Raw genomic sequence first — 56989 nt, forward strand, 5'->3', positions numbered from 1 at the left:
TGACGGGAAGATCAACGGGGCGCCGCACATATCGACTTTGAACCCTCTGGCTTTGCCGCCCGCAGTCCGGACAACTTCCCGAGCGAAGGCGCGATCGCAGCCGAATTTGAACGCTGTCCGCGACAATCTTTGCTTCATCCACTGCAAGGCCGTCAGGGGCAAGGCTCGCGCGCTGGAAGCGATGCTGCATAAGCTGATCCTCCGATGAATCAGCCAAAGCGTCGTCCGCAACAGCCGCAATTCTGAGTCAGAGCCAAATCGCGGCGCAAATGAACAGTGTCCCAGTCGGAAGTCCACCCGGTATCGATCTTAACCTCATTGGGGTTTCGTCGTAGATCTTCTTGAATTGAATGTCGAATTCTGTTGTCGAGTCGGCGGGATTGAGACAACGCGATGGGTAGTACGTTGACCTGCACGTCGTGCGGATTAGACAAAACTGGGTCGGTCGTCCACGGAGGCTCATACACTCTTCGAGACGCTGCCTGCGGCGAGGCAATTGTCGCGACATCGTTCATGACGATGCTCGACTCGGAACATGACTGGGTCACCTTTATCGGTACAGGTCCTGGAAAAGCCCCTCGGCAGGAGGCGCTCGTCGCGCGCGGACCGCTTCATCAGATATCAACGGATTCAACGTTGCGGCATGTGATGGAAATCCGATGCGTCCGATTCCCGAAACAAGAGAAGCGCCGCCTAGACGTCATTTGTCCGGGACTACATCGGTGCCCCCCCGCCCAGGTGTTGCCGAACGAGGACCTTGTCGCCAGGTCGTTAGTTCAATAGTTCAATAGTCCGTTTCGCTTCCGCCACCCTGGCGGTCTCGCTTGCTTGATTGTTCGGCGCGCTGCGCTTGATTTATTAATAGATAACAACAATTGATATTTGCGCGTCTCTGGCTCATATTGCAAAGAAAGGAGCCAAATTGTCATGGCAAGTTTCGCACTGAACGACCATTACGAGCGCTTCATCAGGAAGCAGCTTGAATCCGGCCGCTACAATAACGCCAGTGAAGTTGTTCGCGCGGGCCTGAGATTGCTCGAAGATCAAGAGGAGGCCCGCGAACGCTGGCTCAATCATGAAATTCCGAGCCGCTATGCGGATCTGAAGCGCTATCCATCGGCGAGCGTGACCCTTGACGATGCCTTTGCCCGGCTGGAAGCGGAGCATCGGGCCGAGCTGGCGAAAGCCAAATAGAGTATGAAATACAAAATCGTCCTGTACAAACAGGCTTAGGCAGAGTTGCTTCAGCTTTACCGCGATCTCGCCAGTATCGAGAAAGCGGGGCCGGCGGTCGCTTGGAACTACGTCAGTGGCATCCGGCAATTTGTTATGGAGTTTGCAACGTTCCCCAGGCGCGGCCCAGTTAGGGATGGCATTATCCCCGGTTTGCGGATTATTGGCTATCGCCGGAACGTGAGTATCGCCTTCGTGGTCGAAGACGACTCCGTGCTGGTGTTGGGCGTCTTCTACGGTGGGCGGGATATTGCGGCGGAAATCCTTCAAGAACGCCTGTGAGGGATTGCCTCATCTCTCTGGGGAGAGATGAGGCGGGACAAGAAAAACCGGGAGAGCCCTTCATTCGGCATCAGCGCTCACGATGAAATTGGAATTTTAGGTCCCGAAAATGAGAGCACAGGATGGCAGCGATGTAAGGAATGTCAGATAATCCGATGCGCGTCGCATTCCGGGCCTTAACTCCTCTCATACAACTGTGCTTGTTCGTTCACTCAGCGAGGCCCAAACAGAATCGCTGGCCCAGTCTTCATGCCCATGGCGTATTCGGATCACGAAAATTGATCCGTCCGCAGTATGCATTGCCAACGCGGCTGAGGAGACGGAGCATTGTGGAACCTGATGTTATCGTTGCTCCGGTGAAGAGGATAGCCACAGGCACCGTCACGGAATGCGAAACAGACAACTGCCGATGGTCGTTACTACCGTCGATATACATGGCATGCTCGTCCGCCGCGAAAGGGTGGACACCACCGAAGCTGGGCGGACCGACACGCCCCCTGGGCCGTGCCTGCCGCGATATTCCAGGCTATGCTATCGCCTTCCTCCCATCCAGACGCTTTCGCACAGACGCTCCGGCCGCAGTTTTGCCTGCCTCGCCGAGACCGCATTATCCGGCGCCGCCGACAACCCATGCGGCCCCGCGCAAATGTCCGGGCCACGCCGAAGCGCGCAGTTCGACCATCGAGCATATGCAATCCAAGATTGTTTTATTTGTATTTGTCGACCCAGATTCTAACCAACTGTTTTTAGAGGTATTCTTAGTCTAGTTCTAAACTTGATTTTTTTTATCATCTTTTATTGACCGCAGCTTAAAAGGGTGTAAGTTCGCGTCCGTAAACAATCTGGCTTGCGTTCTCGTAGATCATGACGTCGGGGAGGCGTGAATGAAAACGGGCATTGTTCAGTACCAACTTCTCGACCCTCGAAAGCTCATCCCAACCGAAGAAATCGATAACGACCGGGTGATCGAACTCGAACGGGAGATCGTCCAATCCGGCCGGTGGACGCGACCGATCACCGCCCACCGCGCCGATTGGTTCGTCATGGACGGGCACCATAGGCTCACCATTGCACAGCGCCTTTGCTTCAGGGTCTTGCCAGTCGTTCTCCTGGACTACGACACCGTGCGGGTGGAGGCTTGGCGGCCGGGTGAGACAATCACGCCCGACATGATTTCGGCAATGGCGCGCAGCGGCCGAAGATTCCCCTCCAAGACGACGCGCCACATTTTTGAAGGCGCGCCTCCTGCCTGTGACATCCCTCTGAAAGATCTTCGGCACCCGAACGCCGTGCAAAGCACACAGGCGCTTGAGGCATGGGCCAAGCCTTCAATGTCTCCCGACTAGAGGCAAGCGTGCCAGCGGCCCAGTATGGATTCATCGATCTCGATAATTGACGAGCGAAATCAGAGCGCTCGCTCGCCGAGACCGCTTTTGTCACCTCATATCACATCGGCAACATCGAAAGGCATCGACGATGACCAAGACGTTCATGCATACGCCTGCCATCCATATCCTCACGCGTTCCGATCTATCGGATATCGAACTGCCACCGGCCGAGGTTATTCGGCTCGTCGAAGATGCCTATTTGTCCTATGCCAACGGACGGTCCCGTTGCCCGACGAAGCTCATGATGCCGCTTCCGAACGAACAGCGGGACGCGGTATCCTACTCGATGCTCGGATATGATGGCGCGCTCGAACAGGCCGGGTTCAAGACCTCCTATCGCCAAGGCAGCGAAAACGCCGAAAAATACTACACGACAATCAGCCTCTATGACGACACGACCGGACTGCCGTTTGCATTCATGGATTGCCATCGCGTCGGCGGTTCGCGCACTCCGGCGACGACAGCGATCATTGCCAAGCATTGCGCCATGGCGAATGCCCGATCGGTGCTGATGATCGGAACGGGTGCACAGGGTATCAACACGCTGCCATATCTGCTGACAGCTCTGCCCGACCTGCAAACCCTGCGCCTCTTTGGTACGCATCCCGACGGGATTGCCGCCAGCCTTTCCACATTTGCCCGGTATTTCCCCGATCGCGAGATCGAGCTGGTGAAGGATGTTCCGGAGGCTGTTGCCTCATCCGATATCGTCGTGGCCGCCTCGGGCCGCGCGGCGCACCCCAAAGTCCAGACGCGGTGGCTCAAGCCCGGGGGCCTGCTGATCTCAGTAGCCAGCAAAGGGGTCGAGACGGGCGCATTGCAGGATGCGGACTATGCGATCGCAACGAACGAAGGCCAGTTGGGTGTCACCGGCAAGAGGATGGCCGGCCTGGACGGCGTTGCCAGGATCGATGCCGAACTGCCTGATATCGTCTGTGGCCGCAAACCCGGGCGCAACACCCAGAACGATCGGGTGTTTGCATTCAGCAGCGGCATGATCATCACGGATATCCCTGTCGCCCATGCACTCGCCACCAGAGGGATTGCCGCCGGCCGCGGCAAGCGGGTCGCGCTATGGAGCTAGCGATCAATTCGATGCGCGCTCGTGAACAGGCCTGGGCCATCGCCGTCAGGCAGGACATTGCGCTGCTGAGCCACATTCACCACGCGACGGACGGGCCGTTTCACATCATCCATCCCGAGAGCTTTGCCGACAATCTGGCGGCCTTCCAACGCGTTCTTCGGGAAAGAAACGTGGCAGGACGCGTCTATTTCGGCAAGAAAGCCAATAAGGCGGGCGCATGGCTGCGTGAAGTAGCGAGGCTGCGCGGATCGGTGGACGTCGCCAGCATACCCGAATTTGTCCACGCACTCGCCAACGGCATTCGCGGCGAGGATATCGGGGTGACGGGGGCGGCCAAGAGCAACGATCTTTTGTGGCTGGCTTGCCGCCACGGTGCCACCGTTGCCATCGACGCCATGGACGAGCTGGAGCGGGCGATCGCTCTCGCGGCGGAGACCGCCCCTTTGCGGATCCTGCTGCGTGTGCTGCCGCCCACGGGACAGAACAGCCGCTTCGGACTCAATTCAAATGATCTTCGCGGGGCACTCGAACGCTGCGCGAAGGCGGGACACCATCTGATCATGGATGGCTTTTCTTTCCACCTCGACGGTTATGCTGTGCAACCGCGCGCCGAATTGGCGTCAATGTTGATCGGCCAATGCCTGGAAGCACGACGACAGGGCTTTCCGGCTACCGCCATTTCCATCGGCGGGGGCTTTGCCTGTGCCTATGTCGATGAACAGGACTGGAGAGTTTTCAAGGAACTTATCGATCCGGCTGAGTTTCACGCGGGAAAGAGCTTCAATCAGTTCTATCCCTACTACCAGGCGCCCACCGGCGCCACCATGCTCGACGCGATCCTGCAGAGCGTCGATAGCGAGGGAACGCTCTCATCGAAGCTGACAGCTGCAGAGGTGCAACTGTACCTCGAGCCGGGGCGGGCACTTCTCGACGGTGCCGGAGTTACGGTCTTTCCAGTACAGGGTTTCAAGCGAAATGCGGAACACGGCATCGTAACCGTCGCCGGCCTTAGCATGAGCCTGTCGGAACAGTGGAAAAACAGCGAGTTTCTCCCGACCCCTGTTCTTGTGCAAAGGGGAACGCCCCGCCCCCAAGACCCCGTTCGGGCAGCGGTCGGTGGTTCCAGCTGCATGGAATACGACGTTCTGACCTGGCGCAAGATCCCATTTCCTGCAGCGCCTCGGTATGGCGATCTGATCATCTATCCCAATACCGCCGGCTATCAGATGGACAAGAACGAGAGTGAGTTTCACCAGCTTGCCTTGCCGCCCAAGATTGTTGTGACCCGGCAGGGCGAACGTTTCACCTGGAGAATGGATCAATGACGAGACACATTAGCCGGCCTGCTGAACGAGTCGTGACGACAAGCTCCGAGCTGATTGGCGACACGCCTTTGCTGGAACTTGCCCGGACAGGATCCGGCAGCCGATTGCTGCTGAAACTGGAGCAGTTCAATCCCACCGGCTCTTGCAAGGTCCGGATGGCGCGGGAGATGATACTGGCAGCCGAGCGGGACGGCGTACTGAAGCCTGGCGGTCGGATCGTCGAGCCGACCTCAGGCAATACCGGAACGGGCTTGGCTCTTGTAGCAATCGAACGGGGCTATAAGTTTACCGCTGTCGTCGACAGTCACGCATCGCGCGACAAGCTTCGGGCGATGCAGGCCATGGGCGTCGATCTCGTTTTTGTCGAGAGCAATGGGAACGGCCCGAGCACCGTCGAGCGACGTCGTATCGCCGGGAAAATTGCCGACGAAACCGGCGCATTCTGGCCGGATCAGCACCACAACCCCAACAACAACAATGGCTATGTCGGCCTTGCGGCCGAACTGCTCCGTGACCTCGGCACGGATGTCGACTATCTCGTCGGCGCGGTCGGCACCGGCGGCACTCTATGTGGAACGGTAAGGGAGCTGCGCCGCCTCGGCTCGCAGGTCATGAGCATCGGCGTCGAACCGACAGGATCGATCATCTTCGGTGGACCCGCTGGCAAGTATTGGCAGACCGGCGCCGGCGCGCCGGGCGGATTTACCGTCGGCCCCAACGTCGATCGTGCCCTGATCGATGAGAGACTGACGGTCGACGATATCGACGCGTTCACCGCTGCCCGTGTCGTCGCTCGCCGGACGGGTATGCTGGTCGGCGGGACGGCCGGTGCCGGGATCCATGTGGCGCTCAAGCGTTTAGCCCTTGTCGAACCGAACAGCACGATGGTGGTCCTCGTCTGTGACGCAGGCGAAAAATATCTCGACACCATCTACGACGATGACTGGCTTCGGGAACGCCACCTGTTCGACGAGACGGCACATCGACGCCTGCAGCGGCTTTTCGATGCCTATCGGGAATCGATATATCTCGCATCTCGAACCGTAGCAGCGGTGGGAGCATAACGACGTGGCCACGATGCAATTTCGGCGCTATCAGGAAATCATCACGCTCGCCGCCCCCATTGCCGGCATTCAGTTTGCCCAGGTTGCTCTTACCAGCACCGATCTCCTGATGATGGGCTTCATCAGTGTTCAGGCGGTTGCCGCGGGCGGTCTCGCAATCTTGCTCTACAATCAACTGCGCACGATGTGCGTCGGCATGGTGACGGGCGTCGGCAACTTGATCGCCGCCTCGGTTGGGCGGGGAGAAAAGAGAACCGGCACGTCATCCACCGACGCAACAACGCACGAGGAAGTTCGCGATTTGCTCCGGGCATCCATGCTGCTTGCGACGATGGTCGCGATCGCCGCCGGCATCATCCTTGTCGTTCTCGGCTATTGCCTGGTCTTTCTCGGGCAGAGCAGCGCGGTCGTCGAACTTGCGAGGCCGATCATGCTTACCCTCGCACCGGGCCTGCTGCCAATGCTGTGGCTCAATGTCCTTCGTCAGTTCGCGGTGGGAATGCGTCGCGCAGGCTCCCTGTTGCGGGTTACGATCATCTCGATCGGCGTCAACGCTCTGCTCAACGGCGCCTTTATTTACGGATGGCTCGGCTTGCCGAAGCTTGGCCTGGCGGGCATTGGTCTCGCAACCACGCTTGTCCAGATATGGACCTTTTTCGTTTATTTGCGGACAGTCCAGCGGGACGAAAAACTGAACGCCCTCCTTGCTATGGATGGATGGCGAGCCCAGCCTGCGACCATAAGACAAATCGCGAAGATGGGAACGCCGATCGCATTGACCTATGGTTCCGAAGCGGCCATCACCTCGATCGCGACCATATTCATGGGCACGTTCGGTCCAGTCGCTCTTGCCGCCTCCAACATCGTCAATCAGCTCGCCTATATCGTCTATCAGGCCAATATAGGACTGTCACAGGGCTCCTCGATCTTGGTGAGCCGCACGGCCGGAAAGGGTCACGCTGGAGAAATCGGTGCGATCGCAAGACGCACCTTCACGATCAGCTTTTCCATCACGACGGTTGTCGGACTTCTATATGTCTTCCTTCCAAGAGCAGTGCTGCGTCCTTTTCTGGGCGACCAGGCCGATCCGGCCGTGCTCGCCGCTGCGACCACGCTTCTCTGGTTCGCCATAGCGCATCAGTTCTTCAAAGGTTCGCAAAATATCTGCATCGGGCTGCTGCGGGGGCTTGGAAACACCAGGGCCGGGCTGACCAACACCCTGATCGGCTACTGGCTTATCGGCATCCCGGCCATGGCGGTGTGCGGATACTGGATCGGCTGGGGTAGCCATGGGATCTGGTTTGGCCTTTGCCTCGGATTCGGAGCAACCAGCTTCCTGCTGTGGTGGCGTTTCATTACGGATCTCAGAATGGCATCCGCTACGCTGCAAGATACCGAGTATCAGGCTGCTCGTTAGAGCAATTCCAGGAAAACTGCGCAGCGGTTTTCCGTCTGGAATTGCTAGAAAACAAAGAGATAGAGCGGTTCAGAGTTTCCGTGAAAAGCTGAACCGCTCTTGGCTTGGCCGGCATGCGTGGCGATATTCCACATGCCGCGATAAAAGATGATTGTAATAATCATCTTTTATCGTTAAAGCAGACAACAAAGATCAAGTTTTGCAGGCAAAACCGCTGGGATGCCGTGTCTCTTCCGTTGATGGATGGGCCGCCGGCGGTGTCTGTGAAAAGAACGTTATGTTGTAACGAATATTGACCTGGAGGGTATCGCCATGAGGCGGCGCGTGTTCGGCGTGTTTAATATTGCAAGCATTATTGTCCTATTGACCTCGGGGGGCGCTTTCGCCGAGGAAAAACAGACGCTTTCGATCGTGGATGATCGCGGTAAAACCGTGCTGGCCCCGGTCAACCCGAAGCGGATCGCCTCGGTTTCCTACCTTGCGGTCGATGTTGCGCTTGCTCTCGGTATCAAGCCTGTTGCGACCACCTACATGACGGCCGGACGCGAACCGGACTTTCTTCTTGGCCTGACGAAGGACATGAAGCAGATCGGGCAACGGGCGAAGCCCAACCTCGAATTGCTGTCGGAAGTCCGGCCCGATGTCATCATTGCCATGAAGCGCTATACCGTCGGCAATGCCCCGCAGTTCGAAAAGATCGCGCCCTATATCGCTTATAATATGGAGCTTCTGAGCCAAAGCTACCAGGAGGTCGCCGACCTTTCGAAGCTGTTTGGAAAGCCTCAACGCGGCGAGGAGCTGAATGCTGCTTTCAAAAAGGATCTCGGAGCTTTCGCCGCAAAGGCGCCGAAGGATGCGCACCCGCGTTTCCAAATCATGTGGGCGGGCGATACCCCATTCTCCTTCCATACCGAAAACACCGCAGCATCGATCGTTGCAGCGCTCGGAGGCGACAATATTGTCGGCCCGATGACGAAGGAAGGCCGGTTCGGCGAAGAGCTGAGCCTTGAAACCATGCTGGAAAAAGATCCGGAAGTGATCTTCGTCTATGACAGCGGCCCGGATCGTCCGCATGAGAACAACCCCATCTGGCAGCAGCTCTCGGCGGTCAAGAAAGGCCGCGTGCATTATGTCGGTGACGAGTGGGTGGAAACCAATGGTCCGATCGCCCGTGAGCTGGTGCTGCGTGAGGCCGCCCACTACCTCTACCCTGACACCTTCCCTGCCGTCGATGTCAAGGCGGAGGCGGCCAGGCTGATTCCGGCCGACCTGCAAAATTGATAGGGGTCGCGGCCACCGCGCGGCGACGGAATGATCTTCAGCCGCTGGTGATGACGATCATCATCATGGTCGTTGCTGCGATCGTCGTAATCTGCGGACTTCTGGTCGGCGCCAAGCCGCTTCAGCCGCGTGCTCTTTGGACGATCCTGTTCGCACCCGACGGGAAGATCGATTCCATTCTCGTATGGACATTGCGGCTGCCACGCAGCCTCGCGGCTTTTATCGGGGGCGCCGGTCTCGGCGTCTCCGGTTATCTGCTGCAGATCCTGACCCGCAACCCGCTCGCCGGCCCGGGTTTGACCGGCGTGACATCCGGAGCGGTGACACCGATCGTTTTCTGTTTCGTTTTCGTGCCGTCGCTCTCGTCCATATATTATCCATTGGTCGGGCTGGCGGGCGGTATGGCGGCTGCGCTGTTGACCTTCTGGGTCTCACGAGGAGGAAGAGGACGCCCCTTGCATCTGGCGCTTGGCGGCATCAGCATCTCCTTGTTCCTGAGCGCGGTCACGACCTACATTCTCCTATTGAGCGGACCACAGGTGCCGTCATTGCTTTTCTGGCTGTCTGGCGGCTTTCAGGGACGTTCGTGGACGCAGCTCTCATACATGACCCCATGGGTTTTTGCCGGCACCGCCGGCGCACTGGCATGCCAGCGCGTGATCGGGCTTCTCGCCCTAAGCGAACAGGCAGCGGCCGGGATGGGATTGCAGCTCTCGTTCTGGAAACCCTTGCTGCTTCTTCTGGCGGTTTTTCCCGTAGCGGGGGTCACACCCGTGGCGGGTCCCGTGGCGTTTGTCGGGTTGGCGGCGCCGCACATCGCCCGGCTTTTGAGGCCGAACGGCCCGGGATGGGCGATCGCCCTGACAGCAGCGCTCGGCGGTCTGATGGTGGCTGCGGCCGACGTGATTGCGCGAAGCGTTGCCGCCCCCCAGGAACTTCCGGTCGGGATCGTCACGGCGCTGATAGGAGGACCTGTGTTCATCTACCTCGTTCAAAGCCGCGGCTTCTCGTTCAAGGGAGAAGCGTGATCATGGCCACATCCTTGTCGCTCCGAAACAATAGCAGCGCCGGGTTCCTGCTTGTCTTTGCCTTTGTCTTCGTCGCGTTCCTCTCCTTCGTGCTGGCGGTGTTTGTGGGGGTGGCAGATATTCCGCCGTCGGATGTCGTCGCGGTCCTCACGGGACACGGTTCGCGGCAAGCGCAATCGGTCGTCATCGATATCCGTCTGCCTCGTATCGTGACGGGAATACTGGCCGGCATTCACCTCGCTGTTGCCGGCCTTATTCTTCAAAGTGTTACGCGCAACCCGCTTGCCGACCCGTCCATTATGGGCGTCTCCCAGGGGGCAACGCTCGCAGTAACCATCTTCCTGCTCTTCACCGTCTATATTCACTATTCCGGATCGACGACGGTCGCAGAACTTCCCCTCGAGTGGTTGCCCGCCGTCGGCACGGTGGGAGGACTTCTTGCAGGCGGCATTATCTATATGCTGGCGTTTCGCCTCGACCTGGGGCCGCTTCGCATCACCCTTTGCGGCATTGCCGTGGGCGCCGTGCTGCAAGCTTTGGCCATCGGATTGATCGCAGGCTGGGGCTCCGCGCGGATCGAAGTGTTGCTGGAATGGCTTTCCGGCAGTCTCTACGCGCGGAGCTGGGAACATGCCGCCTTTCTGCTCCCTTATACGATTGCCGGCCTCGCTGCCTTGCCTTTGATCCGAAGGCCGCTGGAACTCCTGCGTTTCGAGCCCTCCATGGCCCGCTCTTTCGGGCTTTCCTACCGGCGGCAGTTTTCGCTTGCCTTGCTTCTGTCCTGCGGTCTTGCGGCGAGCGCGGTTGGCACGGTCGGCCCGATCGTCTTCATCGGGCTCATCGTACCTCACCTTGCCCGCTTCCTTGCCGGCAGGCGGACCACCCTTCTCCTACCGCTGACGATCGTCCTCGGCGCTGTCACTGTTACTCTGGGAGACCTTGTCGGCCGGCTGATAGGGCAGGCTGACGAAATCCCGATCGGCATCGTCACAGCGATCTGCGGCGTTCCCGTGCTCATCGCGCTTCTTCGCAAAACCCCATGAGGATGCCATGCTGCTATCCTGTACCCGTCTATCTGTCGCTTATGGTGCTCGAAGAGCGCTGAATGCCCTGGATCTATCCTTCAGGCCGGGCGAGATCCGTGCGCTGATCGGACCCAACGGCTCCGGAAAAAGCACGGCGCTCCAAGCTCTTTCCGGCCTGATCAAATCGGCCGAGGGGAACACAGAGATTGATGGCAGGCCGATCGCATCCATGTCGCGACGGCAATTGGCCAAGCACCTTGCATTTCTGCCGCAGCAACCGGCCGCACCTGACGAGATGACCGTGGCGCAGCTGGTGCGGCAGGGTCGGTTCGCGCATGTCGGTCTGTTTAAAAGCTATGGTCCGCGGGACGAGGATGCCATTCGCTGGGCGCTGGAAAGCACCGGCCTTCACGACTTTGCCGACAGGAGCCTGCGGGAACTGTCCGGCGGCGAACGCCAGCGGGCTTGGATCTCGGCGGCGATCGCACAGGAAGCACGGATCTTGCTTCTCGATGAGCCGACGTCGTTCCTCGATATCGGCTACCAGGTGGAGGTCCTCGATCTCGTCCATCGGCTCAGCCGGGAAAAAGGCGTCACCATCATCATGGCGATCCACGATCTCAATCAGGCGATGTCCGTCTGTGATCAGATCTCGTTGCTTGATAGGGGCAATCTGGTCTTCGACGGTGATCCAAGGGTACTGGCCGGCACAGGATTGATCGAGCAGGTTTTCCGGGTGAAGGGGCGCTTCGTCCCAATAGCCTCCGATGCGCCTCCTCATTTCGATGTGGAGCTTGCGCGGCGGTGATGTCAGGTTAACGCAGCCGGATGCTCGGTGCAATCATCCCCGATCTCGACCGTGTCGCCGCTGCGGAGCAGGAGAACGTGCTCACGCTTGCAAAGCCTTGCGCGGCAGGTCTGCGCCACCTCGTCAGCGAAAAACCGGCTTGTCCTTCCAGAGACTTCCAGCGGCAAATTCGGCGTATCCAAGGTTATAGACCGCTCGCATGTAATTGGTGTTGAACGGATCGAAGGTGGAGTAGGGAACTTGTGCATCGATCGAGGCAACGCGGAAACGGGCTCCGGTTAGCCTGGAGTAATTGTAGAGAGCGGTCAGCGCACTTTGTGTCTGCGATTTGATGAAGATGGAATAGGCCCGCATGATAACCGGTAAGGTCCTGTCGGGTGTCGTGGAAAATTCCGGCATGAGCGCATTGTTGACGATCACGTAGAAATTGACGCTCTGGCCTTGGGTGAGCAAGGGCCGGCTGGAGCTGGTCAGGAGAGCTTGCGGCATCATCAGTATCTGCGAGGCCGATCCTCCGTCTGAATGCATCTCCTCGAAGTGACGCCCTCCGGAATCTGCCCTGATCATGACCGCGGGATAAACGCCTGGAATGCTCGCCGACGCCGTTAGAACATCTTGAAACAGCTTCAGGGCATCGGGCCGGCCACTGTTGGCAATGGCGCCCATGTTCCACACGACCGCGCGCTGGGTGTCGAGATTGGTCGTCAAGATGAACAGCCGGCGGCCTTTGCGATGTTCGGCGGCAACCTGCCGCAGGAGTGCTGGCGTCACGTAGCGCGCGATCATCTGTCTTAATGGTTCGGCTCTTAACAGGCTCGATCCAAAAAGGCCGACGAAGCCTTTCGTCCGAACCAACTTTTGCGCGATGCCGCTGGTGTAGAGATCAACGAGGGTGTCGTCATAGGCCGATCCGAGAAATGCATAGGGCGCGATCAAGGCACCCGTACTGACGCCGGTGACGACATCGAACTGCGGGCGGGTCCTGGCCGCACTCCAAGCAGAAAGCACGCCGACGCTGAAGGCGCCGCCGGCACCGCCGCCGGAAATCATAAGAGCATCGAGTTTCCCTCGTCTGGTCGCGGGCGCCCAGTTCGGGACATCCCGCGGCGCTTCCTCGAGCCGGGCATCCAGATAGGTCCGGATTTCGCCATAGCCTGCAACCGAGGCTTTGTCCGCCTCGCTTGCGTCCAATGCCCTATCCAGCGTCTGCACGCATCCGGACAAGATGAGCAGGAAAGGAAGCAAAAGGCCAAGCGCCCGGACCAGGCTCCTCCCTGTCGAATGGCAGGACGCGCAGGCGGCATTGCGGCGCCGCCTGCGAGGGTATACGTCCCGCGGCTTTGTTCCGGCGGAAGGAACTCGACCGAAGAATTTGCCCTGAACGGCGCCAAACATGGCGTCTGTTTTACCAGGCATCATTTATGACCCTGCCCTCGTTTTGAGTGATCAGGCCTGAAAGCGATCGCTTTATGGTCATTGGATGCATCGTGCAGCAGCTCCGGGCCGAAGGTCACTTCGCGACCAAACCCAGCGCGACGAAAGAGCCGATTGAGGGTCTCGTGGAGGTCGTCCACAAAAGTGAAGATGACAGGAATGACGATGAGGCTGAGCAGCGTCGACACAATGACCCCGCCGATCACCACGATAGCCATCGGCTGCCGGAAGCTGGAATCACCGCCCGTCAGGCTGAGCGCGGCCGGAAGCATGCCCGACGCCATGGCGATGGTGGTCATGACGATTGGCCGCGCACGCTTGTGACAGGCATCCACCAGCGCATCGAACCGGGGCATGCCCTCATTTCGCGACATGATGGCATATTCGATAAGCAGGATGGAATTCTTGGTCACCACGCCCATGAGCATAAGCAGGCCGATGACGGCCGCCATCGAGAAGCTGGTTCCGGTCAACACAAGTGGCAACAGCGCGCCGCCGAGCGACAGCGGCAGTGCCATCAGCAGGGTGAATGGCTGCAGGAAGTCATGGAAGAGCAGAACGAGGACCGCGTAGATGCAAAATATGCCGATCGCCATTGCAAGGGCGAAGCTTTGGAACAGTTCCGAGCTGCGCTGAAGTTCGCCCTGTTCCACCAGGGCAACTCCCGGCGGCAAGTGCCGGAGCGCGGGAAGCGCCTGCGCCTCGGCATGGACATCGCCCAGAATGCGGCCGTTGAGTTCGACGGAGACCGTGACATTGCGCATTCGGTCAATGCGGTCGATCTCGGAGGGGCTGCCGCCAATCCGGATGTCGGCAATGGACCCGAGATCGACACTGCCATTCGTGCCGACCAGCCGCATATTCCTGATGTCGTCCAGCTTCGTTCGTGTCTCGGGCGAGAAGCGCACGACGATCGGGACCTGCCGCTGCGGCAGGTTGAGCTTCGGCAAGTTGGAGGAATATTCGCCATTCGTGGCCACGCGTACGGCGCTGGCGATCGCATTCGACGTTATCCCGAGTGCTGCGGCACGCGCGAAGTCGGGGGTGATCTGGATCTCGGGGGCTTGCCTCGATGCGGTCGACGTGACCGCGCCGATCCCCCGTAGCGTGCGAAGCTGCTCCTCCAATGCCGTGCTGGCGCTATCCAACACATTGGCATCGTCGCTGGCCAGGGTGATATCGAGCTTGGTCCCGTTACCACCGCTGCCAACCTCCACACGCAATCCGGGAAGGACGGAGAGAGCCTGCCGGATATCATTTTCGATCGCCGACTGCTTTCGATTGCGCTCAGAAATGGGCGTCAATACGACGACGACCGTGGCTGATCCGACATTGCTCGTCGCGGAGGTATCCGGGCCGCCGCCCGAGGATGCGGAACCGACCGAAGAAAAGACACGCGTCACGTCGGGTAGCTTGGCTACGATATCCGCAGCCTTCCTGGTCGCCGCATCGGTCTGTTCAATCGTGACGCCGGGCTGCAGCGTCAGCGTGATCTGCGTGCGCGCATCGTCGGATGCCGGGATAAAGCCCGATTTCAGCAGGGGGATCGCGGAAAACGAAAGTGCGACCACCACGGCGGTTGCAGCCACCGTGATCTTCCTGTGGTTCAGGGCTGCTTTCGCGACGGCCATATAGGCGCGCATGATACGGCCATCCCTTTCTTCCGTCGCAGGATGGGCCTTCATGAAATAGGCCGCCATCATGGGCGTCAGCAGGCGGGCGACGACAAGCGAGGCGAGGACCGCAACTGCAGCCGTGACGCCGAACTGACGGAACAGAAGGCCCGGTATGCCGCTCATGAAAGCCGTCGGCAGGAAGACGGCGACCAATGTGAAGGTGGTCGCAATGACGGCGAGCCCGATCTCGTTGGCCGCTTCCATCGCTGCATCGAGCGGCCGCTTGCCCATCTTCAGGTGGCGCGCGATATTCTCGATCTCGACGATGGCATCATCGACAAGGATGCCGACCACCAGCGACAGCGCCAGCAGGGTGACGATATTCAGGCTGAAGCCGGCGAGGTACATGACCAGGAAGGTCGGTATGACCGATAGGGGGAGTGCCACCGCCGACAGGATCGTCGCACGCCAATCCCGAAGAAACAGCCAGACGACGACGATCGCCAGGATCGCGCCCTCGTAGAGCATGTGCATCGAACCATCATAATTGTCGATGATCGGCCCGATCGTGCTGTAGGCTTCGTCGATCTGCACATTGTGATGGCTGGCGGCGAACGTCTTGATCGCCTTGTCGACATCGGTCGCGACGCCGCTGTCCGAAAAGCCGTTGGAGCGTTTGATCTCGACCGCCACAACCGGCTTGCCGTCGAGATAGGCCATCGAGGAGCGGGACGCGAAGCTGTCCTTGACGGACGCCACGTCATCGAGGCGGACCTGCTGTCCGTTGGCCAGAGGAATCCGGAGCTCCTTCAAGGCTTCGACTGAAGGCATGGCGCCGAGTGTGCGCAGCGTTTGCCGGGCGCCGCCGATTTCCCCGAGACCGCCTGACGTATCCGCCTGCACGGCTTTCAGCTGCGCCGATACCGTGGCGGCGGTAACGCCGAGCGAGGCCATGGTCGTGGGATTGAGATCGACGTGAACCTCTCGGTCGATGCCGCCGATCCGGTTGACCTGTCCCACGCCCGGCACCGACAGCAGCGCCTTGGTCATATCGTTGTCGATGAACCAGGAAAGCTCGGTCTCGTTGAGAGCGCTCGAGCGGACGGCATAGGTGACCAGCGCGGAACCCTGCGTCGTGACCTTGGTGACGCTCGGCGTCTCCATTTGCGCGGGTAGATTGGCCTTCACGCTATCCACGGCATTACGGACCTCATTCAGTGCTGCTTCGCTGTTTTTCTCCAGCTTGAAGGAAACCTTGATCGAGACGGTGCCGTCGGTGATCGTCGTGGTGATGTGGTCGAGATAGGTCAGCGAGGCGAGACTATCCTCGATGGTGCGGGCGACCTCGGTTTCAAGCTGCGTCGGCGCCGCGCCGTCGAGCGTGGCGGTGACGGTGATGGCCGGGAGGTCCATGTCGGGGAAATTCTGGACCGGGAGATGCCTGAAGGCCAGCAGTCCTCCGACGGCAAGCATTGCAAACAGCAATATCGCCGGGACAGGATTACGGATCGAGAAAGCGGAGAAGTTCATCAGTCTTTCTCCGCAATCTTCACGACGTCATTGTCCGACAGAAACGCCCCGCCGGACTTCACGACTTGCGACGACGGACCTATGCCGGAAACGACTTCAACTTCTGCGTTGTTACGGCGACCCGTTTCCACACGGACCCTGCGCACCCGCTTGTCCCCGTCGGCGATGAACACGTAGTTGATCCCATCGCGAAACACGATCGCCGTTTCCGGAACCGCGAGGGCCGGAGTGGCTTGCAGCTCGATATTGCCCGTAACGTAAAGTCCAACGCGCGGACGGACGTCGGCTGGAAGCGCGACATAGACGATCGCCCGGCTGGTATCCGTGCTGACCGACGGTCCGACAAGCCTCACCCTGCCTTGGACCGAGAGAGCATCCGCTCCGTTGATTTCGACCTTCAAGCCTTCCGAAATGCGCGGAAGGTAGCGGGCGGAAACCTCGGCCTGCCATTCAACTTTCTGCTGACGAACGAGGCGAAACAGCTCCGTGCCCGCGGAAACGACGGCGCCGAGCTCTGCGGACCGCGACGTTATCATGCCGTCGTCGACGGCAGTGATGGTCGTCTGGGCAAGCTTGATCTTGGTGCTGTCGAGGGCGGCTTCTTCAGACGCCAGACTTGCTGTTGCAGTCTGTTCGTCGGCTAGATATTCGGTGATCTTCTCCACGGAAAGCGCACCCGAGGAGCGAAGCTGGCGCGCGCGATCAGCATTGGCCTTGGCCTTGGCCAGATTTGCTTGTGCGGTGACGACGGCCGCTTCCTGTTTGCGAAGATCGGCCAACGCGCTGTCCTGGGAAAGTCGGACTAGCGTCTGCCCTTTCGTTACCACGGATCCTACATCCACCAGAATATCGGTGATACGCAAGCCGGCCGTTTCCGAGGCGATGATCGCTTCCTGCCATGGCTTTAGCCAGCCGCTCGCAGGAACGGTCTCCGGCCAGTCCCGCTGCGCCGGCGTTGTCACCGAGACGGTAAGAGCAGGTGCTGCGACCTGCTCCGCCAACCCATCGCGGGAGGGAAACACAAGCGCTGCCGCAAAAAGTGCGACGGCGAATGTCATGAACGACTTTCTCAACGATACATTCCTTAACAGTTCAAGGCATCGCGCGGGCCATCGTTGGCCGCGACGAATGCCGCCACGTCGATCAGTAGCCGGACGAACGTTAAGTGCAGTCAAGTTAGTGTTAAGCTAGGTAAAACTTGGTCCCATGCCCGCGTTTGTGTTGTAATATTTCCAAATACGAATGACGGACAATGTGAATGAACAAGGTTCTCCTCATCGACGACGATGTCGAGTTGACAACGCTGCTGCAGGAATATCTGACAGAAGAAGGATATGACGTGGCGACGGACACGGACGGGCGCGCGGCAATTGCCGCTGCCGCTGGCAACACGGTGGATATCATCGTGCTCGATATCATGATGCCCCGTATGAACGGGATCGAGGTTCTGCAGAGAATCAGAAAGCTCAGCCCCGTTCCCGTCTTGATGCTGACCGCAAGAGGCGATGACATCGACCGGATATCTGGCCTGAACCTCGGTGCCGACGATTATGTGCCGAAACCCTGCTCGCCCGGTGAACTCGCGGCCAGGCTGCGCGCGATCCTTCGCCGTGCGGGCCAGCCCACAGCCGGTGCGGCGACCGACACGCTGAAGGCGGGGCAACTCGCGATCCATCCGGGCAGCAGGACGGCCGAATGGCGCGGCGAGGCTTTGGATCTTACCGGCACGGAATTTAGCCTGCTGGAAGTTCTCGCCCGCAGTGCCGGCCAGCTGGTGTCGAAGCAGGATATCTCGAAGCGGGCCTTCGGAAAGCCGCTTACGCCATTCGATCGCCGCATCGACGTCCATATCAGCAGCGTTCGCCAGAAGCTCGGGCTCAGAGAGGACGGACAATCCTGGATCCAATCCGTTCGCGGCCAGGGCTATCAACTTCTCGTGGACTGACCATGCCCCGGCTTTTCTGGAAGTTCTTCACGATCATCTGGCTGACACTGGCGGTGACCGTCGCGGTCATCATCCTTACCGTCAAACTGCTTCAGGCAGTTCCTTTCGCGCGGGAACTGGCCGAGGAACGGCGAGGTCTCCTTCTGGACCTGACGGCAAACGTCCTGGTTCAGGACGGCGCAGATGCCGCTGCGCGTTTCGTGCGCGCGAGCGAAAAGACGCTGCCGCTCGGCCTTGCCATTTCGGGGGCTGCCGATCCCGACACCTGCGCGAAGGAGAACACCGGCGATACAAGATCCGTTGTAAGGGATGGGGCTTGCTATCGGATTTCCCTGTCGGCTCCAATCGGCTTCTCCTTCGAGAATTTCGCTCCATTGATGCCGTGGCTCGCCATCCTGATATCGAGCACGCTGGCGGCGGGTGCCCTTGCCCGATACCTCATTCGTCCTGTCGTGCATCTTCGCGATGGTTTGAGTGCCCTTGCCCATGGCCGCTTCGATTTTCGCATCGGTGACAAGATGGCCGGTCGAAAGGATGAGGTCACCGCACTTGCGCATGATTTCGATTCCAGCGCTGCGCGGCTGCAGGAGCTTCAAGCCGCACAGCAGCGACTTTTCCACGATGTCTCGCATGAACTGCGCTCGCCCTTGTCTCGTCTGCAGGCCGCGGTCGGCGTCCTCAGGCAGAGCCCGGCGAAGGTCGACATCATGCTCGACCGCATGGACAGGGAGGTTGAACGACTTGATGTGCTTGTAGGCGAAATTCTGACGCTTGCCAGGCTAAACGCCGGCTCCAGCTTGCCGCTGAGAACGCAATCCGTCGATATCATCGAACTGCTAAACGACATCCTTGGGGATGCAGCATTTGAAGCCCAGGCGCGGCGCGTCACGATCACGATGAGCATCGACGGCATTTTCCTGGCCGAGGTGGAAGGCGAGCTTATCTATCGAGCGCTCGAAAACGTCGTTCGCAACGCCGTCAAATACACCGCCGAGCATTCGAATGTAACCGTGTCTTGCGAGATGGCCGCGGAGCTTCTCATTATCCGCGTGACGGATGCGGGGCCAGGGGTCGGGCGGGACGAAATCGAACGAATCTTTCAGCCGTTTTCCCGAGGTAACGACGCCGAGCCGCAAGGGGGATATGGCTTGGGCCTGGCGATCACCCGGCAAGCGGTCGAGCGCCATGGCGGACGCGTCTACGCATCGCTGCCGGTAACCGGCGGCTTGGAGATCACCCTCGAGATTCCCCGAAAGCCTGAAACCTTTGGCCCGATGGCGGATCACGGCCGATCTGGCTCGAGCCTCCGCAACCTCTAGGGAGAGGTTCCTCTCGCCGGGACTTTTACCTAACTTTACACAGCCTTTACTGCCATTAACGCCGGGCGCGCTACAGCTGAACTATCATCAAAGTTCACAAGATCCGCCCATGACGTTCGGCCTTTGGCAAACCAAAATCTCAGCGCGTACGACAGTCTGCATCGTGCTGCTCGCAGCACTCCCCTCTTGCGCAAACATACCTCTGCATCAGGGCACCTCCCTTGGTTCCTATGCCGGCATGAGCGCTTCGGGAGGCTCAATGACCAAGGCAAAACTGCGGGTCGATTCGCCCCAGGTCCTTGCCGCGCGGACCGTGCACATCGAGCCGACGGTAGCGCAGATCGGTAATAGCAGCGCCTTCGATCCCAAAAGCCTGGCTCTCGTAACAAACGCCATCGACCGGGCGTTATGCATCGGGCTTGGTGACCGCTTCCAGATCGTAGCAGCGAACCAACCAGCGGATCTGATCGTTCATGCCACGATCACGGATATCGTTCCGACGAACCGGACGGTTGCAGCGACGTCCGCCGCGGCATCGCTTGGCACGTCCGTTGCGCTCGCCGTTCCAATTCCGAGGATCCCGATCGGTCTTGGAGGCTTGTCCGTCGAGGCAGAGGCAATCGGTCAGGATGGGTTGCAGAAGGCGGCAATGCTCTGGTCGCGCGGCGCAAACATGCTCACGACAAAGGCCCGCATCTCCGTCGTTGGAGATGCTTACTCCCTCTCCTCCGCCTTCGGCGGCGACTTCAGCCGCATGCTGGTCAAAGGCCGCGATCCATTCAAAGGAACGCCAGCCATGCTCTCGATGCAGAGGATCAAGGCATCGCTCGGTGGCGACCCGAAATACGAGGCCTGCAGGCCATTCGGCCGCGCACCGGGCATCACGGGAGCGGTCGCCGGTCAATTGGGCTTGCCACCAGGCTGGAGCGATAAGGGCGCGGCAGCCTCCCCGTGACGACACTAGGCGGATGACGCCCGCCATCACCGGCCATCCAGCAAGTCGCTCGCAACGAGCAAACTTACGGCACTTCAAGCAAGATCAACGAAGAAAGGATATCGATATGAAAAACTATCTGAAACGAATGGCGGTGGTTGCCTCCATTTTTGCCTCAGGCCCAGCGCTTGCCGCGGAAGGACAGGCCTATCTGACGCCGCAAAAGGCGGCCGCCATCCTCGCCGACGGGCGGCCCTGGGCGGCGAATGCGCCCGACGGCAAGGCGCTCAAGATCATCCTGAACAAGGATGGCACCGGAAGCGTGCACGGCCCCATGCCGTTTACGCTGTCCCTCACCTGGTCGGTTAAGAACGATACAATGTGCATCCTCGGCAAGATGGGAACCAAATGCCTTCGCTTCCGCGAGGTTCCCGGCGGGCTTCAGAGCTGGGACGGCGAAAAGCCCGATCTGAAATTCAGCCGCTAGACGATGTCAGCGTAATGAGTCCGGTCGCAAGGGAGCATCATGGTGGTCATGATGACCCTTGTCGCCGGCCTCGTGCTTGGTGGAACCTTCGCGCTCACGACACTGAGCCAGACCATTCAATATGATCCGCGCTCCGATCGCCAATCTAGCCGTCGGCCAGCTGATCATCGGCAGCAATAGGCTGCTCACCTCCTTTAATCGCGAAATTGTAAATCCTGCCGCAAGCGCAACAGTGAAGCTCTTGACGAAATGTTATCGATAACATAGCCTCCTCATCGAAGCTTTGGGAGGAGCGGAATGGACAATGGAAAGCTGCTCGAATTTTCCGACATCACCAAGGAATTTGGCGGAACGCGTGCACTATCGAATGTGTCTCTCGACTTGCAGCGTGGCGAAATCCTGGCACTTCTCGGAGAAAATGGCGCCGGCAAATCGACGCTCATCAAGACCTTAGCAGGCATCTACAAGCCGGACGGCGGGCAGATCCTGTTTCGTGGCAAGCCCTATCATCACCGGCCGCCGCAGCCAAACCAGCGTCAGCCGGTCGCTTTCATCCACCAGGATCTCGGGCTGATAGAATGGATGACGGTTGGCGAGAATGTCGGGCTTGCGCAGGGTTACTCCTTACGTGGACGACTGATAGACTGGCGCGCGACTGAGCGGCGCACAGCAGAAGCCCTCAAACTGGTCGGCTGCGATTTCGATCCTTCGACCCGCGTGCAGGAACTGACCCGCACGGAAAAGTCTCTTGTTGCAATCGCCCGCGCGCTCGCCGTCGAAGCGGACGTACTGGTTCTCGACGAGCCGACGGCAAGCTTGCCCGCCGACGAAGTCGAGAAGCTGTTTGCTGCCATTCGTCCGCTGAAAGAGCGCGGCGTCGCCATGATCTATGTCTCGCATCGCCTTGATGAAATCTTCCGCATTGCCGACCGCGTTGCGGTTCTGCGCGACGGGCAATTGGTGGGTCAGAAGCCTGTTTCCGAGACCACGCCGGATGAGCTCATCCGCATGATCGTCGGACGCAAGGCTGATCAGCTGTTCGTCAAGGCCGGGAAAAGCGCAGGGCCTGCTATCGTGTCGGTGAGGGAGCTTTCCTGCCGCGGTGCCGGACCCGTATCCTTCGATATCCGCCAGGGCGAATTGCTTGGCCTCGTCGGGTTGCGAGGCGCCGGTCAGGAGCTGATCGGGCGCGCCCTCTTCGGCTGCGAGCCGTCGCAGGGAAGCGTGCAATTGAATGGGGCCGAGCCTGATCTTTCCAGCACGGTTGCAGCGATGGCCTCCGGGATCGGGCTGATCGCCAGGGACCGGACGGAAGAGTCCGTCGCCATGTCGCTCAGCCTGCGCGAAAATACCTTCCTCAATCCAGGCGCATCGGGGCGCAGCCTGTTCTCTTTCCTGTCACCGCGCCGCGAAGCGGAAATGGCCTATTCTCTCGGCAGCCGGGTCGGTCTCCGGCCGAATGATCAGAACCTTGCCATCGAGGCGCTGTCGGGCGGCAATCAGCAGAAGGTCGTTGTCGGACGCTGGCTGGCAACAGGCCGCAAATTGCTGATCGCCGAAGACCCGACCGCCGGCGTCGACGTCGGTGCCAAGGCCGACATCTATCGGCTTATCGCCGAGGCGGTCGAGGCGGGCCTCGCCGTCCTCGTCGTCTCCACGGATTTCGAGGAAATCGCCCATATCTGCCATCGTGCCCTCGTGTTTTCGCGCGGAAGGATCGTGCGTGAGCTTAGCGGCGGCGACCTGACAACACCGGCGGTCATCGCCGCCGCATCTGCGTCCGAAGCGGCCTGAACCGGAGAGGAACATCATGCAATCGATCGAATCCAATGCACTTGAGCCAACTCGCGCCGAGCTTTCGTCAATGAGCTTCGGCCAGAAGATCCAGCGCCTGCTGCCGGTCTATGGCCTCGTCATCCTGACCGTCTTCCTGATCCTGCTTTTCTCCATTCTGCTGCCGCAGACCTTCCCGACGATGCTCAACCTGCGTTCGATCATTTCGGACAAGACGATCATCGCCATCCTGTCGCTGGCGGCGATGATCCCGATGGCGGCGGGACGCATCGATCTGACGATCGGCTATGGCATCGTGCTCTGGCATGTGCTTGCGATCAGCCTTCAGACGATGTTCGGGCTGCCCTGGCCTGTCGCCGTGCTGATCGTCATCGCCCTAGGCGCGCTGACCGGTTTTCTGAACGGCCTATTGGTGGAGGTCGCCAAGATCGACAGCTTCATCGCCACGCTCGGCACCGGCACGGTTCTTTATGCGATCGCGCTCTGGCATACGGGCGGCCGGCAGGTTGTGGGCATGCTGCCGCAAGGATTTTATGCACTGAACGGAACGATGGTTTTCGGCCTGCCGATCACCGGCATCTATGTTCTGGCGCTTGCTTTCGCGATGTGGATCGTCCTCGAATATCTGCCGATCGGCCGTTATGTCTATGCGATCGGTGCCAACCCGAAGGCTGCCGCCCTGAATGGCATCCCCGTCCGCCGCTTCGTCATCGGCGCGTTCATCACTTCAGGCACACTTGCCGCTGTCGCCGGCGTTCTGCTTGCTTCCAAGCTGCGCATCGGTCAGGCAAGCGTCGGGCTTGAATATCTCCTGCCTGCACTGGTCGGCGCCTTCCTCGGATCGACCACCATCAAGCCGGGCCGCGTCAACGTGTGGGGCACGATGATCGGCGTCATCATCCTGGCCGTCGGCATTGCCGGCATCCAACAATTCGGCGGCTCCTTCTATGTCGAGCCGTTGTTCAACGGTGTCACCTTGCTCGTCGCCATCGGTATAGCTGGCTATGCGCAGCGCCGTCGCAGCCATGCCGGGCGCATGGCGCCACCCCAGGCGTCGCAACTCTCCGCCAAGCCGGCGGAAGAATAAAAGTCATCTGCCATTCAAATGTTCAAAGGGAGGAGAAGACATGAATCGTAGACAATTCCTGCAAGCCGCAACCGCGGTACTGGTGCTTTGCGCCAGCCACGCCTATGCCGATCCGATGGCGGACGCCAAGGCCGTCGTTGACAAATATGCAACCCCGGTCGCCAAATGGGACGGCCCGACGACGGGACCGAAGGCGCAGGCTGGCAAGACCATCGTCGTGTTGGCGGGCGACCTCAAGAATGGCGGTATTCTCGGCGTCAGCAACGGTGTCGAAGAGGCGGCAAAAGCGATCGGCTGGCAGGTGAAGGTTCTCGATGGCGCAGGCTCCATCGGCGGACGCACGGCCGCGTTCGGCCAGGCGATAGCCCTGCAGCCTGCCGGCATCATCATCGACGGCTTCGATGCCGTCGAGCAGGGGCCTGCGCTGGAACAGGCAAAAGCCGCCAAGATCCCGCTGGTCGCCTGGCATGCCGGCCCGGTCATCGGTCCCGATGACAAGAACGGCCTCTTCGCCAATGTCAGCACCGATGCCATGGAAGTCTCGAAAGCCGCAGCCAACTGGGCATTCGCCGATGCCAAGGGCAAGCCGGGCGTCATCATCTTCACGGATTCGACCTATGCGATCGCCATTGCCAAGGCCGACAAGATGAAGCAGGAGATCGAACGGCTGGGCGGCAAAGTGCTCGAATATGTCGATACTCCGATCGCAGAGACATCTCAACGCATGCCGCAGCTCACGACCTCGCTCCTGCAGAGGTATGGTGACAGCTGGACGCACTCGCTCGCGATCAACGACCTTTATTTCGACTTCATGGGTCCGTCGCTTGCCTCCGCCGGCAAGGGCGGCACCGATGCGCCGATCAATGTTGCCGCCGGCGACGGTTCACAGTCGGCCTATGAGCGCATTCGCGCTGGTCAATATCAGAAGGTCACGGTCGCCGAGCCGCTCAATCTCCAGGGCTGGCAACTGGTCGATGAACTCAATCGTGCTTTCGCCGGCGAGAAATGGTCCGGCTATCTGTCGCCGCTGCATGTTGTAACGTCCGGCAACATCCAGTCCGACGGCGGCCCGAAAAACACGTTCGATCCGGACAATGGCTACAGAGATCAATACAAGAAGATCTGGGGCAAGTGATCCCGGCCATGGGAAGTGGCGCGGCTTGCAGGCCGCGCCATTTCGCTGAGCTTATACTGACGGCCGTCGGCTGCTTTCGCGCGCGATCAGCTGTGGCGAAATCTTAACGTCGGCGACAGTCTGCGTATCGTCCAGAATATCGAGGATCAATTGCGCGGTCCGCGCGCCGATTTCCCGCGCGAAAGCGTTGATCGTCGTCAGGGTCGGCACACAGACTTCGCCGATTTCATAATTGCCGAAACCGCCGATGGAAAAACGCTCGGGCACAGGGATTCCAAGCCGGCGACACTCCGTCAGTGCACCGTAGGCAGCAAGATCCGAGACGCAGACGACCGCTTCCGTATCCGGATAAAGTTCGATCAGCCTCGCCATGGCATTGGCGCCTTCCCGCATCGAAATCGGCGGCGATCCCGCCGCGATCAGCCTGGAAGCATCGAGGCCATGCGCTTGCATTGCCGCGACAAAGCCTAGTCTGCGCTCGCTACCGCGCGAATCCCGCTCGACATCGCCGCCGATGAAGGCGATACGCCGACAGCCGAGCGCGACGAAATGATCGACCATATCGCGCATGACGGCCCTATTGGAAAAGCCGACATAATGGCCGATCGGATCGGCCGGAATGTCCCAGGTCTCTATGACCGGGATTGCCACAGTCTGCAAAAGCCGGCGTGCGCGCTCCGTGTGCACACCGCCGGTCACGACAATCGCCTGGGGCTTGCGACGGAGCAATTGCTCGATCAGCCGCTCCTCTTCCTCGACATTGTAGTTGGTGTAGCCAAGCAGAATCTGCATGTCCCGCTTGGACAAGGTATCGGAGAGGCCACCAACCGTATCTGCGAAATTGGCATTGTTGATGGAAGGAATGGTGACCGCGACAAAGCCGGACTTTTGCGAACGCAGGTTGGAAGCTGTGCTGTCGAAGACATAGCCAAGCTCTTCCGCGGTTCTGAGGATCGCTTCGCGGGTCTCCGGGCTCACCAGGCTATCGGCCTTGAAGGCACGCGACACCGTCATGGGAGAAACCCCCATGACGCGGGCGATATCTGCCATGATAGGCTTTTTTCGATCGTTACTCATTGATGGCCTATGTTATCGTTACCATCAGAGTAATATGCCTCTTTCCTAAATGGCAAGAGGCACTGCAGGGTGTCGCGTTAGACGGTCACAGAACTTTGACGGCCCGGCGCTGGAAAACACCTTGCGAAACATCCTATAGCTGGAACTCATGCGCAAGCGTCACATGATGATGGATACGTCCCTCGAAAAACCGCGACAGCACCGCTTCCGTTGCCGCACGGGCTTCGGTGCGTACCGGGCTTGCAAGAGCCTTTTCCACGGCAGCCATGTCGGGATAGTTGACGGCTAGAATCATCGGAAATTCAGGCGCCCCTTCGTCGCGGGCCTCGGCAAAGGTAACTCTGACGTCGAGAGCGCCGGGAAACTGCTTCCATTTCGGCAGAATGGTTTCCATGACCGCCGTTCGAAACGCCTCTGCCTCCCCTTCCCTGACCTTGCCTTCGAATAATGCGTATCGGGTAATCATCCGGCGATCTCCTTGTTCGGCCCTTTGAAGAATTCCATCAATGCCGCCTGATCTTCACCGCCGAGCCCGGAAGCCGTCAGCATGCGGTGGATCTCGGCGCAGACCGCCGTCAGCGGCATTGCGGTATTGGTACGCCGGGCGAGATCCTGAGCGCCGTTCAGATCCTTGACCATGTTGTCGATCCGGCCGGTCCGGCGATAATCCTTGGTCACGTAGCGCGGCATATATTCCTGCAGAATGGCGCTGTCGGCCCTGCCGCCCTTCAGCGCCTGCGGGATCTTGGCGGCATCGACGCCGGCGTCAAGCGCCAGCTGCGTCGCCTCCGCAACCGCGAGAAAGTTCAATGCGCACAGAACCTGATTGATGAGCTTGGTGGTCTGACCGGCGCCGACAGGCCCCATATGCGTATAATTCGATGCCACATGACGCAGAACCTGATGCGCATCCAGAACATCCCGTTCGCTGCCGCCGGCCATCAGGGTCAATTGGCCGGTCAAGGCCTTCGGCGCACCGCCGGAAAGCGGGCTGTCCACCCAGCGCAATCCCCTATCTGCCGCTTCTGCGGCGATCGCCTTCGTCGCGTCGGGATCGATCGACGACATATCGATAATCAGCGCGCCCGGCCTTGCGCCTGCGGCAACGCCTTCAAGCCCGAACACCGCAGCATGAATGATCTTCGGCGAATTGAGGCTCAGTATGACGAAATCGGAAACAGCTGCCGCCGCAGCCGCGCTGGCGGCTGCCGTGGCACCTTTTGCGGTGAGCGCGGCAACCTTGTCCTTGTCGAGATCGAAAACCGTCAGGTTGTTGCCGGTTTCCACTAGGCGAGCGCCGATCGCCCCGCCCATTGCGCCGGCGCCGATCAGCGCCACCTTATTGCTCATGATTGCCTCTCCTCCAATGCTGTCATGATGGCCGCAACGACCATATCCAGCGGCTGATCAATATCGACGGTAATCGCTTCTTCGTCAGCACCGGGCGGTTCGAGAGCAGCAAATTGACTGTCGAGCAATGCCGGCGGCATGAAGTGATCCCGCCTTGCCTGCAAACGTCTCAGGATGGTTTCCCGCGTGCCGGCCAGATGAATGAACGAAACCGGCGCGCCGACGACCTCCCGGATCCGGTCGCGATAGCTACGCCTCAGCGCCGAACATCCAATCAGCGCCGTGTCATCCGCCAAAGCCAGACACTGACCGATCTTGTCGAGCCAGGGCCATCGATCGCCGTCGGTCAACGCAATGCCTGCGCTCATCTTGGCGACATTGGCCGCGGGATGAAGATCATCCCCGTCGACATAAATACCGCCAAGGCGCTGCGCGAGCGCTGAGCCGACCGACGACTTGCCGCAGCCGCTGACCCCCATGACGACGAAGCGGCGCGGCTCTGCGCCATCAGAGCGAGGCTGTGATGCCGCCATCGACATAGAGCACATGACCGTTGACAAAGGAGGAAGCGTCGGAGGCTAGGAAAATACAGGCGCCGACCAGTTCTTCGACGCGCCCCCAACGACCGGCGGGCGTGCGCTTTTCGAGCCAAGCCGAGAAATCCGCATCGGCGACGAGAGCCGCGTTCAATGGCGTATCGAAATAACCGGGCGCAATCGCATTGCATTGCAGCCCATACTTGGCCCAGTCCGTCGCCATGCCCTTGGTCAGATTGCCGACAGCGCCCTTCGTCGCCGTGTAGGGCGCGATCGAGGGACGCGCCAGTGCCGTCTGCACGCTTGCGATGTTGATGATCTTTCCGGCACCGCGCTTGATCATGTGGCGGGCGACGGCCTGACCGACATTGAAGACGCTCGATATGTTCGTGCGCAGAAGCCGCTCGAAAGCATCGGCCGGAAAATCCTCGAGCGGCGTGCGGAATTGCATGCCGGCATTGTTGACGAGGATATCGATCGCACCCGTATCGGCCTCGAACGCATCGACGGCCTGCCGCGCAGCCTCATGATCGGTGGCATCGAATGCCAAAACATGCGCCTTGCTTTCGAAGCTCTCAGCCGCCTTGGCGAGCTTTTCCTTATCGCGGCCGTTGAGCACGAGCTCTGCGCCGGCCGACGCCAGCCCCTTGGCGAGCGCGAGCCCGATGCCTTGGGAAGAACCCGTCACCAGGGCGCGCCGCCCTTTCAGATCGAAAAGACCAAGAGACATCGCTTCCTCCATTTTTATCTCGACAATCATCGCTGCCCCTGTTTATGTTATCGATAACATTCGATGTCAAGAGAGGACGCAAAAGATGGACAAGCCACCGATCCTGCAGATTGGCCCCTACCCGCAATGGGATCAGGAGCCGCTCGATGCGACGTTTCAGGTTCATCGCTATTTCGAGGCTGCCGACAAGGAAAAACTGCTCGCCGAAGTCGGGCCGTCGATCAGGGCCATTGCGACACGGGGTGAGCTCGGCGCCAACCGCGCCGTGATCGAAGCCTGCCCCAAACTGGAAGTCATTTCGGTCTATGGCGTCGGCTTCGACGCTGTCGACCTGCAAGCCTGCCGCGAACGCGGGATCCGCGTCACCAATACACCCGACGTTCTGACCAATGACGTTGCGGACCTGGGGATTGCTATGATGCTCTGCCAATCACGCGGCATGATCGGTGCGGAAACCTGGGTACGTGATGGCAGCTGGGCGCAAAAGGGCCTTTACCCCCTCAAGCGCCGGGTCTGGGGACGGCGTGCCGGTGTGCTCGGCCTCGGCCGCATCGGCTTCGAGGTCGCCAAGCGCCTGAAGGGCTTCGACATGCAGATTGCCTATTCCGATGTCGAGGCAAAGCCCTATGCATCAGACATGACATTCGTGGCCGATCCGGTCGAGCTGGCTAAACAATCGGATTTCCTGTTCGTGACGCTCGCCGCTTCGGCTGCAACCCGGCATATTGTCGGTCATAAGGTAATCGAGGCGCTCGGACCGGAAGGCATGCTGATCAACATATCCAGAGCCTCCAATATCGACGAGGAAGCGCTTTTAGGGGCATTGGAGACCGGCAAGCTCGGATCGGCAGCGCTCGACGTCTTCGAAGGCGAACCGAAGCTTAATCCGCGTTTCCTGGCGCTCGACAACGTGCTCCTGCAACCTCATCATGCCTCCGGCACGATCGAGACGCGCAAGGCCATGGGCCAGCTTGTCCGCGACAATCTCACTGCCCATTTCGCCGGCCAGGCGCTGCCGACACCCGTTCTTTGAGGAGCAAGACATGAAAGCCATCGTCGCTCACGCCGCCAAGGATGTGCGGATCGAGGATCGTCCGGAGGAAGAACCGGGTGCGGGAGAAGTGAAATTGAAGCTCGCGACCGGCGGGGTCTGCGGCAGCGATCTTCATTACTACCACCATGGCGGCTTCGGCACGGTGCGCCTGAAGGAGCCGATGATCCTTGGGCACGAGGTCAGTGCGACCGTGGTCGCACTTGGCCCCGGCGCGCAAGGCCTCGAGGTCGGCCAACTCGTCGCCGTTTCCCCTTCCCGCCCGTGCCGGACCTGTCGCTACTGCCTGCAGGGATTGCCCAATCAATGCCTCAACATGCGCTTTTATGGCAGCGCCATGCCCTTCCCGCATATTCAGGGTGCATTTCGCGAGACGCTGGTCGCCGACGCCATCCAATGCGTGCCCGCCGATGGCCTGACCCCCGGCGAAGCGGCGATGGCAGAACCCCTGGCGGTCACCTTGCATGCAACGAGACGCGCCGGCGAGATGCTCGGCAAGCGCGTTCTCGTCACCGGCTGCGGCCCGATCGGTGTCCTGTCGATCCTGGCGGCGCGCCGGGCGGGTGCCGCCGAGATCGTGGCGACCGACCTTTCGGATTTCACACTGTCGCTTGCCAAGACCGCCGGCGCCGACAGGATCATCAACACGAAGAATGAGCCCGAAGCCCTTGCCGCCTATTCCGCAGATAAGGGCACCTTCGACGTGCTCTATGAATGCTCAGGCGCAGCCGCAGCGCTGGTCGGCGGCATTGCAGCCCTTCGTCCGCGCGGCATCATCGTGCAGCTCGGCCTCGGCGGCGACATGAGCCTGCCGATGATGGCGATCACCGCCAAGGAACTGGAGCTGCGCGGCTCCTTCCGCTTCCACGAGGAATTTGCGGTCGGTGTCGACCTGATGCGCAAGCGCCTTATCGATGTGCGGCCGCTGATAACGCATACCGTGCCGCTTGCCGACGCGATCAGCGCCTTCGAAATCGCCTCGGATCGCAGCAAGGCCATGAAGGCGCAAATCGTCTTTGCCTGATCCCGCCAGCGTGTATGAAATCCGCCCGTCGCAAGGCGGGCGGATTTCACACGAGATAATCTCTACTCAAGATCCGCGCCGATCGCCTTAAGGGCGGCGCGTGCCACCTGCTCGTCCTGTTCTCCAGAGCCTGATCCCACGCCGATCCCGCCGAGAAGTTCGCCGGCAACCCGGATCGGCAAGCCCCCGCGCAAACCCGTCATCCCGCCATGGGTGGCAACCGCCAGCGGCACTCTCGCATGTTCCGGCAGGGAGTGGCTGAGTGCGCCGATGGAAGCGGCCGTCTGTGCCTTGGCAGTTGCGCTTTTGAGCGACTGGAAGCGTGAACCGCGCATGCGGAAGGAACCAAGCGTTACCCCGCTCTGATCCACGATGACAATGCACTGCGGTTGCCGCATCTGCGATGCTGCGCTGATGGCAGCGGTCAGCAAGGTCATCACACCTTCGTCGCTCAGAACACTCGATGTCAGAATATGGTTCATACACAATCCTCCCCGCTTGCGGACTCATCTGAATAGGTTATCGATAACACATCGAACAGACGGTGTAACTTTATGGGAGGTATTGTCGCAATGTCGTTCTTCGAGATCATAGATCCCGCCTTCGGGACGTTCGTCCTCGGCAATGCTCCGGTCAAGCAGATCGCCACCGGCTTCGATTGGGTCGAGGGGCCGGTCTGGTTCGGGGATCTGAATTGCCTGCTCTTCTCCGACATTCCCAACAACCGCATCATGCGCTGGATACCCGGCGTCGGCATCAGCGTCTTTCGCGAGCCTTCCAATTTCTCCAATGGCCATACGCGCGACCGGCAGGGCCGCCTCGTCAGCTGCGAGCATGGCGGCAGGCGGGTGACGCGCACCGAATTCGACGGATCGATCACGGTGATCGCCGACAGCTATCAGGGCAAGCGTCTGAATTCGCCTAACGATGTCGTCGTCACCTCCGACGGCGCCATCTGGTTCAGCGATCCACATTATGGCATCGCCACGGATTACGAGGGGTACAGAAGCGAGCAGCAATTGCCCTGCAATGTCTATCGTGTCGATCCATCCGGCACGATGCAGGCGGTGCTGACCGATTTCCATTGCCCGAACGGGCTTGCCTTCAGCCGGGACGAGAAGAAGCTCTATGTCGCCGATACCGGCCGTATCCACAGCGGCGATCCGCAGCATATCCGCGTCTTCAATGTCGATGAAAATTGGCGCCTCTCCGGCGGCGGCGTGTTCCATGTGATCTCGCCTGGCTGCGCCGATGGCATGCGGCTCGACAGCGACGGCAACCTTTGGTCATCCGCAGCCGACGGCGTTCATTGCATCGCGCCCGACGGGCATCTCATGGGTAAAATCCTGGTGCCGGAAACCGTATCCAATCTATGCTTCGGCGGTCGCGGCAAGCACAGGCTTTTCATAACGGCGACCACCAGCGTCTACGCAATTTCGCTCAACCGGAGCGGTGCGCTCTGATAAAGGGCTCTCGCCCAAAGCCATCTGTCGTCGCCAGCCTTGTCGATCAACCGGCGCATACGTTCGACGATGCCGTCGCTATCCACGACGGCATCGTCCAAGTCGGCAAGCTACGACATATGATAACCGGGCTGTAGACAAAGCGGCACATGGGAACAGTGCGACTGGGCCTCGCGCGCATAGGCCTCGTCGAATACGAGGATCTTCTGTGCGATCGACGGCTTGCGGCCTAACCATGCGCCGACGGACGGCGAAAAGCGCCCGGTTGACCCAAGGGGGTCGTCAGCCGGCCACGATCAGACCCTTGGCCTTCAACACGGGTTCAAGTTTGCTGACTTCGATCACCGTCTTACCCTGCTTATAGGCTTCGATATAACCTGCCTCGGCATCGTCACGCGCCTGCGAAAGCCGCGCTACCTCTTGCGCTTCCTCTCTGCGAACGACAACGAGACCGTCCGCGTCTCCGATGACGATATCGCCCGGATTGATGATCTCTCCGCCGACGATGATCTGATCGTTGACGGCTGCGATCGTCTCCTTGACCGTGCCCTTGATGCAGACACTGAGCGAGAAGACCGGAAACCCAAGCTCTCTCAACTGCAGCGTGTCGCGCACACCGGTATCGGTCACCAATCCACCGATGCCCTTGGCAAGGCAGGCATTGGCCAGAACATCGCCGAATGAGCCCGCTTCCTCATATTCGCCGGCGGACACGACGACGATGTCGCCCGGCTTGGCGTAGTTGATCGCAAGCTGCAGCATGATGTTGTCGCGCGGCGCGCACTTCACCGTGAACGCTGGCCCGCAGAGCTTCATGCGATAGTCCACCGGCTTCAGGCGCGAGGAAAGTGCGCCGCGGCGCCCCTGGGCCTCATGGATCGTTGCAGGCGAGAATTTGGAGAGCGCGTCGATGTCTGCCTTGCTCGGTCGCTCGGCGATATCTTTGATGTGGGTCATGGTAACTTCTCACGGTTGGGCCAGCGGCGCGCATACCGCCGCCGGCAATGAGCGATTTTCGGAAGGATGATTGATCGGACGCTGGAGCTTTTCCAGGAAAAGTGCGCCGCGGTTTTCCGTCCGGAATGCGCAAAGAAACAAGAGGATAGAGCGTCAGGGAATTGGGTCGAACTTCAATTCGGAAATCGGTACGACCTTTTCGGTGCGGGTCATTTTATATTCCGTGTTCGGACCGAGCCATTTTTCCCAGATCTTGCCGATCTCGCCCGCTTCGTCGAGTTTGTGCAGGACTGCGTTGATCTTTGCGGTCAGCGCAGGCTGGTCCTTTTGCATGCCGATACCGACCGGCTCCAAAAGCATCGGCTCATCGATCATGCGCATCTGCTTGCCCTTCGTCTTCGACTCGTTGACAAGCAGCGTCGTCGTCATCGTATTGGCCACAAGGCCCCGCGCCTTTCCCTGTTGAACGGCAAGATAGGCGGAGCCGGTATCCTGGAAGGTCAGCGGATCGGACTTGTTGAGCTTGATCGCCAGCTCCGAGGTCGAGCCCTTGGTCGAGGCAAGGCGTTTGCCTTCGAAATCGCCCTTCTTCTTGCCGGCATCATCGGCGGGAACAATGAGCATTTCCTTGGCAACATAATAGGGGTCGCTGAACTGGATCTGCTCGGCGCGGCTCAGCGTGTAGGCAAGGTTGGCGACCGTGATGTCGACGCGGCCAAGCTTGACCTCGGGGACGCGCGCTTCGACCGAAATCGGCTTGATCTCAGCTTTCACGCCAAGTTCATTTGCAATCGCCTTGCACAGATCGACGTCGAACCCGACCATTTCGCGGGTCTTCGGGTCCGGTGAGGAAAAGGGTGGAACGTCGGCATAGGTCGCGCAGCGCAGCGTCTTTGCCGACATGATGGTGTCGAGCTGATCTGCCTTGGCCGGCAGGGCTATGGCGATGCCGGAAAGCGCCAGTGTCGCGGTGAAGCATTTCCAGTTCATAGCTGTTCTCCTTGTTATTGATTTCAAATGCTTAGTGGCGCAGATCGGAAAGAAAGCGCTGCGCTCTGGGATGACGTGGATTTTTGAAGAACTCCTCAGGCGGAGCAGTCTCCAGGATCTCGCCGGCGTCGATGAACCAAATCCGATCAGCGACATCGCGGGCAAAGCCCATTTCATGCGTGACGCAGAGCATGGTCATTCCTTCGGCCGCCAGGCTTTTCATGACGCTGAGCACTTCGCCCACCATTTCGGGGTCAAGTGCGCTCGTCGGTTCGTCGAAGAGCATGACGGGCGGCTCCATCGCGAGCGCACGGGCGATTGCGACGCGCTGCTGCTGACCACCTGAAAGCTGACCGGGATAGGAATTCGCCCTGTCGGCAAGACCAACGCGATGAAGCAGCGCGATGGCCTTCTCGCGCGCCACCTTTGCCGATACGCCCTTGACCCGGATCGGCGACATCGAAACGTTGTCGACAACCGACAAATGGGGAAACAGGTTGAAATTCTGAAAAACGAAGCCGATCCGGCTGCGCAGCCGATTGAGCTCGGCAGCGCCCATCGGGGCATGAATATTCTTGCCCTCGAAGCTTATCGACCCGCTATTGATCTCCTCCAGCCGGTTGACCGTACGGATCAGGGTGGACTTGCCGGAACCGGACGGCCCGCAAATGACAACCACCTCGCCGCGGCTGACGTCGGCATTGATGTTGTTCAACACCTGGTAATGACCGTAACTCTTGCAGACCTCGCGAAGACGTATCTCCTGAGCGTCCTGCGAACTGGAAACTGGGATGCTCATAGCTGCTCCGTGAATGTCTTGAGAGGAACGACGTCGGTGCGAAGGCCAACTTTGCGCGGTCCCGCGCGCCTGCGGGCGATGCGCTTTTCGACGCTGTTGGCGACTTGGGTCAGGCTCCAGCAGAGGAGATAATAAGCCACAGCGAGGATCAGAAAGACCTGGAAAGGCTGCGAGAGCAGCTGGTTGTTCACCTGGCTTGCCGCAAAGGTCAGATCCGGCACATTGATGACGTAGCCAAGCGTCGTATCCTTGATCGTCGAGACGAAAGTCGAAATCATGCTCGGGATCATGTTGTAGAGCGCCTGCGGCAGGATCACGAAACGCATCGCTCCGATGTAACTATGGCCGAGAGCCCGGGCGGCGTCCATTTGCCCTTGACCGAGCGAGACGATGCCGGCCCGCACGACCTCGCTGAGGAAGGCCCCTTCATAGATGACAAGCGTTACCAGCATGATCAGGAAGCTCGGCACGTCGGCGCCGGTCCAAAGCGGAACGATGAAATAGGACCAAAGGATCAGCATCAGCAGCGGAACGCCGCGTGTGATGTAGACGAGCCCTGTCACCGGCCATCTCAGCACCGCCCATTTGGAAAGGCGGGCCATGGCGAGCAGAATGCTGACAGGGAATGCAAGCGCGATGGCAAGCACTGAAAGGATGAGCGTATTGGCAAGGCCGCCCAGCGGGCCGTTGGGATACTGGCCAATGAGCAATAAAAGCCAATAGTCGTGGATGATTTTGATGACGTCCTGGATCACGCGCGCGCCCTCCGCACCGGATCCGAGCGCACGGAGAGATACGCACCCAAAACCATGATGATGAGCGAGAAGAACAGATAGATGACCGTACCGATCAGATAGATCTCAAACGTGCGAAAGCTGACATTGTCGATTTCCTTTATCGCATGCGTCAGCTCCGACGCGCCGACGACAATGGCAAGGCTGCTGTTTTTGAAAAGGGACACACTGTGATTGATCAGCGGCGGCAGCGCATTGCGCAGGCCCTGCGGCATGATCACGAAACGCATGGCGGAGACATAACCATGCCCGAGCGCCTTGGCAGCCTCCATCTGGCCGGAACCGACCGAGCGCAGGCCGGACCGCAGGTCCTCGCTGAAATAGGCCGCTTGGCACAACCCAAGCCCGATGACAGCGAATATGGCTTCGGCATTGTGGTTGGCGAGCCAGTCGGTGACGCCTTGCGGCATCAGCGAATAGATCCCGAAATACCAAAGCATGAGCTGCACGAGCGTCGGGACATTGCGATGATAGGAGACGTAGGCCTTCACGATCGGATCGCCAATGCGAAGCGGCGACATCCGAAACGCGAACAGCAGAATGGCGAGCGTCATGGCGAGCAGCCAGGAGCCGATGTAGATGACGAAAGTCATCTCGATGCCCTGCAGAAGCATCGCCCGATAGTCCGGATTGGTCAGGATGGCGGAAAGATCGAAGCCGCTCACCGCTTTGCGCCTTCCGCATCATACGTTGCAGCAGGCGTCTCAGGTTTCGCCGTCTGAAGGCCGCCCATCACCTGCAATGTCGGTGTGATCTCCATATGGCCGATATTGACGGCAACAGGCGCTGAAATCGCAAAGGCGATGGCGTCAGCGATATCGGCGGCCTGCGGCAATTCAAACCCGTCGATGAAGCGCTCACGCACACTCGGATCATTGCCATGGACATGGTTGAAAATATCGGTCGCGACGCGGCCGGGGCAGATTTCGGTCACGCGGACCCGTTTGCCGAAGGCATCGATGCGCAGCTGGTTCGACAGCATGGCGACGCCCGCCTTGACGGCATGATAGGTGGAGTTGCCACCGAAATTATAATTGCCGGCAATCGAGGAGATGTTGATGACATGTCCGCGGTCGCGGGCCACCATTCCGGGCACGATCAGACGGCAGATATGCAGGACGGCGCGGAGATTGACGTCGATGAGGAGATCGATGTCCTCTGCGTCCGCCTGAAGGAATTTCTTCGGCCGATCGACGCCGGCGTTGTTGACCAGAATGTCGAACTGAACAAGGTTTGCAAGATCGGCGATGGCTGCACGATCCGTCACATCGATGACGTGCGCGATGCATCCCGTACGCTCGGCCAGTTCTTTCAAGGCACCGGCGCTGCGGGCGATCGCGTGCACCTCGATACCCTCACGGCAAAGCCGCTCCACCACTGCAGCGCCGATACCGGAGGAAGCGCCGGTGACCAGCGCGGTCTTGTAATCGGAGAATGGCATTGTGATCCCCTTGTTGTTGTCACGGACATTAGCGGAGCTTCAACTCCTTGCCTAAGACCGATTATTTTTGGAGTAATAAGCAAGTTTTATGGAGACAGGCCGGCAACCAGCGGGCGGGCTTTTGCTGTGAGCGATTGTGCCTTTTTGCACGGGCCTGCATGGTTTTCCGACATCGATGCGCGTTGCCAAACCGATGCGCGTCTGCAAACATGCCCCGCAAAGACAGAACTGTACTCAATGCCATGGATATCAGACGCTTCAAGTCCTTCATCGCCATCGTCGATAGCGGCAGCATTACGCGGGCAGCCGATATCCTGCACCTCGCCCAACCGGCTCTCAGCCAGCAGTTGGCGGCGCTCGAGGAGCATTTCGGTCAGAAGCTTCTGATCCGAAGCCAGCAGGGGGTCAGCATGACCGATGCCGGACATGCGGTTTACCGGCATGCGCAGATCATCCTCCGGCAGATGGAACAGGCCCAGGCAGATGCGGCCGCTGCCGGCAATTCGCTTGCGGGACGGGTCTCAGTCGGCCTCGTTCCTTTCAGCAGCGCTGCGACGCTTTCGGTCGACCTTCTGGCGGAGACGAGGAAGAGGCACCCTGGAATTCTGCTTCATCTGACGGAAAGTGTCGGCCAGACCTATAGCCAGATGATCATGAACGGCCGACTGGAAATGGCGCTGATCCACGGTACAGGACCGATCAAGGGCGTGCGGTTCGAACCGATCCTCCGGGAGGAATTCTATCTCGTCGCTCACCGCAATTTTGCGATCGATTCAGACCAGAAGCCCGTGCCCGTCAGCGCGCTGGATGGCATGCCTATGCTGTTGCCTCCGGCTTACAATTTCGTACGCCGGGCCGTCGATGCCGCCTTCACGCGCAGTCGAATCAATCTCAAGGTCGTGGCCGAAGTCGAAATCGTTAGAACCCTGGCGCGGGCCGTCGGCACCGGTCTTGGCGCCACCATCATGCCGAAGGCGATCGCCAACCGCATCGTCTCGGAATCGAGCGAGCCTCTCGTTTGCCGGCTCGTCTCGCCCCGGATCGAAGAAACACTGTCGCTTTGCACCTCCGACCAGAATTCGCTGTCGGAGCCGGCATTTGCCGTCAAGGACATCCTCGTCGAACTGACCGAGCAGCTGAAGCTCTGAACTTGAAAGCAGGCGCTAATGGTCTCCGACCCGGAAACCGGGTCGGACGAGCGCGGTCATCTATCAGCGCATATCGCGGCAAAACTGGGCGATACGGGCGCAGCCCTCGCCAAGCATTTCCATGCTTGTTGCATAGGAGATGCGGAAATAGGGGCTCATGCCATAGGCGGCACCCTGTACCGTCGCAACATGGTGCTCATCCACGAGCGCCATGACGAAATCGACATCGGTCTCGATCTTGCGTCCGCCCTTGGTGGTCTTACCGATCAGGCCGGACATATTGGGATAGAGGTAGAAGGCGCCCTCGGGCTTGTGGCAGCGCAATCCTTCAATCTTCGACAACTGCTCGAGCACAAAATCGCGTCTTTCCCTATAGATCGCCGCCCGATCCTTCAGGAGATCCTGCGGACCATCCAGCGCCGCGATCGCCGCCGCCTGCGTCACCGTCGTGATGCCGCCGCCGTTCTGGCCGTTGACGTTGCTGATAGCGGCGATCAATTCCTTCGATCCGCTTGCGCAATATCCCAAGCGCCAACCGGTCATGGCATAGGCCTTGGAGACGCCGTTCATGGTCAGGACGCGATCATAAAGCCCGGGTTCGGCATCGGCGATCGTGCAGAATTCGAACCCGTCATAGACCAGGTGCTCGTAAATATCGTCGGTCAGAATCCAGACATGCGGATGGCGCAACATGACGTCGGCGATCGCGGCCATTTCCGCCCGCGAGCAGGCAGCACCGGTCGGATTGTTCGGAAAGTTCAGGATAAGCCACTTGGTACGCGGCGTGATCGCCGCTTCAAGGTCCTCGGGACGCAGCTTGAATCCGGACTGCTCGAAGCAAGGCACGGCGACCGGGACGCCGCCGGCAAATTTGACGATGTCGGCGTAGCTGACCCACGACGGCGTCGGAATGACGACCTCGTCGCCGGGATTGCAGGTGGCAAGCATCGCATTGAAGATCACCTGCTTGCCGCCGCCTGAAACGACGATCTGGCTTGTATCGTAATCGAGGTTGTTGTCGCGCTTGAACTTTCTGCTGATCGCGGCCTTCAGCGCCGGCGTGCCGTCCATCGGCGGATATTTGGTATCGCCGGCGAGCGCTGCGGCATGCGCTGCTTCGATCGCATGACCGGGCGTTGGGAAGTCCGGCTCTCCGGACGAGAGGCTGACGACCCCGATGCCCTTGGCGGCCAGCTCCCTGGCGCGCTGGGTCATAGCGGCGGAAGCGGATATGGAAACATTCTTCAGGCGATCGGCTATGGAAGGCATTGGCGTGATCTTTCGGTGAAAATGAAAAACTTGAGGGCCGGAGACGGTTAGGACGCGAGCTCGGCCGCAGGCGTAAGCGTCGCGCCGGAAGCCTCGATTTCACTGCGGACGAGCCGGGCAAGCTCGAGCGAGCCGGGCGTATCGCTGTGCACGAGAATCGACCTCGCCGGCATTTGGATGGTCGTGCCGTCGATGGCCTCGACGATGCCATCGGTCAGAAAACGGCGTACCCGCGCCCGGACCGAAACCTCGTCCTTCACCAGCGCGCCCGGTAGGCCACGGGCGACGAGCTTGCCGTCGCCATCATAGGCGCGGTCGGCCAGAAACAGCGCCAGCGTCTTGAGTTTTGCACGCTTTGCCGCTCTTTCGATTTCACTGCCTGATGTCACAAACACAACGAGACGCGGGTCCACCGTGGAAATGGCATCCATCATCAGATCGGCGAGGACGGCATCACGATTGACCATATTGCCCATGGCCGCATGAAAACTGAAATGTCCGACGGTCATGCCTTGGCTCTTGGCAATCGCGATCAATGCGCCGAGCTGGTAGAGCATCTGCTGCCGAAGTTCATCCGGTTGAAACGGCATCTCGCGCCGGCCGAAACCGGACCGATCCGGCAGACCCGGATGCGCGCCGATACCCACGCCGTTCTCCTTCGCAAGACAAACCATACGCGCCATCGTGTCCGGGTCACCGCCATGAAAACCGCAAGCGATATTGGCCGACGAGACGATCTTCATCATCGCTTCGTCATCACATAGCCGATAGGGACCGAAACCTTCGCCCATGTCGGAATTCAGATCGATCTTCACCGCTTCCTCCCTTCGCTTCCCGAAATTGCCGTCAAGCCATCGCCTTCAAAGCGCGCTTGACCATTTGCGACGTCCGCCTGACATCCTCGACATAACGGGTCACGGCCTGCTCCACTGAGCGCGCCTCGGCATGCGTCGAGCGGACGAAGCGGAGCCGGGTTCCGATCCGGGCTTGGCCCAGCCGCCACAAATCGCATTCGATGACGCCGGCTATCTTGGGATATCCGCCCGCGGTGTTGGCATCGCTCATTTGAATGATCGGCTCGCCGCTGGGTGGAACCTGGATCACACCGGGCACCACGCCATGGGAGCGCATCTCGATCGTCGCCGTCGGTTTGATCGGTTCGCCGGACAGGCGATAACCGGTACGGTCGCTGCTCGACGATATCCTCCAGGTCTGGCTCCAGAACGGCTCGCCGTCGGCGGCGAACAGCTCATGCTCGCCAGCGGTTATCGCGCGGATCGGCAGCACGCCGTCAACAGGGCTGGGAAAGGCATCACGCAAAGCAACAGCCGGTTCGATGACCCCGATGCCGTTTGACGGCAGGGGGAGCACATCCGAAGGCATGCCGAATTCAATTCTATCACCGTTGATGAGCGGTCGACCGGCATTTCCACCAAAGCCGCCACGCAGGGACGTACTGCGCGAGCCCATGAGGACCGGCACGTCAATCCCTCCACGAAATACGATATAGGCGCGGGCCAAGCTCGGGGGCTGCCTCAGCTCCAGAATCTGACCCGGCTCAGCAACATGGGTGCACCAGGAAAGCACTTTCCGACCGTCGAGCATCGGATAGCCATCCGCACCCGTGACGGCAAAAACGCCACTGGTCTCGAACCGCAGTTTGAATGGAAAAGTCTGAACCTCTATTGCGGCCGCCTCGTCGTCATTGCCGACGAGGATATTGCCGATCTTCACCGCTAGAGGATCCATCGCGCCACTGGCGGATACGCCGATATCGCGATAGCCGGGGCGGCCGAGATCCTGGACAGTATTGAACGGGCCTGTTTCGACGATCTCGATCATAGCTCGATCCTTGCCGGCAGGAAGCGCACGGTATCGCCAGGTGCCATCAGGGCGGGCGTCGCAGAAGTCGGATCGAACATCTGCAGTTCCGCATGGCCAAGGGAATTCCACCCGTTCGGACCCGTCAGCATCGCGACGCCCGTCTGCATCCCGCCGATCGTCACGCTGCCCTTCTCCATCCTCAATGAAGGAACGGTCTTGCGAGGCATGTATATGCGCGGATCAAGGCCATGCAGGTAGCCGAAACCGGGGGCGCTTCCCAAAGCAAAGACGCGATAGCTTGCCTCGTGGTGAATGCGCACCACCTCGCGGTCACTCAATCCGCAAAAATCGCAGATAGCAGGAAGATCGATCGCATAAGCACCGCCGTAGTGAACGGGAATTTCGATGATATTCCCAGTCAAGTCGAGCCCTTCGGCATTGTTCCATGCTTCCAGGAGCCGGCCCGCAACGACTTCAGGATCCTCGGGCGTCTCCTTGAAGATCGTCAGGAGATTGGTCATGCCGGGGATCACTTCCGCGACATCGGCCCAACCTTTTACCGCTTGCGCGAGAGCCCAGATCCATCGTTGCGCCGACAGATCGAATTCGCCCGGCGCTTCGAGCAGGAAAGATCGAGTGCCGATGCAGGAAACCCGTGCCCGGCCTTTTGTGGCGGGAACGATTTCACGACGTGACGCAAGGGCGTTCGAAGTAGCAATCATGATATCGGCTCGATTTCGAACAGGGGATCACCAAATCCGGCAAGCGCATCGGGTTCCACCAGCCGCCTGGTCAGCATGCCGGACTGACCTGCAGAGATGGGAAGCAGCACGGAACCTATGCGGATGAAGCCGATCACGTCCTCGCGGGCAACAGTGCGAGGCAGGCGCTCGGCTCCGTCGGAATCCGACGAGTGCAAAGGATAGAAATGACCTGCCATCGGCGCTTTGACCGTTGCCGTTCGTATCGCGGCCAGGCCCGGCTGCGGGTTTCCGGTCAGGCTAACTTGAGACCCCGCCATGGTCGAAACCACGATGCGGAGACTGCCGCCAGACTGCGAGATTTCCAGACCGTCTACCCCTGCTGCAGTCAATGCATCTGCGAGGAATGCAATGATCGCCGGATCGCTGAAGTCGATCGCGCTCATGCCGCCCTCCGATGCTTGAGCCACTGCTCCAGGTAGTGGATGTCCGTCCCACCGCGGACGAAGCCTTCGTCGTCGAACAATGCGCGCAGCAATGGCAGGTTGGTGGAAATCCCTTCTATTCGGGTGGCGGCAAGCGCCTCGCGCATTTTCACCATCGCTTCCGCACGACTGGGCGCGTGGACGATGAGCTTGGCGATCAGCGAGTCATAATAGGGCGAAACCCGATAGCCGGCATGGATATGGGTATCGACGCGGATGCCAGGTCCTTCCGGCAGGGCAAGATCGGAGATCGTGCCCGCCGAAGGCAGGAAGCTTTCGGGATCCTCCGCATTGACACGGCATTCGAACGAGTGGCCGGTACACGTCACATCGCCCTGCGCCGTTTCCAGGGCAACTCCTTGAGCGACCTGTATCTGCACCTGAACAATATCGATGCCGCTGGTCATCTCGGTGACGGGATGCTCGACCTGCAGGCGTGTGTTCATTTCGATGAAATAGAATGCGCCATTCTCGTAAAGGAACTCGAAAGTCCCGACACCACGATAGCCGATTTGCCTGCAAGCTTCGACGCAGGCCATACCGACGGGTTTGATCGTTTCTGAGGAAATCCCAGGTGCCGGTGCCTCCTCGACGACCTTCTGATGCCGGCGCTGCATGGAACAATCGCGATGCCCAAGCCAGATGGCGTTGCCGTAGGTATCGCAGAGCACCTGAATCTCGATATGACGCGGATGTTGGAGGAACTTCTCCATGTAGAGCGCCGGGGAACCGAAAGCCTGACGGGCCTCTTCGCTCGTCAAGGCGATGGCCTCATGCAGCTGATCTGCCTCGGGAACCACCCGCATCCCTCTTCCGCCCCCGCCGCCTGCGGCCTTTATGATCACGGGATAGCCGATCTCCTGCGCAATGCGTTCGACGGAAGCCGGATCGTCCGGAAGCGACGTGTCTGGGCCAGGCACGCAAGGCACACCGGCAAGGATCATCGCCCGTTTTGCCGCTATCTTGTCGCCCATAGTCGCAATCGAGGAAGCTTCGGGGCCGATGAAAACAAGGCCGGCCTTCTCGACGGCCGCAGAGAAAGCGGCTTTCTCCGACAGAAACCCATAGCCAGGATGGATCGCGCCAGCCCCGGTCAAATGTGCAGCAAGCAGGATCGCATCCTGATTGAGATAACTGCTGGCTGCGTTCGAAGGACCGATGCATAGAAAGCTGTCGGCTGTCTTGCCGTAGGGTGCCTGCCTGTCAGCTTCAGAACAGATCGCGACGGTCTTCAGGCCAAGTTCGCGGCAGGCACGCTGAATTCGCACAGCAATCTCACCCCGATTGGCAATCAGAACCGTATCGAAACGCCGTTCCGCCAGGTCTGCCTTGTCGAGAGGTTCCGCCATCACGCGATCTCCGCGAGCATGTCGCCCGTCTCGACTTCGCCGCCATCCACTTCGGTAAGGCGCCCAATGCGACCGGCGTGCGGTGCCGTGATCTTATTGAAGACCTTCATCGCTTCGATGATGAAAAGGGTCTGCCCTTCCTCCACCACATCGCCGATCTTAACGAAAGGTGCCTGCCCCGGCGCAGGCGCCCGATGCAGGACGCCAAAGATCGGCGCCTTCACGGTGATGATCGAAGCTTGGGTATCTACCGAGGCGTCGCGATCCGACTGAAGGGGTCGCGCTGACGAATTCTCCGAAGTTTGCGCCGGGGTGGCGGGAATTGTCCGATCCGGCGCCCGGAAGATTCGAACGGTAACGTCTTTTTCCGTTACCGTGAGTTCGGTAACATTCGATCGTCCAACAAAATCGATCAGCGTTTTTATCTTCGACAGGTCCATGCGAGCACTCGGTATTTCGGAGTACCTCTCGCAATCCAATTCATGACGACTGCGTTTGGCTGACTTCCTCCGTACACGATGACTGTCGCGATGGGGTCAGAAGAACTTTTGATGACGTAGGTCAGCAGCCGATGAGATAGCTGACCCCAAAGGGTCTTAGGTTGACTTTCGCGGGCTAGAATCGGCCTCTTCGATTTCCTCTGCATCCGCGCCATGGCTCACTGGAAGGCCGTGACCGGCACGCGCCGGTTTCGCAGATCCGCACCCTTTTTGATCAGGGATGATACAATGCGACATCGTTTATAGTTCGGATCGCTCAACTCCCACCATTATGTCGATTAAGAGCGCAGCCGGGACTTTCCGCAATCTTTCCTATGCAGTTTCGAGGGCGATTATCCTCCTGAAATCATGAGAACAACAAGTCATGATGAAGCTATTTTGGCATTTACTTCCGTAATCGTTACAGCAATCCAAACCTATCTCCGCCTTCGATTCGGCTTAAACCGGCTGCAGTTGTCCGCGGACAACTGCAGCCGACAAATCCGATGGATGAAGGATGCCGAACACCGCCGCGTTCCTGCTTATCATCGCCGGAACGGGTTGCAGAGGAAGTGAACTTACTTCGCCTGCAATCACCACGTGGCTTCAAACCCGTCGCCGCTCACGAACTCGCAGGCGAGAAGAGTTTCACCTCGAAAAGCGACCGACTGGCCGGCACCATTCTCATCTTCATAGCCGGCCGATCATCCCCCGATGACGAGCCCGCAGGACATAATGGCGGTTCCAAGGAGATTGCCAAGGCAGTCCGCTTTCAAGTGACAAGTCTTAGCAAGATTATCAGCCCGCAAGCCCTCAACCAACGCGCCAACGCTCGTGTCCGCAAAGACAAGCTGGCCCGTCATGCATTTTTGCTGCCGATTTCGTCGTGTAGGGCTGCTTGCAGAGTGCGGCGTCGAAGAACGACGCTATCAAAAGCCAGAGCGCTCAAAGCAAGTGAAAGCGAAAGACCCGCGTTCAGAGACAGGAATGCCTTCATGTTCAAGATGGCCCTCTGAAAACGGCTAGCCAATTCAAGCTCTGCTACAGCCGGTAGCTACCGCGCATGTATCGGCAGATCGCGCGTCGGCCAAGCCGGCCTTCGCAAGATTTGACCTGATATCAGCAATAGATCGGGTCCTCTGGTCAAATTGAAAAGGGGCACGTCATAGACGTCGAGCGCTGAGCATGGCTCGGCGGGATGAGGTGCCTCCCCCGCTTCTTCAAGACTAACGCGACTCGGCGGATTTCCCTTTTGTTTATCCTAGTGGACAGGCAGCGGCTAAAATGAGGGCGAGGCGGGATAAGATGATCTTGCGGCTTGCTCTCCGGAGCAGGAGAGCGTGCCCTGACCGCCCCCCCCCCCGAGAGACAATCTCATTCTGAAATAATCGCCTCCAACGATCGATGAGCAAAATTGCAAAGCCCTAACGCGGGAACCTGGGAATCCCGTCGAGCTTGGCCGCGGGCACTTCCCTGCGGGAAAATATGAGATCTCCGCTTAGACCAGCCGCGCAAAGGGAGCTTCGCGACACTGCGACGCGGCCACATAAGATCCATACAGGCGATCGATTATCGGGCAAGACGGGTGCCGCGCACTCAATACCTTCCGCAGCCAAACGCAGGCTAGGCACCAACCGTGAAAATCCCGTTAACCAAAACTTGCGGTAACCGTCATCCCTGCATATTTAAGTACTCAGCCAGCGAAGCCGCCGGCAACCGGAGGCAGATTCTTTGCCGTTCCGTCAAAATCACTTCACATTCAGTTCGTAATGGATTCCGAGGCAGAGGAACGATTTCATGGAAGAACCCTGGATGACCAATCGCGGGCCGATCGTGGCAATGGCGCTCGACGTCAAGAAGGCGGAAGCGATCAACACGCTTCTCGTTCGCCGTATCGATATCCTGCCGTCGAAGCCCGGCGACATTATCCGACCCTTCGCGCTTGGTCTGTGGAATGACATTCGGCCGCTTCTGAAGCCTGACATGCCCGTCATGTCGCTTCGCCGGGCAACCAGCGCCTTTCTCCATTCCAAGCGATATTACTTCGCCTGCGCCCAGCCTGACTCGATGCGCCATGACATGGCGGGAAATCCGATCGAGCCGCTCTCGGCCGAGGACAGGCTCGCCGCGCAGGAACGCATTGCAGCGCTCAAACAGACGCAGGCCAAATCTCCCGCACCAGCAAGTGAACCCAAATCGCCGCCGCCAGCTTCGAGCAAAGCGGAGTTGATCCGAGCCTCGCTTCTCGGCGGCCGCAAACTCTCGGACCGCGTCGCTCGCTAAAGCGGCGCAAACCTAATCTCGCTGAACGGTGGAAAGCGGCAGGCTGCAAAGTTGTCAGCTTCTTCCAGATGCCATCGATCGAAGACAGAGGAGCTTCATTATCCTCTGAAGAGAGCATCAAGCCTCGAAGTTGTCCGCGGACTACGCACCCGGTCGAACATGGCGTCGCGAGAAACGACAATACTCTCCTCACCGGGTAAAGCACCATCACTCCAATAGCCGCACTCGATGTCGTAGTCGTCCGCGGACAACTTTCGATATACAGGATTGCTCGACCGAGTTAAGCCGGCAGCATCCTCGATCTCGGTCAACATGCCCAGCTGCTGACGAATCGGCAGTTGTCCGGCGTGACCTCCCACGCACTCTGCGGGTAAAAAATCGCCAAAATCTGCCAATTGTTTAAGCATTTGTAAAACGGTTGCGAATCGGAGCATATTATAACTGCGTAGTTCAGCGGCATTCCGTCACAATTGCGCAGTTAATTGGGAAAACGATCATGCAACCGAGTCTCGTGCTACAGGACGATCAAGAACATCTTCCGACGCTTCTGGCAACAGATGCGCAAGAGCTGTCTTATCAGCTCCAACAACACCAGGCAAAACTCTTCCCGCCTCAGTCACAAAAGACGATGCGGATGTTCTCGCCGGCGGAGGCCGCCGCCTTCATCGGCATCGGCGAAGGCTATCTTCGCCAGATTGCAGCCGAAGGCCATGGGCCGGATCCGCTTTCGAACGGGCGCCGGCTTTACACCGCCGACGATATGGATCGGATCCGCAGGGTTCTCGACGAGCGGAACGGCACGCCGAAATACGTGCCGTGCAGAAGGGGATCCGAGAAGCTCCAGATCATCTCGGTCATGAATTTCAAAGGCGGCTCCGGCAAGACGACGACCGCAGCCCATCTCGCGCAGTATCTTGCGCTACGGGGATATCGGGTACTCGCCGTCGACCTCGATCCGCAGGCTTCCTTGTCTGCCCTGTTCGGGCACCAGCCAGAGCTCGACGTTGGCGAAGGCGAGACGCTTTACGGCGCCATCCGCTATGACGAGCCCCGGCCAATTGCCGATATCGTTCGATCCACCTATACGCCGAACCTGCATCTCATTCCCGGCAATCTCGAACTCATGGAGTTCGAGCATGAAACGCCGCGGGTGATGGCAGCCGGTCGGGCCGAAACGATGTTCTTCGCGCGCATCGGCGAAGTTTTGACCGAAATCGAAAACTTCTACGACGTCGTCGTCATCGATTGCCCGCCCCAGCTCGGCTTCCTGACGATGTCGGCGCTTTGCGCCGCGACCTCGATTCTGATCACCGTTCATCCGCAGATGCTCGACGTCATGTCGATGTCGCAGTTTCTGACCATGACCAGCGAGCTGATGACCGTGGTCGAGAGGGCAGGGGGACGCACCAGTTATGACTGGATGCGTTATCTCGTTACCCGTTTCGAGCCGAATGATGGACCGCAGAGCCAGATGACCGGCTTCATGAAGGCGATCTTCGGCAATCGCATGCTCCACAATGCAATGGTCAAATCGACGGCCGTTGCCGATGCCGGCGTTACGAAACAAACCCTCTATGAAGTCGAAAGAGCCCAGTTCACCAGGGGCACCTACGATCGCGCATTGGATTCGCTCAATCTCGTGAACAGCGAGATCGAGACGCATATCCGTTCAACGTGGGGAAGGAAGTAAATAGATGGCGCGCAAGAACCTGATCGAAATTTCCGCTCCCAATACGGTGCGGACTGAGTCCGTTCCGGCAAAGGATAATCGTCCGATAGCCGGCTTCTTGCCTCAAGCAAGAAGCGGCGGCCCCGTGGGCGGCATTACCAGGACGCTTGGCAATATCACGGAAAAGATGGAGCGGGCCAACGACCTCGAGCGGCAGCTGGCCGAAGGCCAAACCATCGTCGATATCGATCCGGATCTCGTTGACGGATCCTTCGTTACCGACCGTCTCGAGATTGACCTTGTCGAACTCGGCCAGCTTGTCGAACAGATCCGCGAACATGGTCAGCAGGTGCCCATCCTGGTGCGTCCGCATCCGGAAACCAAGGGCCGCTATCAGGTCGCCTACGGGCATCGCCGATTGGCAGCGACGCGGGAACTCGGCATCAAGGTACGCGCTGTCATTCGTCAGTTGACCGACGACCAGCTTGTCGTCAGCCAAGGCCAGGAAAACAGCGCGCGTACGAACCTCTCCTATATCGAGCGGGCTCTCTTCGCCCTGCGGCTGGAGCAGCGTGATTTCGGCCGTGATATCATCATGGCAGCGCTCGGCGTCGATAAAGCCGCGCTGTCGAAGATGCTGATCGTCATGAGGCAGGTGCCGCTGGCGCTCATCAGCGCGATTGGTCCGGCTCCGGATATCGGCCGCAGACGTTGGCTTGAATTAGGAGAGCGCCTCGAGAGCATCGATTGCGAGCCGATCGTTGCCGAGTTGTCCGCGGACAACAGTCGCAAGCTGTCGAGCGATGAGCGCTTCCAGCAGGCAATGACATTGGCAATCGGCAAGCCCGCATCGGCAAAGCCAGCCGCGGCGCCATCGACCATTTCCGGCGTGCCGGTGACATTTAAGAGAACTCCGGCGCGTGCCACCTTCGTCTTCGACAGCAAGGCGGCTCCCGGTTTCGACCAGTTTGTCCAGGAGAGACTGGAAACTCTCTTCAACGAATTTCAGCAAGGAAAGGAAACGTAACCCGCAAAAGAAAAAGGCCCCCAAGCGACACCGTCGTGGAAGCCCTTCTCGATCTTAAGCAAATCAAGAATCGCATTTCCCCGAATCACAGTCAAGAGTCTTTGGCATCGTTTTGGTGAGCAGATTTCTTTTGCCTCAACGTAGGTGAAGGAAAAATGGAAGTTGAATATGTGACGACGCCCTTTGGGCGGCGGCCGATGACGCTTGCCATGTTAATAGCTCAAAGAAGAGCTGGACATGGAAAGTCCGTCAAATCGGTCGACAAGTGGAAAATCTATCGCGCGCTTTGCGAAGCCAAGCCTCATCTCGGTGTTACGGATCGAGCGCTTGCCGTTCTCAATGCGCTTTTGAGCTTTTATCCGAAGAACGAACTTTCGGATGATGCCAATCTCGTCGTGTTCCCCTCGAACGCGCAATTGTCTCTGCGTGCCCATGGCATGGCGGAGCAGACTATCCGGCGCCATCTTGCAGCCCTTGTCGAAGCGGGGCTCATCGTCCGCCGCGACAGTCCCAACGGCAAGCGTTACGCGCGCAGGACCAGGGCAGGGGATCTCCATGAGGCCTATGGCTTCTCGCTCGCCCCTCTCCTTTCCCGCGCCGAGGAGATCGAGCATCTCGCTGCAGAAGTCGTCGCCGATCGCCTCCATATCCAGGGGCTACGCGAGCGCATCAGCCTTCTGCGCCGGGATATTGCCAAGCTCATCGAAACTGCGCTTGCCGAAGCCATTACAGGCGATTGGGATGCCGTTCATTCCGGTTTCCGCAGCCTCATCGACAGCCTTCCCAGGTCCCCCAGCGCGGCAGAACTGGAGTTTCTTTTCCAAAAGCTCGGTCTGCTGCATCAGGAAATCGTCAACCGACTGGAAAAACATGCAAAAACAAAAAAAATAAGCGCCAATCACTATCAAAATGAGCGGCACATACAGAATTCAGACTCCGAATCTCTAACTGAATCTGAACCGCCACAGCCAAAACACCCGGCAATGTTGTCCGCGGTTCCCGCAGAACCGTTGCCAAATGCAGCCTCCGTATCTGAGAACCTGCCCCTTCATCGAAAAGAAGCACGTCCTCCTGTGCCGAATACACGTTCTGAAGGTTTTGGAGAAAGCAAGGCAGGACTGAAATCCTTTCCTCTCGACCTTGTTATGAAGGCATGCCCGGAAATTGCTGCCTACAGCCCCACCGGTCAGATCAGCAGTTGGCGGGATCTCATAATTGCCTCGGTCATCGTCAAATCGATGCTTGAGATCAGCCCAGCGGCTCACCAGGAGGCTTGTGCCGTCATGGGCTCGGAGAACACCGCCACCGTCATTGCCTGCATCCTGCAGCGAACCTCGCATATCAAATCCGCCGGCGCTTATCTTCGCGATCTGACGCGCCGGGCACAGAAGGGCGAATTCGCCCTTGGTCCGATGCTGATGTCGCTTCTGAGAGCCAACACGACCTTAAATGAAAGGAGATTGGCCTAACTCACCCGCATTTAAGGTTTCATTGTCAGGTCTGTTTTCGGCCTGAATCAACGTTACATCCCAGGTCTTTGCCGGGATGCTGAATGATCGCCCCGTCAACGAGAATAGTCGTTTGGCGAACGATGCCGCATGGACCGTGTATGCCTAGTGGAAGGGAAAGTATGGATAACTTCTCTATCGGGAGGTTATTGCAGAGAAATCAATTAGATAAAAAATGCGTAAAATTGAGTGGGACTGACGAAAAAGAATGCGATAGGTGCCTGTGTGCCGTCCAAATCCGTTCGTTTTATGGCTGATTTGCGCGAAAAAGTCCATGCACTGTCGCGCGGGAGACCGTTTCGCGAAGACGAGAGCCATCGAGGCTCCCGTCAAGGCATGGAAGGCGATAAGGGCATGGCAAGTCCCGCATTCCGCTGTCACAAAGCGGCGATCAGCACTCTTACTCGCAAATCGGTATCGGGCGGGCCGGGGGAGCTGGATGGTCTTTCTTATATTGCACGATGACCGGCTCCAGCGTTTCCTTCGGCCAGAACTTCGGAGCGCCGATTTCCTTCAAGCAGGAATCGTTCCAATACAATCCTGCCTGCGCCGCCGACCGGCCAGCTGCGACCGTTTTCGCTACGGCATTGATGTCGGCCGACTCCGGATAGATGTAGAGCGTCGTCGGATTGTCCTTTACCATCGAGATGATCTGATTGGCATCGGACGCCGACCAGCTCGTGCAGCCGTCGCTGCGGCCACCCGCATATTCCACCAGTTTGCCGAGGGGGACATATCCGTCGCGGTTGGCATAGGGGCTCTGCGGATCCTTCTTCATACATATGCCGGCAACCTTCGCCGCAGCATGGCCACCGATCGCGCGCTGACGCGCATTGGCGGTTTCACCCTCGCCATCGAATTGGAGGAAGCTGCGAAGGAAGGCCATATTCTTGGTCTGCGACGACCGATAGTAGCCCTTGAACGTCGTCTTTGTCTCCTCGGTCATATAGGAGCCGCCGGTCGTCAGGTTCGAATCCATCGCATTGCCGAAGTTCTTGGCGCACATCCGCCCATTGCCGAAATTGGCAACGCCCTTGAGATCGCGACCGCTGCCATGGCCGGAGGAGACGACGCGAAATGTCTGTGTGGCTTCGCAGACGATATAGAATCTGCCGCCGTCAACCGGATCGTTCGGACGCGTCGCGTCCATGGCGAAATAGCAAGGATTGCTGACCTTGCCTTCACTCACCTTCCGCATATAGAGCGCACGGGCTCTCTGCAGCACAGGACGGGCGACCTGGCCGTCGCCCTGGCCCAAATGAGCGGCAAGCCATGCCGGGATATCGGACTGTTGTCCTGCAGCAAAGGAAGGCGGTGCGGTCGCAGTGACGATGGCGACGGAGCAAAGGCTGAGCATCCTGACGATGCTTCGGGGCGCATATCTCAACCGCACTGAATTAGATCTCCTGTTGCATGCATTGGACCGGTGCGGCGGAATGTGACGGCATGCTTGCCCCCAACAAGCTCGGCTGTCATGCGCTCGGATCCGGAAACCATAGTTGTGCGCCGCTTTGCTGAACGAGATCCTAACGACGACGCAAAATGATGAGGTATTGATGCACATGGCGTGCTGACCATCAGATTTGTTCCAGCTGCTTTGCTCAGCACTCAGAGCGTATAGCGGCGCAAATATGGCTGCTTGTCGACCATCGAAGGCGGCCGGGCACGTGCGGACAAAAAAAGAGGCCCAGAAGGGCCCCTTTCAACGCTCTGAGAGAGGCTCAGCGTGCGAGATTGACGAGGACGTCAAGCAGTTCGGAGCCCGACTGGAACACCTTGGAATTGGCGGTGTAGCTCTTCTGCGCCTGGATCATGTCCGTGAGCTGCCCAGCCAGGTCGACGTTCGAGGCTTCCAGCGAGTTGGACTGGATGTAGCCGAGACCGTTGCTGTTGGCAAAGCTCGTGACCGTGACGCCGGATTCGGCGCTTGGTTGATAGACGTTGCCGCTGAGCGGCGTCAGCTTGTCCGGGCTTGCGACGGTTGCCAGCGGGATCTGGTAGATCGGCTTCGGATCGCCGCTCTTGTAGTTGGCGTAGACGACGCCGCTCTTGTCGATGGTAACGCCGGTGACCGGGCTTGCCGCCTGTCCGTTGGTCGATCCCTTCGAGCTGAAGTCGCTGGCCTTCTGCGTCATCTTGGTCAGATCCATCGCGATCGATCCAGCGGTTTTTGGATCATTGATGGTGAACGTGCCGCCGCTTGTAAGATTCCCGTTTGCATCAAACGTCAATTTGGTCGGCGCAGAAGCTGGAGGAGCGCTAAGGTTGAGAGGACCGGAAGAATAGGGGAACGAGCTGCCGCCGGTCGTATTCGCATCGGCATTGCGGTATACCGCCACTTCCCACTGATCTGTCGTCGGCGGACTAGCAGTGAGATTGGCGGCCTGTGTCTTTGTATAATAGATATCATACATGACTGTGTGGCCGAGCGCGTCATAAGCAACAACCGAGCTCTTCTGGGTATTGGCTGTAGCAGCCGCCCCCGTGCCACCAGCGCCAGTGTAGGCGGTGCTCGGGAGTCCCGAGGTAACAACCGGCGCGTTGGCATTGAGGTTGCCGGTAAAGCTCCCAGATGTCGATGCGGAGTTGGCAAGGCCGTCCTGATTGACATTGATCGGTATCAGGCCATCGAAACCGTTGACGACGACGGCTGGGGCGCCCGACGCATAGGAATAACCCATCAAGGTGTAGCCGGCGGAATTCACGAGGTTACCGTTTGCATCGGGGGCGAAGTCGCCCGCACGCGTCAAAACCGTTTTGCCGTCGGCGCCCTGGACCACGAAGAAACCGGCACCCTGGATCGACAGATTGCTGTTTGACGAGGTCGATATGGTGTCGCCCTGCTTCGACACGGAATAGCTGACATTCGTCTCGACGCTGCCGGAATTGTAGTCGCCGCCGCCCGAAGGCAGGATCAACGACGAAAAGCTGGCCGATCCTGCCTTATAAGCCGTTGTATTGACGTTCGCGATGTTGTCCGACACGACGCTGAGGCGATTTGCCTGCGCATTCATGCCTGAAACCGCCGTTTTCATGCTACCAAAGATGCTCATTGGTTCCTCGCACGTTGCTGATGCCGCGACGATAGCCAGAGTGACTTGTGTGAAGCTGGCTTTTTCCCCCTTGCGGCGCAAGCTTGAAGCAACCTTGCGGAGCGATGGGCACATTGTTCCTCCAGCCCGGAGGCGGCTGGATACTATGGCGCAAGCGTATTTGGTGCAGGAAAATCCAGCACGCCGCGCGTGTAGCTCTCGATCAATGCACTGAATGGCGTGCCGTCCGGCAACTTCAATACGGCGTGATGTTCGAGAAGGAACGGCGGCAAGGCAAGAGAGCCCGTTGCGGCCGCCGGAAGGCCTGCACCCATCTCCCAACCCCCGGGAAGCGGAGACCAGAGCAATTTGGCAGACAGGTTCGTCCGCGTGAAGTTGAGCGCCTGGACGGCTCGCCCGAAAGCGATGTCGCTCGTGTTCAGCGCCTCGTTCATCTCTGTCGTCAATTTTGCCGGCACATACCAGTTGTCCGCCTCCGACAGCACCCGATCTCCGCATGCAAGACGAACATGACGATAGGCGATCGGCTCGTCGGGTTTAGCCGCCAGCAGTTGGCGGATAAGGGCGTCGGCCGGCTTGTCCTCGCCGCGTACCCGTTGCGCCACGATCCTGGAGCCCGCCGGCGCAAGCTTATGGGAAGCGCACCAGCGATCGAGTGTCAGCGTGGCGCTCGCATTGCTGAGAAGATCGGCATTCAGTGTCTGGAGGATGGCAAGGGCTTCCACCCGCACGACCGGCGTATCGGGCCATTGCGATGGGGCAGATAGATCCTGCGCTGCCGATGCCTGTGCACCCAGCACGATGGCGGCCGCACCGGCCAGAGTTGCAGCTCGGGTGAGCGTCGAAGGGCGAAAGGTCATGGGAGATGAAATCCTTTGTGCGAACAAGTTCTGCGGGATCGGAACGCGAGTTTCGACTTCTGGAGCCTTTGTTGGCCGGTCGATGCCTAAGATGGAGAAAACCGAGCCGACGGCAAGTCCCACCTCATAGGCTCCGCTTGCCGAGCGTTGCATTCACCAGTCTGCCGTCCGGCCGATATGGATGCTGTGGACGCTTGCGCGTTCCTGAGCGACGAACTCGGCGAGCGCTGCCGGAATTTCGACATTCGTGCTGTGCCGCGCGAGAACGCGAAAGCCTCTTGGAAGGCAAGCCATGATGCGGTCGATAATCTTCTCATAGTCGACGATCAGCATTTCTCTCCCGACCAAAAGATCAAACAGGATGGGATCGACGATGACATGCTCGTTCTCGCAGAACCAGTAGGAGGAGATGGTCAGATCCGGGAGATAGCCGATCTCCGCCGGCAGGTTCCGCCGCTCGAATTCGAATTTGCCGGGAAGCCGGGCCGCCGAGATAAGTTCCTCGCCGAGCGAGAGCTGCCTCTGCGAGGCATCCAGTCCATGAAGTTCGAGATCGGCATTATCGGCGAGAAAAGCAAAGGCAAGGCTGAAAGAACCGGAGCCGCAGCCGAGATCGCACACTTTCCGATAGCTGCGGATCCTGCTTCCGACATTGACGAGCGCCTGCAGGCACTTCAGCGAGTTGCGCATCCCGAAGGCGCGGGTAAACGCATCGGCGGAGCTGCTGTAATCGAATATCTCGATCTGGCGCCTGCTTTCGACCGCGTTCCGCAGCGCAATGGAATCGATGCTTGGGCGGTAAAGGTGATGACATCTAAGCAGAACATCGGCAAATTCGTCAAAATGTCGTACTTGTCCATCCATGCATGTCATGCAAGCCGACCTCCCCGCTCCTGTCTAAAGACGTCTCTTCAAGCACGATTGAAAGAGGATTGGTAGGGATGCGCCAGGGTGGCGGTCGTTGGCGGGATTGAAAAGATCGCCTGTGCCAAAAGGCGCGGGCGAACGCGACAAACCCGGCCTCGAGTGTTTTTTCCTATCTCATGCCGTCGCCGTGCCAGGTGTGCGACAGCGGCACCGGAAAGCCTTCGAAAGTCTTGAGCGTGTCGAGAACGATCGAGGTCTTCACATGCTGCACGGATTCGTGGGGCAAGAGCACGTCGTTGACGAAGCGCGACAGGCCGGCGAGCCCGCGGGTTGCGACCTTCAGGTGATAATCCATCTCGCCCGTCAGCGCATAGGCTTCCAGCACTTCCGGCAGCCCGTTGATCAGCTGGGAAAATCGGCGGGCATTGTCCCTGTTGTGGGTGGCGAGCGTCACCGAGATGACCACCAGCATATCCAGACCCAGCTTCTGCCGATCGAGGTTGGCCTGATAGCTGCGGATATAGCCCTCCGCCTCCAGCCTCGTTCGCCGTCGCGAACATTGTGACGGGGAAAGCGCGATGCGCTCGCCTAATTCATTGTTGGTCAGCCTGCCATCTTTCTGGAGTTCCTCCAGCAGTCGCAGATCCAATTTGTCGAGCTGTTCATCCATTGCGTAAAACTTCCAGAATACTCACAGATCGTGTATAATATTTTCGCTCCGTTTAGAGAATGCAAGCACTTTGCGCGCGTTTGGGGCCATACTTTGCATCATCAAGGTTTGGCCTTCCGAGGAGGAGAAAATGGGTCCTTTCCCGCATGACGCACCGCCGTCCGAAATCACCGCCGATAATCCGGCCGGCACCGACGGTTTCGAGTTCGTTGAATTCGCTCATCCCGAGCCCGAGAAGCTGCGCGAGCTCTTTACGCGCATGGGCTACGTCCCCGTCGCCAAGCACAAGACCAGGGACATCACCGTCTGGCGCCAGGGCGACATCAACTACATCCTGAATGCCGAGCCCGGCAGCCATGCCGCTCGATT

The 56989-nt window shown here is 59.2% G+C and carries 56 protein-coding genes (1 of these 56 cut by a window edge); 29 read left to right on the forward strand and 27 right to left on the reverse strand.

Going from position 1 to position 56989, the window contains the following annotated elements; translation table 11 throughout:
- The 12 genes from RHSP_RS35385 to RHSP_RS17630 form a co-directional block, all read left to right on the forward strand.
- Positions 1 to 208: hypothetical protein (locus tag RHSP_RS35385; protein WP_037152629.1), on the forward strand; the 208-nt coding region annotated here is incomplete at its 5' end.
- A gap of 719 nt (positions 209 to 927) precedes the next feature.
- Positions 928 to 1194 carry a type II toxin-antitoxin system ParD family antitoxin gene (locus RHSP_RS17580; RefSeq protein ID WP_004120127.1) on the forward strand — a complete coding sequence of 89 codons (267 nt, stop codon included), beginning with the start codon at positions 928 to 930 and terminating at the stop codon, positions 1192 to 1194.
- A 45-nt stretch (positions 1195 to 1239) separates the two neighbouring features.
- The gene (locus tag RHSP_RS17585; protein ID WP_004120129.1) at positions 1240 to 1515 is read left to right on the forward strand and encodes a type II toxin-antitoxin system RelE/ParE family toxin; all 276 of its coding nucleotides are present in this window, start codon (positions 1240 to 1242) and stop codon (positions 1513 to 1515) included.
- 884 nt (positions 1516 to 2399) lie between these two features.
- On the forward strand, positions 2400 to 2861 hold the full coding sequence (locus RHSP_RS17590) for a ParB N-terminal domain-containing protein (RefSeq protein WP_051074096.1): 462 nt from the start codon (positions 2400 to 2402) through the stop codon (positions 2859 to 2861).
- 130 nt (positions 2862 to 2991) lie between these two features.
- Positions 2992 to 3987: an ornithine cyclodeaminase gene (locus tag RHSP_RS17595; RefSeq protein ID WP_200863269.1), complete on the forward strand. Its 996-nt coding sequence runs from the start codon at positions 2992 to 2994 to the stop codon at positions 3985 to 3987.
- Between the two features lie 11 nt (positions 3988 to 3998).
- The gene (locus RHSP_RS17600; RefSeq protein ID WP_200863270.1) at positions 3999 to 5312 is read left to right on the forward strand and encodes a type III PLP-dependent enzyme domain-containing protein; all 1314 of its coding nucleotides are present in this window, start codon (positions 3999 to 4001) and stop codon (positions 5310 to 5312) included.
- Positions 5309 to 6376: a PLP-dependent cysteine synthase family protein gene (locus RHSP_RS17605; protein WP_004120141.1), complete on the forward strand. Its 1068-nt coding sequence runs from the start codon at positions 5309 to 5311 to the stop codon at positions 6374 to 6376. Before RHSP_RS17600 ends, RHSP_RS17605 begins: the two co-directional genes overlap by 4 nt.
- A 13-nt stretch (positions 6377 to 6389) precedes the next feature.
- On the forward strand, positions 6390 to 7793 hold the full coding sequence (locus RHSP_RS17610; RefSeq protein ID WP_004120143.1) for an MATE family efflux transporter: 1404 nt from the start codon (positions 6390 to 6392) through the stop codon (positions 7791 to 7793).
- Between the two features lie 312 nt (positions 7794 to 8105).
- Positions 8106 to 9074, forward strand: a complete 969-nt coding sequence (locus tag RHSP_RS17615; protein WP_004120146.1) for an ABC transporter substrate-binding protein — start codon at positions 8106 to 8108, stop codon at positions 9072 to 9074.
- A gap of 50 nt (positions 9075 to 9124) precedes the next feature.
- Positions 9125 to 10102, forward strand: a complete 978-nt coding sequence (locus RHSP_RS17620; RefSeq protein ID WP_004120148.1) for a FecCD family ABC transporter permease — start codon at positions 9125 to 9127, stop codon at positions 10100 to 10102.
- A 2-nt stretch (positions 10103 to 10104) separates the two neighbouring features.
- Entirely contained in the window at positions 10105 to 11145 is a 1041-nt protein-coding gene (locus RHSP_RS17625) for a FecCD family ABC transporter permease (protein ID WP_004120151.1), read from the forward strand.
- A gap of 7 nt (positions 11146 to 11152) precedes the next feature.
- On the forward strand, positions 11153 to 11935 hold the full coding sequence (locus tag RHSP_RS17630; protein ID WP_004120154.1) for an ABC transporter ATP-binding protein: 783 nt from the start codon (positions 11153 to 11155) through the stop codon (positions 11933 to 11935).
- 123 nt (positions 11936 to 12058) lie between these two features.
- On the opposite strand, the gene RHSP_RS17635 is transcribed toward RHSP_RS17630, so the two are convergent.
- Genes RHSP_RS17635 through RHSP_RS17645 form a run of 3 tightly spaced genes read right to left on the reverse strand, consistent with a single transcriptional unit; the run spans position 12059 to position 17573 of the window.
- Positions 12059 to 13351, reverse strand: coding sequence for a patatin-like phospholipase family protein (locus RHSP_RS17635; RefSeq protein WP_004120158.1), 1293 nt, complete (start codon positions 13349 to 13351; stop codon positions 12059 to 12061).
- On the reverse strand, positions 13351 to 16515 hold the full coding sequence (locus RHSP_RS17640) for an efflux RND transporter permease subunit (protein WP_004120161.1): 3165 nt from the start codon (positions 16513 to 16515) through the stop codon (positions 13351 to 13353). The genes RHSP_RS17635 and RHSP_RS17640 overlap by 1 nt, the downstream gene beginning before the upstream one ends.
- The gene (locus tag RHSP_RS17645) at positions 16515 to 17573 is read right to left on the reverse strand and encodes an efflux RND transporter periplasmic adaptor subunit (RefSeq protein WP_157385367.1); all 1059 of its coding nucleotides are present in this window, start codon (positions 17571 to 17573) and stop codon (positions 16515 to 16517) included. The genes RHSP_RS17640 and RHSP_RS17645 overlap by 1 nt, the downstream gene beginning before the upstream one ends.
- 200 nt (positions 17574 to 17773) lie before the next feature.
- Between RHSP_RS17645 and RHSP_RS17650 the strand changes: the two genes are divergently transcribed.
- From RHSP_RS17650 to RHSP_RS17680, 7 genes are all read left to right on the forward strand, one after another.
- Complete coding sequence (locus RHSP_RS17650) at positions 17774 to 18460, forward strand: response regulator (protein WP_004120167.1); 687 nt, start codon at positions 17774 to 17776, stop codon at positions 18458 to 18460.
- 2 nt (positions 18461 to 18462) lie between these two features.
- Positions 18463 to 19779 carry a HAMP domain-containing sensor histidine kinase gene (locus RHSP_RS17655; RefSeq protein ID WP_004120169.1) on the forward strand — a complete coding sequence of 439 codons (1317 nt, stop codon included), beginning with the start codon at positions 18463 to 18465 and terminating at the stop codon, positions 19777 to 19779.
- Between the two features lie 109 nt (positions 19780 to 19888).
- Positions 19889 to 20734, forward strand: coding sequence for a DUF3313 domain-containing protein (locus RHSP_RS17660; RefSeq protein WP_037152636.1), 846 nt, complete (start codon positions 19889 to 19891; stop codon positions 20732 to 20734).
- 106 nt (positions 20735 to 20840) lie between these two features.
- Positions 20841 to 21200, forward strand: a complete 360-nt coding sequence (locus RHSP_RS17665; RefSeq protein WP_004120175.1) for a hypothetical protein — start codon at positions 20841 to 20843, stop codon at positions 21198 to 21200.
- A 297-nt stretch (positions 21201 to 21497) separates the two neighbouring features.
- Positions 21498 to 22994 carry a sugar ABC transporter ATP-binding protein gene (locus RHSP_RS17670; protein WP_004120178.1) on the forward strand — a complete coding sequence of 499 codons (1497 nt, stop codon included), beginning with the start codon at positions 21498 to 21500 and terminating at the stop codon, positions 22992 to 22994.
- 16 nt (positions 22995 to 23010) lie between these two features.
- Positions 23011 to 24081 (forward strand): ABC transporter permease, encoded by a 1071-nt coding sequence (locus RHSP_RS17675; RefSeq protein ID WP_004120181.1) that lies wholly within the window; start codon positions 23011 to 23013, stop codon positions 24079 to 24081.
- A 40-nt stretch (positions 24082 to 24121) separates the two neighbouring features.
- Entirely contained in the window at positions 24122 to 25216 is a 1095-nt protein-coding gene (locus tag RHSP_RS17680) for an ABC transporter substrate-binding protein (protein ID WP_004120185.1), read from the forward strand.
- Positions 25217 to 25267: 51 nt separating this feature from the next.
- Here the strand turns inward: RHSP_RS17680 and RHSP_RS17685 are convergent, their stop codons facing one another.
- From RHSP_RS17685 to RHSP_RS17705, 5 genes are all read right to left on the reverse strand, one after another.
- Complete coding sequence (locus tag RHSP_RS17685; RefSeq protein WP_037152639.1) at positions 25268 to 26293, reverse strand: LacI family DNA-binding transcriptional regulator; 1026 nt, start codon at positions 26291 to 26293, stop codon at positions 25268 to 25270.
- 133 nt (positions 26294 to 26426) lie between these two features.
- The gene (locus RHSP_RS17690; protein WP_004120191.1) at positions 26427 to 26759 is read right to left on the reverse strand and encodes a hypothetical protein; all 333 of its coding nucleotides are present in this window, start codon (positions 26757 to 26759) and stop codon (positions 26427 to 26429) included.
- Positions 26756 to 27643, reverse strand: a complete 888-nt coding sequence (locus tag RHSP_RS17695) for an NAD(P)-dependent oxidoreductase (RefSeq protein ID WP_004120194.1) — start codon at positions 27641 to 27643, stop codon at positions 26756 to 26758. Before RHSP_RS17695 ends, RHSP_RS17690 begins: the two co-directional genes overlap by 4 nt.
- Positions 27640 to 28176 (reverse strand): gluconokinase, encoded by a 537-nt coding sequence (locus RHSP_RS17700; RefSeq protein WP_004120196.1) that lies wholly within the window; start codon positions 28174 to 28176, stop codon positions 27640 to 27642. Before RHSP_RS17700 ends, RHSP_RS17695 begins: the two co-directional genes overlap by 4 nt.
- Entirely contained in the window at positions 28151 to 28909 is a 759-nt protein-coding gene (locus RHSP_RS17705; RefSeq protein ID WP_037152727.1) for an SDR family oxidoreductase, read from the reverse strand. The genes RHSP_RS17700 and RHSP_RS17705 overlap by 26 nt, the downstream gene beginning before the upstream one ends.
- Positions 28910 to 28994: 85 nt before the next feature.
- Between RHSP_RS17705 and RHSP_RS17710 the strand changes: the two genes are divergently transcribed.
- Entirely contained in the window at positions 28995 to 29942 is a 948-nt protein-coding gene (locus tag RHSP_RS17710; RefSeq protein WP_037152645.1) for a 2-hydroxyacid dehydrogenase, read from the forward strand.
- A gap of 10 nt (positions 29943 to 29952) precedes the next feature.
- Entirely contained in the window at positions 29953 to 30984 is a 1032-nt protein-coding gene (locus RHSP_RS17715; protein ID WP_004120204.1) for an L-idonate 5-dehydrogenase, read from the forward strand.
- Between the two features lie 62 nt (positions 30985 to 31046).
- On the opposite strand, the gene RHSP_RS17720 is transcribed toward RHSP_RS17715, so the two are convergent.
- Positions 31047 to 31466 (reverse strand): GlcG/HbpS family heme-binding protein, encoded by a 420-nt coding sequence (locus RHSP_RS17720; RefSeq protein ID WP_004120207.1) that lies wholly within the window; start codon positions 31464 to 31466, stop codon positions 31047 to 31049.
- Between the two features lie 90 nt (positions 31467 to 31556).
- On the opposite strand from RHSP_RS17720, the gene RHSP_RS17725 reads away from it, so the two are divergent.
- Positions 31557 to 32447: an SMP-30/gluconolactonase/LRE family protein gene (locus RHSP_RS17725; protein WP_037152648.1), complete on the forward strand. Its 891-nt coding sequence runs from the start codon at positions 31557 to 31559 to the stop codon at positions 32445 to 32447.
- A gap of 282 nt (positions 32448 to 32729) precedes the next feature.
- Here RHSP_RS17725 and RHSP_RS17730 read toward each other — a convergent pair whose 3' ends face one another.
- The 6 genes from RHSP_RS17730 to RHSP_RS17755 all read right to left on the reverse strand — a co-directional run bounded on the left by RHSP_RS17730 (position 32730) and on the right by RHSP_RS17755 (position 37428).
- A complete protein-coding gene (locus tag RHSP_RS17730; protein WP_004120212.1) occupies positions 32730 to 33404 on the reverse strand; it encodes a 4-carboxy-4-hydroxy-2-oxoadipate aldolase/oxaloacetate decarboxylase in 675 nt (224 codons plus the stop codon).
- Between the two features lie 153 nt (positions 33405 to 33557).
- The gene (locus tag RHSP_RS17735; protein WP_004120214.1) at positions 33558 to 34394 is read right to left on the reverse strand and encodes an ABC transporter substrate-binding protein; all 837 of its coding nucleotides are present in this window, start codon (positions 34392 to 34394) and stop codon (positions 33558 to 33560) included.
- Between the two features lie 31 nt (positions 34395 to 34425).
- Positions 34426 to 35193: an amino acid ABC transporter ATP-binding protein gene (locus RHSP_RS17740; RefSeq protein ID WP_004120216.1), complete on the reverse strand. Its 768-nt coding sequence runs from the start codon at positions 35191 to 35193 to the stop codon at positions 34426 to 34428.
- Positions 35190 to 35948 carry an amino acid ABC transporter permease gene (locus RHSP_RS17745; RefSeq protein WP_004120218.1) on the reverse strand — a complete coding sequence of 253 codons (759 nt, stop codon included), beginning with the start codon at positions 35946 to 35948 and terminating at the stop codon, positions 35190 to 35192. Before RHSP_RS17745 ends, RHSP_RS17740 begins: the two co-directional genes overlap by 4 nt.
- Positions 35945 to 36652, reverse strand: a complete 708-nt coding sequence (locus tag RHSP_RS17750) for an amino acid ABC transporter permease (protein WP_004120221.1) — start codon at positions 36650 to 36652, stop codon at positions 35945 to 35947. Before RHSP_RS17750 ends, RHSP_RS17745 begins: the two co-directional genes overlap by 4 nt.
- Entirely contained in the window at positions 36649 to 37428 is a 780-nt protein-coding gene (locus RHSP_RS17755; protein WP_004120224.1) for an SDR family oxidoreductase, read from the reverse strand. The genes RHSP_RS17750 and RHSP_RS17755 overlap by 4 nt, the downstream gene beginning before the upstream one ends.
- 242 nt (positions 37429 to 37670) lie before the next feature.
- On the opposite strand from RHSP_RS17755, the gene nac reads away from it, so the two are divergent.
- Positions 37671 to 38576 carry a nitrogen assimilation transcriptional regulator NAC gene (gene nac, locus RHSP_RS17760; RefSeq protein ID WP_037152653.1) on the forward strand — a complete coding sequence of 302 codons (906 nt, stop codon included), beginning with the start codon at positions 37671 to 37673 and terminating at the stop codon, positions 38574 to 38576.
- A 63-nt stretch (positions 38577 to 38639) separates the two neighbouring features.
- Here the strand turns inward: nac and RHSP_RS17765 are convergent, their stop codons facing one another.
- Genes RHSP_RS17765 through RHSP_RS17795 form a run of 7 tightly spaced genes read right to left on the reverse strand, consistent with a single transcriptional unit; the run spans position 38640 to position 44644 of the window.
- Complete coding sequence (locus RHSP_RS17765) at positions 38640 to 39845, reverse strand: pyridoxal phosphate-dependent aminotransferase (RefSeq protein ID WP_004120230.1); 1206 nt, start codon at positions 39843 to 39845, stop codon at positions 38640 to 38642.
- A gap of 47 nt (positions 39846 to 39892) precedes the next feature.
- Entirely contained in the window at positions 39893 to 40660 is a 768-nt protein-coding gene (locus RHSP_RS17770; RefSeq protein WP_004120238.1) for a LamB/YcsF family protein, read from the reverse strand.
- A 31-nt stretch (positions 40661 to 40691) separates the two neighbouring features.
- A complete protein-coding gene (locus RHSP_RS17775; protein WP_037152656.1) occupies positions 40692 to 41687 on the reverse strand; it encodes a 5-oxoprolinase subunit C family protein in 996 nt (331 codons plus the stop codon).
- Positions 41684 to 42391, reverse strand: coding sequence for a 5-oxoprolinase subunit PxpB (pxpB, locus tag RHSP_RS17780; RefSeq protein WP_037152659.1), 708 nt, complete (start codon positions 42389 to 42391; stop codon positions 41684 to 41686). The genes RHSP_RS17775 and pxpB overlap by 4 nt, the downstream gene beginning before the upstream one ends.
- On the reverse strand, positions 42388 to 42816 hold the full coding sequence (locus RHSP_RS17785) for a hypothetical protein (RefSeq protein WP_004120248.1): 429 nt from the start codon (positions 42814 to 42816) through the stop codon (positions 42388 to 42390). The genes pxpB and RHSP_RS17785 overlap by 4 nt, the downstream gene beginning before the upstream one ends.
- Positions 42813 to 44204: an acetyl-CoA carboxylase biotin carboxylase subunit gene (locus RHSP_RS17790; protein WP_004120251.1), complete on the reverse strand. Its 1392-nt coding sequence runs from the start codon at positions 44202 to 44204 to the stop codon at positions 42813 to 42815. The genes RHSP_RS17785 and RHSP_RS17790 overlap by 4 nt, the downstream gene beginning before the upstream one ends.
- The gene (locus tag RHSP_RS17795; protein WP_004120254.1) at positions 44204 to 44644 is read right to left on the reverse strand and encodes an acetyl-CoA carboxylase biotin carboxyl carrier protein; all 441 of its coding nucleotides are present in this window, start codon (positions 44642 to 44644) and stop codon (positions 44204 to 44206) included. The genes RHSP_RS17790 and RHSP_RS17795 overlap by 1 nt, the downstream gene beginning before the upstream one ends.
- 611 nt (positions 44645 to 45255) lie before the next feature.
- Here RHSP_RS17795 and RHSP_RS34715 point away from each other — a divergent pair.
- From RHSP_RS34715 to repC, 5 genes are all read left to right on the forward strand, one after another.
- Entirely contained in the window at positions 45256 to 45699 is a 444-nt protein-coding gene (locus RHSP_RS34715; protein WP_157385368.1) for a hypothetical protein, read from the forward strand.
- Positions 45700 to 46480: 781 nt separating this feature from the next.
- The gene (locus RHSP_RS17800) at positions 46481 to 46966 is read left to right on the forward strand and encodes a ProQ/FINO family protein (protein WP_004120257.1); all 486 of its coding nucleotides are present in this window, start codon (positions 46481 to 46483) and stop codon (positions 46964 to 46966) included.
- A gap of 496 nt (positions 46967 to 47462) precedes the next feature.
- Positions 47463 to 48656, forward strand: a complete 1194-nt coding sequence (repA, locus tag RHSP_RS17810) for a plasmid partitioning protein RepA (RefSeq protein WP_037152666.1) — start codon at positions 47463 to 47465, stop codon at positions 48654 to 48656.
- A 4-nt stretch (positions 48657 to 48660) separates the two neighbouring features.
- On the forward strand, positions 48661 to 49662 hold the full coding sequence (repB, locus tag RHSP_RS17815; RefSeq protein ID WP_004120263.1) for a plasmid partitioning protein RepB: 1002 nt from the start codon (positions 48661 to 48663) through the stop codon (positions 49660 to 49662).
- A 155-nt stretch (positions 49663 to 49817) separates the two neighbouring features.
- Positions 49818 to 51131 carry a plasmid replication protein RepC gene (gene repC, locus RHSP_RS17820; protein ID WP_004120264.1) on the forward strand — a complete coding sequence of 438 codons (1314 nt, stop codon included), beginning with the start codon at positions 49818 to 49820 and terminating at the stop codon, positions 51129 to 51131.
- Positions 51132 to 51570: 439 nt separating this feature from the next.
- Here repC and RHSP_RS17825 read toward each other — a convergent pair whose 3' ends face one another.
- From RHSP_RS17825 to RHSP_RS17845, 5 genes are all read right to left on the reverse strand, one after another.
- Complete coding sequence (locus RHSP_RS17825; protein ID WP_037152668.1) at positions 51571 to 52563, reverse strand: murein L,D-transpeptidase catalytic domain family protein; 993 nt, start codon at positions 52561 to 52563, stop codon at positions 51571 to 51573.
- A gap of 328 nt (positions 52564 to 52891) precedes the next feature.
- Positions 52892 to 54223: a flagellar hook protein FlgE gene (locus RHSP_RS17830; RefSeq protein WP_037152671.1), complete on the reverse strand. Its 1332-nt coding sequence runs from the start codon at positions 54221 to 54223 to the stop codon at positions 52892 to 52894.
- Between the two features lie 143 nt (positions 54224 to 54366).
- Entirely contained in the window at positions 54367 to 55083 is a 717-nt protein-coding gene (locus tag RHSP_RS17835; RefSeq protein ID WP_037152730.1) for a hypothetical protein, read from the reverse strand.
- Between the two features lie 153 nt (positions 55084 to 55236).
- Positions 55237 to 55956, reverse strand: a complete 720-nt coding sequence (locus tag RHSP_RS17840) for an SAM-dependent methyltransferase (RefSeq protein ID WP_004120268.1) — start codon at positions 55954 to 55956, stop codon at positions 55237 to 55239.
- Between the two features lie 163 nt (positions 55957 to 56119).
- Positions 56120 to 56620, reverse strand: a complete 501-nt coding sequence (locus RHSP_RS17845) for an Lrp/AsnC family transcriptional regulator (RefSeq protein ID WP_004120269.1) — start codon at positions 56618 to 56620, stop codon at positions 56120 to 56122.
- A gap of 130 nt (positions 56621 to 56750) precedes the next feature.
- On the opposite strand from RHSP_RS17845, the gene hppD reads away from it, so the two are divergent.
- Positions 56751 to 56989, forward strand: the 5' portion of a protein-coding gene (gene hppD / locus RHSP_RS17850) for a 4-hydroxyphenylpyruvate dioxygenase (protein WP_004120271.1). Its footprint extends 871 nt past the window's final position; only the first 239 of its 1110 coding nucleotides appear in the window; the start codon lies at positions 56751 to 56753; the stop codon falls past the right edge of the window.

The organism is Rhizobium freirei PRF 81, assembly GCF_000359745.1.
Taxonomy (GTDB): domain Bacteria; phylum Pseudomonadota; class Alphaproteobacteria; order Rhizobiales; family Rhizobiaceae; genus Rhizobium; species Rhizobium freirei.

Bases quoted from the DNA above. Each gene is read 5' to 3' on its own strand.
- RHSP_RS17580 (WP_004120127.1), top strand. From the start codon at position 928: ATGGCAAGTTTCGCACTGAACGACCATTACGAGCGCTTCATCAGGAAG.
- RHSP_RS17590 (WP_051074096.1), top strand. From the start codon at position 2,400: ATGAAAACGGGCATTGTTCAGTACCAACTTCTCGACCCTCGAAAGCTC.
- RHSP_RS17595 (WP_200863269.1), top strand. From the start codon at position 2,992: ATGACCAAGACGTTCATGCATACGCCTGCCATCCATATCCTCACGCGT.
- RHSP_RS17600 (WP_200863270.1), top strand. From the start codon at position 3,999: ATGCGCGCTCGTGAACAGGCCTGGGCCATCGCCGTCAGGCAGGACATT.
- RHSP_RS17605 (WP_004120141.1), top strand. From the start codon at position 5,309: ATGACGAGACACATTAGCCGGCCTGCTGAACGAGTCGTGACGACAAGC.
- RHSP_RS17610 (WP_004120143.1), top strand. From the start codon at position 6,390: ATGCAATTTCGGCGCTATCAGGAAATCATCACGCTCGCCGCCCCCATT.
- RHSP_RS17615 (WP_004120146.1), top strand. From the start codon at position 8,106: ATGAGGCGGCGCGTGTTCGGCGTGTTTAATATTGCAAGCATTATTGTC.
- RHSP_RS17620 (WP_004120148.1), top strand. From the start codon at position 9,125: ATGACGATCATCATCATGGTCGTTGCTGCGATCGTCGTAATCTGCGGA.
- RHSP_RS17625 (WP_004120151.1), top strand. From the start codon at position 10,105: ATGGCCACATCCTTGTCGCTCCGAAACAATAGCAGCGCCGGGTTCCTG.
- RHSP_RS17630 (WP_004120154.1), top strand. From the start codon at position 11,153: ATGCTGCTATCCTGTACCCGTCTATCTGTCGCTTATGGTGCTCGAAGA.
- RHSP_RS17635 (WP_004120158.1), bottom strand. From the start codon at position 13,351: ATGCCTGGTAAAACAGACGCCATGTTTGGCGCCGTTCAGGGCAAATTC.
- RHSP_RS17640 (WP_004120161.1), bottom strand. From the start codon at position 16,515: ATGAACTTCTCCGCTTTCTCGATCCGTAATCCTGTCCCGGCGATATTG.
- RHSP_RS17645 (WP_157385367.1), bottom strand. From the start codon at position 17,573: ATGACATTCGCCGTCGCACTTTTTGCGGCAGCGCTTGTGTTTCCCTCC.
- RHSP_RS17650 (WP_004120167.1), top strand. From the start codon at position 17,774: ATGAACAAGGTTCTCCTCATCGACGACGATGTCGAGTTGACAACGCTG.
- RHSP_RS17655 (WP_004120169.1), top strand. From the start codon at position 18,463: ATGCCCCGGCTTTTCTGGAAGTTCTTCACGATCATCTGGCTGACACTG.
- RHSP_RS17660 (WP_037152636.1), top strand. From the start codon at position 19,889: ATGACGTTCGGCCTTTGGCAAACCAAAATCTCAGCGCGTACGACAGTC.
- RHSP_RS17665 (WP_004120175.1), top strand. From the start codon at position 20,841: ATGAAAAACTATCTGAAACGAATGGCGGTGGTTGCCTCCATTTTTGCC.
- RHSP_RS17670 (WP_004120178.1), top strand. From the start codon at position 21,498: ATGGACAATGGAAAGCTGCTCGAATTTTCCGACATCACCAAGGAATTT.
- RHSP_RS17675 (WP_004120181.1), top strand. From the start codon at position 23,011: ATGCAATCGATCGAATCCAATGCACTTGAGCCAACTCGCGCCGAGCTT.
- RHSP_RS17680 (WP_004120185.1), top strand. From the start codon at position 24,122: ATGAATCGTAGACAATTCCTGCAAGCCGCAACCGCGGTACTGGTGCTT.
- RHSP_RS17685 (WP_037152639.1), bottom strand. From the start codon at position 26,293: ATGAGTAACGATCGAAAAAAGCCTATCATGGCAGATATCGCCCGCGTC.
- RHSP_RS17690 (WP_004120191.1), bottom strand. From the start codon at position 26,759: ATGATTACCCGATACGCATTATTCGAAGGCAAGGTCAGGGAAGGGGAG.
- RHSP_RS17695 (WP_004120194.1), bottom strand. From the start codon at position 27,643: ATGAGCAATAAGGTGGCGCTGATCGGCGCCGGCGCAATGGGCGGGGCG.
- RHSP_RS17700 (WP_004120196.1), bottom strand. From the start codon at position 28,176: ATGGCGGCATCACAGCCTCGCTCTGATGGCGCAGAGCCGCGCCGCTTC.
- RHSP_RS17705 (WP_037152727.1), bottom strand. From the start codon at position 28,909: ATGTCTCTTGGTCTTTTCGATCTGAAAGGGCGGCGCGCCCTGGTGACG.
- RHSP_RS17710 (WP_037152645.1), top strand. From the start codon at position 28,995: ATGGACAAGCCACCGATCCTGCAGATTGGCCCCTACCCGCAATGGGAT.
- RHSP_RS17715 (WP_004120204.1), top strand. From the start codon at position 29,953: ATGAAAGCCATCGTCGCTCACGCCGCCAAGGATGTGCGGATCGAGGAT.
- RHSP_RS17720 (WP_004120207.1), bottom strand. From the start codon at position 31,466: ATGAACCATATTCTGACATCGAGTGTTCTGAGCGACGAAGGTGTGATG.
- RHSP_RS17725 (WP_037152648.1), top strand. From the start codon at position 31,557: ATGTCGTTCTTCGAGATCATAGATCCCGCCTTCGGGACGTTCGTCCTC.
- RHSP_RS17730 (WP_004120212.1), bottom strand. From the start codon at position 33,404: ATGACCCACATCAAAGATATCGCCGAGCGACCGAGCAAGGCAGACATC.
- RHSP_RS17735 (WP_004120214.1), bottom strand. From the start codon at position 34,394: ATGAACTGGAAATGCTTCACCGCGACACTGGCGCTTTCCGGCATCGCC.
- RHSP_RS17740 (WP_004120216.1), bottom strand. From the start codon at position 35,193: ATGAGCATCCCAGTTTCCAGTTCGCAGGACGCTCAGGAGATACGTCTT.
- RHSP_RS17755 (WP_004120224.1), bottom strand. From the start codon at position 37,428: ATGCCATTCTCCGATTACAAGACCGCGCTGGTCACCGGCGCTTCCTCC.
- nac (WP_037152653.1), top strand. From the start codon at position 37,671: ATGGATATCAGACGCTTCAAGTCCTTCATCGCCATCGTCGATAGCGGC.
- RHSP_RS17765 (WP_004120230.1), bottom strand. From the start codon at position 39,845: ATGCCTTCCATAGCCGATCGCCTGAAGAATGTTTCCATATCCGCTTCC.
- RHSP_RS17775 (WP_037152656.1), bottom strand. From the start codon at position 41,687: ATGATCGAGATCGTCGAAACAGGCCCGTTCAATACTGTCCAGGATCTC.
- pxpB (WP_037152659.1), bottom strand. From the start codon at position 42,391: ATGATTGCTACTTCGAACGCCCTTGCGTCACGTCGTGAAATCGTTCCC.
- RHSP_RS17785 (WP_004120248.1), bottom strand. From the start codon at position 42,816: ATGAGCGCGATCGACTTCAGCGATCCGGCGATCATTGCATTCCTCGCA.
- RHSP_RS17790 (WP_004120251.1), bottom strand. From the start codon at position 44,204: ATGGCGGAACCTCTCGACAAGGCAGACCTGGCGGAACGGCGTTTCGAT.
- RHSP_RS17795 (WP_004120254.1), bottom strand. From the start codon at position 44,644: ATGGACCTGTCGAAGATAAAAACGCTGATCGATTTTGTTGGACGATCG.
- RHSP_RS17800 (WP_004120257.1), top strand. From the start codon at position 46,481: ATGGAAGAACCCTGGATGACCAATCGCGGGCCGATCGTGGCAATGGCG.
- repA (WP_037152666.1), top strand. From the start codon at position 47,463: ATGCAACCGAGTCTCGTGCTACAGGACGATCAAGAACATCTTCCGACG.
- repB (WP_004120263.1), top strand. From the start codon at position 48,661: ATGGCGCGCAAGAACCTGATCGAAATTTCCGCTCCCAATACGGTGCGG.
- repC (WP_004120264.1), top strand. From the start codon at position 49,818: ATGGAAGTTGAATATGTGACGACGCCCTTTGGGCGGCGGCCGATGACG.
- RHSP_RS17830 (WP_037152671.1), bottom strand. From the start codon at position 54,223: ATGAGCATCTTTGGTAGCATGAAAACGGCGGTTTCAGGCATGAATGCG.
- RHSP_RS17835 (WP_037152730.1), bottom strand. From the start codon at position 55,083: ATGACCTTTCGCCCTTCGACGCTCACCCGAGCTGCAACTCTGGCCGGT.
- RHSP_RS17840 (WP_004120268.1), bottom strand. From the start codon at position 55,956: ATGACATGCATGGATGGACAAGTACGACATTTTGACGAATTTGCCGAT.
- RHSP_RS17845 (WP_004120269.1), bottom strand. From the start codon at position 56,620: ATGGATGAACAGCTCGACAAATTGGATCTGCGACTGCTGGAGGAACTC.